The sequence below is a fragment of the Streptomyces sp. NPDC058008 genome (assembly GCF_042886395.1).
Taxonomy (GTDB): domain Bacteria; phylum Actinomycetota; class Actinomycetes; order Streptomycetales; family Streptomycetaceae; genus Streptomyces.
Window position 1 is genome coordinate 182,181 of the sequence record NZ_JBHVQX010000001.1, and the last position, 57,011, is coordinate 239,191.

50 protein-coding genes and 3 tRNA genes (2 of these 53 cut by a window edge) are annotated in these 57,011 nt (G+C 72.8%); 29 read left to right on the plus strand and 24 right to left on the minus strand.

Translation table 11 applies throughout. The annotated features are described in order from the left end of the window. From ACFVS9_RS00770 to ACFVS9_RS00780, 3 genes are all read left to right on the plus strand, one after another. A protein-coding gene (locus tag ACFVS9_RS00770; RefSeq protein WP_030636522.1) for an HAD-IIA family hydrolase crosses the window boundary here: on the plus strand, window positions 1–143 show its 3' end. It extends 652 nt beyond the left edge of the window; only the last 143 of its 795 coding nucleotides appear in the window; its start codon lies beyond the left edge, outside the window; its stop codon occupies window positions 141–143. 66 nt (window positions 144–209) lie between these two features. Beyond that, window positions 210–773 carry a hypothetical protein gene (locus ACFVS9_RS00775; RefSeq protein ID WP_389929220.1) on the plus strand — a complete coding sequence of 188 codons (564 nt, stop codon included), beginning with the start codon at window positions 210–212 and terminating at the stop codon, window positions 771–773. Between the two features lies 1 nt (window position 774). Then, a complete protein-coding gene (locus ACFVS9_RS00780) occupies window positions 775–1,509 on the plus strand; it encodes a class F sortase (protein WP_389929222.1) in 735 nt (244 codons plus the stop codon). Between the two features lie 659 nt (window positions 1,510–2,168). Here the strand turns inward: ACFVS9_RS00780 and ACFVS9_RS00785 are convergent. Next, window positions 2,169–2,242 (minus strand) — tRNA-Lys (locus ACFVS9_RS00785). Window positions 2,243–2,411: 169 nt separating this feature from the next. On the opposite strand from ACFVS9_RS00785, the gene ACFVS9_RS00790 reads away from it, so the two are divergent. From ACFVS9_RS00790 to ACFVS9_RS00800, 3 genes are all read left to right on the plus strand, one after another. Next, on the plus strand, window positions 2,412–3,686 hold the full coding sequence (locus tag ACFVS9_RS00790) for a peptidoglycan-binding protein (RefSeq protein ID WP_389929224.1): 1,275 nt from the start codon (window positions 2,412–2,414) through the stop codon (window positions 3,684–3,686). Window positions 3,687–3,708: 22 nt separating this feature from the next. Beyond that, complete coding sequence (locus ACFVS9_RS00795) at window positions 3,709–6,075, plus strand: SPFH domain-containing protein (protein WP_389929226.1); 2,367 nt, start codon at window positions 3,709–3,711, stop codon at window positions 6,073–6,075. Between the two features lie 168 nt (window positions 6,076–6,243). Then, window positions 6,244–6,834: a lytic polysaccharide monooxygenase gene (locus ACFVS9_RS00800; RefSeq protein WP_383113128.1), complete on the plus strand. Its 591-nt coding sequence runs from the start codon at window positions 6,244–6,246 to the stop codon at window positions 6,832–6,834. A gap of 58 nt (window positions 6,835–6,892) precedes the next feature. On the opposite strand, the gene ACFVS9_RS00805 is transcribed toward ACFVS9_RS00800, so the two are convergent. The 7 genes from ACFVS9_RS00805 to ACFVS9_RS00835 form a co-directional block, all read right to left on the minus strand. Then, window positions 6,893–6,966 (minus strand) — tRNA-Lys (locus ACFVS9_RS00805). Window positions 6,967–7,070: 104 nt separating this feature from the next. Then, on the minus strand, window positions 7,071–7,829 hold the full coding sequence (locus ACFVS9_RS00810; protein WP_383113129.1) for an IclR family transcriptional regulator: 759 nt from the start codon (window positions 7,827–7,829) through the stop codon (window positions 7,071–7,073). 176 nt (window positions 7,830–8,005) lie between these two features. Beyond that, window positions 8,006–8,839 carry an ectoine/hydroxyectoine ABC transporter ATP-binding protein EhuA gene (gene ehuA / locus ACFVS9_RS00815; RefSeq protein ID WP_383113130.1) on the minus strand — a complete coding sequence of 278 codons (834 nt, stop codon included), beginning with the start codon at window positions 8,837–8,839 and terminating at the stop codon, window positions 8,006–8,008. Continuing rightward, window positions 8,829–9,473, minus strand: a complete 645-nt coding sequence (gene ehuD, locus ACFVS9_RS00820; RefSeq protein ID WP_389929229.1) for an ectoine/hydroxyectoine ABC transporter permease subunit EhuD — start codon at window positions 9,471–9,473, stop codon at window positions 8,829–8,831. Before ehuD ends, ehuA begins: the two co-directional genes overlap by 11 nt. Further along, on the minus strand, window positions 9,470–10,204 hold the full coding sequence (gene ehuC, locus ACFVS9_RS00825; RefSeq protein WP_383113132.1) for an ectoine/hydroxyectoine ABC transporter permease subunit EhuC: 735 nt from the start codon (window positions 10,202–10,204) through the stop codon (window positions 9,470–9,472). The genes ehuD and ehuC overlap by 4 nt, the downstream gene beginning before the upstream one ends. Window positions 10,205–10,223: 19 nt before the next feature. Then, complete coding sequence (gene ehuB / locus ACFVS9_RS00830) at window positions 10,224–11,126, minus strand: ectoine/hydroxyectoine ABC transporter substrate-binding protein EhuB (protein WP_389929231.1); 903 nt, start codon at window positions 11,124–11,126, stop codon at window positions 10,224–10,226. 205 nt (window positions 11,127–11,331) lie between these two features. Further along, window positions 11,332–12,303, minus strand: a complete 972-nt coding sequence (locus ACFVS9_RS00835) for a D-2-hydroxyacid dehydrogenase (protein ID WP_383113134.1) — start codon at window positions 12,301–12,303, stop codon at window positions 11,332–11,334. A 184-nt stretch (window positions 12,304–12,487) separates the two neighbouring features. Between ACFVS9_RS00835 and ACFVS9_RS00840 the strand changes: the two genes are divergently transcribed. After that, window positions 12,488–13,252: a decarboxylase gene (locus ACFVS9_RS00840; RefSeq protein WP_383113135.1), complete on the plus strand. Its 765-nt coding sequence runs from the start codon at window positions 12,488–12,490 to the stop codon at window positions 13,250–13,252. A gap of 123 nt (window positions 13,253–13,375) precedes the next feature. Continuing rightward, entirely contained in the window at window positions 13,376–14,476 is a 1,101-nt protein-coding gene (locus tag ACFVS9_RS00845; protein ID WP_383113136.1) for an LLM class flavin-dependent oxidoreductase, read from the plus strand. Between the two features lie 5 nt (window positions 14,477–14,481). On the opposite strand, the gene ACFVS9_RS00850 is transcribed toward ACFVS9_RS00845, so the two are convergent. Then, entirely contained in the window at window positions 14,482–16,344 is a 1,863-nt protein-coding gene (locus ACFVS9_RS00850; protein WP_389929234.1) for a putative bifunctional diguanylate cyclase/phosphodiesterase, read from the minus strand. A 412-nt stretch (window positions 16,345–16,756) separates the two neighbouring features. Between ACFVS9_RS00850 and ACFVS9_RS00855 the strand changes: the two genes are divergently transcribed. Continuing rightward, window positions 16,757–17,998: a M6 family metalloprotease domain-containing protein gene (locus ACFVS9_RS00855; RefSeq protein ID WP_383113138.1), complete on the plus strand. Its 1,242-nt coding sequence runs from the start codon at window positions 16,757–16,759 to the stop codon at window positions 17,996–17,998. Between the two features lie 62 nt (window positions 17,999–18,060). On the opposite strand, the gene ACFVS9_RS00860 is transcribed toward ACFVS9_RS00855, so the two are convergent. From ACFVS9_RS00860 to ACFVS9_RS00890, 7 genes are all read right to left on the minus strand, one after another. Further along, window positions 18,061–18,134: transfer RNA gene (locus tag ACFVS9_RS00860), tRNA-Lys, on the minus strand. Next, window positions 18,125–18,817, minus strand: a complete 693-nt coding sequence (locus ACFVS9_RS00865; RefSeq protein ID WP_389929236.1) for a hypothetical protein — start codon at window positions 18,815–18,817, stop codon at window positions 18,125–18,127. Before ACFVS9_RS00865 ends, ACFVS9_RS00860 begins: the two co-directional genes overlap by 10 nt. A gap of 220 nt (window positions 18,818–19,037) precedes the next feature. Then, complete coding sequence (locus ACFVS9_RS00870) at window positions 19,038–19,379, minus strand: hypothetical protein (protein WP_383113140.1); 342 nt, start codon at window positions 19,377–19,379, stop codon at window positions 19,038–19,040. A 73-nt stretch (window positions 19,380–19,452) separates the two neighbouring features. Beyond that, window positions 19,453–20,787 (minus strand): AAA domain-containing protein, encoded by a 1,335-nt coding sequence (locus ACFVS9_RS00875; protein WP_383113141.1) that lies wholly within the window; start codon window positions 20,785–20,787, stop codon window positions 19,453–19,455. Continuing rightward, window positions 20,784–22,415, minus strand: a complete 1,632-nt coding sequence (locus tag ACFVS9_RS00880) for a hypothetical protein (RefSeq protein WP_383113142.1) — start codon at window positions 22,413–22,415, stop codon at window positions 20,784–20,786. The genes ACFVS9_RS00875 and ACFVS9_RS00880 overlap by 4 nt, the downstream gene beginning before the upstream one ends. Continuing rightward, window positions 22,406–23,605, minus strand: a complete 1,200-nt coding sequence (locus ACFVS9_RS00885) for a hypothetical protein (protein ID WP_389929239.1) — start codon at window positions 23,603–23,605, stop codon at window positions 22,406–22,408. Before ACFVS9_RS00885 ends, ACFVS9_RS00880 begins: the two co-directional genes overlap by 10 nt. Next, complete coding sequence (locus tag ACFVS9_RS00890; protein WP_383113144.1) at window positions 23,502–24,449, minus strand: phosphatase PAP2 family protein; 948 nt, start codon at window positions 24,447–24,449, stop codon at window positions 23,502–23,504. Before ACFVS9_RS00890 ends, ACFVS9_RS00885 begins: the two co-directional genes overlap by 104 nt. A gap of 314 nt (window positions 24,450–24,763) precedes the next feature. On the opposite strand from ACFVS9_RS00890, the gene ACFVS9_RS00895 reads away from it, so the two are divergent. Continuing rightward, window positions 24,764–25,360 (plus strand): histidine phosphatase family protein, encoded by a 597-nt coding sequence (locus tag ACFVS9_RS00895; protein WP_389929241.1) that lies wholly within the window; start codon window positions 24,764–24,766, stop codon window positions 25,358–25,360. Between the two features lie 12 nt (window positions 25,361–25,372). Here the strand turns inward: ACFVS9_RS00895 and ACFVS9_RS00900 are convergent, their stop codons facing one another. Next, window positions 25,373–26,731, minus strand: coding sequence for a tetratricopeptide repeat protein (locus ACFVS9_RS00900; RefSeq protein WP_389929243.1), 1,359 nt, complete (start codon window positions 26,729–26,731; stop codon window positions 25,373–25,375). 255 nt (window positions 26,732–26,986) lie between these two features. On the opposite strand from ACFVS9_RS00900, the gene ACFVS9_RS00905 reads away from it, so the two are divergent. The 3 genes from ACFVS9_RS00905 to ACFVS9_RS00915 all read left to right on the plus strand — a co-directional run bounded on the left by ACFVS9_RS00905 (window position 26,987) and on the right by ACFVS9_RS00915 (window position 29,692). Continuing rightward, window positions 26,987–27,349: a hypothetical protein gene (locus tag ACFVS9_RS00905; protein WP_383113147.1), complete on the plus strand. Its 363-nt coding sequence runs from the start codon at window positions 26,987–26,989 to the stop codon at window positions 27,347–27,349. A gap of 85 nt (window positions 27,350–27,434) precedes the next feature. After that, on the plus strand, window positions 27,435–28,322 hold the full coding sequence (locus tag ACFVS9_RS00910; protein ID WP_383113148.1) for a spermidine synthase: 888 nt from the start codon (window positions 27,435–27,437) through the stop codon (window positions 28,320–28,322). Between the two features lie 302 nt (window positions 28,323–28,624). Beyond that, a complete protein-coding gene (locus tag ACFVS9_RS00915) occupies window positions 28,625–29,692 on the plus strand; it encodes an aspartate-semialdehyde dehydrogenase (RefSeq protein ID WP_389929245.1) in 1,068 nt (355 codons plus the stop codon). Window positions 29,693–29,728: 36 nt separating this feature from the next. Here ACFVS9_RS00915 and ACFVS9_RS00920 read toward each other — a convergent pair whose 3' ends face one another. Next, window positions 29,729–29,956 (minus strand): hypothetical protein, encoded by a 228-nt coding sequence (locus ACFVS9_RS00920; RefSeq protein ID WP_383113150.1) that lies wholly within the window; start codon window positions 29,954–29,956, stop codon window positions 29,729–29,731. Between the two features lie 134 nt (window positions 29,957–30,090). Between ACFVS9_RS00920 and ACFVS9_RS00925 the strand changes: the two genes are divergently transcribed. The 9 genes from ACFVS9_RS00925 to ACFVS9_RS00965 all read left to right on the plus strand — a co-directional run bounded on the left by ACFVS9_RS00925 (window position 30,091) and on the right by ACFVS9_RS00965 (window position 40,350). Beyond that, a complete protein-coding gene (locus ACFVS9_RS00925; RefSeq protein WP_383113151.1) occupies window positions 30,091–31,161 on the plus strand; it encodes a LuxR C-terminal-related transcriptional regulator in 1,071 nt (356 codons plus the stop codon). Between the two features lie 113 nt (window positions 31,162–31,274). Next, complete coding sequence (locus ACFVS9_RS00930; protein WP_383113152.1) at window positions 31,275–32,705, plus strand: aspartate aminotransferase family protein; 1,431 nt, start codon at window positions 31,275–31,277, stop codon at window positions 32,703–32,705. Further along, complete coding sequence (locus ACFVS9_RS00935; protein ID WP_389929248.1) at window positions 32,699–33,793, plus strand: NAD-dependent epimerase/dehydratase family protein; 1,095 nt, start codon at window positions 32,699–32,701, stop codon at window positions 33,791–33,793. Before ACFVS9_RS00930 ends, ACFVS9_RS00935 begins: the two co-directional genes overlap by 7 nt. 31 nt (window positions 33,794–33,824) lie before the next feature. Further along, complete coding sequence (locus tag ACFVS9_RS00940; RefSeq protein ID WP_389929250.1) at window positions 33,825–34,994, plus strand: endonuclease/exonuclease/phosphatase family protein; 1,170 nt, start codon at window positions 33,825–33,827, stop codon at window positions 34,992–34,994. A 17-nt stretch (window positions 34,995–35,011) separates the two neighbouring features. Continuing rightward, complete coding sequence (locus ACFVS9_RS00945) at window positions 35,012–36,184, plus strand: glycosyltransferase family 4 protein (protein WP_389929252.1); 1,173 nt, start codon at window positions 35,012–35,014, stop codon at window positions 36,182–36,184. A 191-nt stretch (window positions 36,185–36,375) separates the two neighbouring features. Continuing rightward, window positions 36,376–37,242: a UbiA prenyltransferase family protein gene (locus ACFVS9_RS00950; protein WP_383113156.1), complete on the plus strand. Its 867-nt coding sequence runs from the start codon at window positions 36,376–36,378 to the stop codon at window positions 37,240–37,242. 9 nt (window positions 37,243–37,251) lie between these two features. After that, a complete protein-coding gene (locus ACFVS9_RS00955; protein ID WP_389929254.1) occupies window positions 37,252–38,283 on the plus strand; it encodes a glycosyltransferase family 2 protein in 1,032 nt (343 codons plus the stop codon). Then, complete coding sequence (locus tag ACFVS9_RS00960; protein ID WP_389929256.1) at window positions 38,276–39,328, plus strand: lysylphosphatidylglycerol synthase domain-containing protein; 1,053 nt, start codon at window positions 38,276–38,278, stop codon at window positions 39,326–39,328. The genes ACFVS9_RS00955 and ACFVS9_RS00960 overlap by 8 nt, the downstream gene beginning before the upstream one ends. Then, the gene (locus tag ACFVS9_RS00965) at window positions 39,322–40,350 is read left to right on the plus strand and encodes an aldo/keto reductase (RefSeq protein WP_389929258.1); all 1,029 of its coding nucleotides are present in this window, start codon (window positions 39,322–39,324) and stop codon (window positions 40,348–40,350) included. Before ACFVS9_RS00960 ends, ACFVS9_RS00965 begins: the two co-directional genes overlap by 7 nt. A 464-nt stretch (window positions 40,351–40,814) precedes the next feature. Here ACFVS9_RS00965 and ACFVS9_RS00970 read toward each other — a convergent pair whose 3' ends face one another. From ACFVS9_RS00970 to ACFVS9_RS00995, 6 genes are all read right to left on the minus strand, one after another. After that, window positions 40,815–41,852 carry a Gfo/Idh/MocA family protein gene (locus ACFVS9_RS00970; protein WP_389929260.1) on the minus strand — a complete coding sequence of 346 codons (1,038 nt, stop codon included), beginning with the start codon at window positions 41,850–41,852 and terminating at the stop codon, window positions 40,815–40,817. Beyond that, the gene (locus ACFVS9_RS00975) at window positions 41,852–42,670 is read right to left on the minus strand and encodes an HAD-IIB family hydrolase (RefSeq protein WP_383114557.1); all 819 of its coding nucleotides are present in this window, start codon (window positions 42,668–42,670) and stop codon (window positions 41,852–41,854) included. The genes ACFVS9_RS00970 and ACFVS9_RS00975 overlap by 1 nt, the downstream gene beginning before the upstream one ends. Before the next feature lie 37 nt (window positions 42,671–42,707). After that, complete coding sequence (locus tag ACFVS9_RS00980; protein WP_389929262.1) at window positions 42,708–44,093, minus strand: DegT/DnrJ/EryC1/StrS family aminotransferase; 1,386 nt, start codon at window positions 44,091–44,093, stop codon at window positions 42,708–42,710. After that, the gene (locus ACFVS9_RS00985) at window positions 44,090–45,247 is read right to left on the minus strand and encodes a glycosyltransferase family 2 protein (protein WP_389929264.1); all 1,158 of its coding nucleotides are present in this window, start codon (window positions 45,245–45,247) and stop codon (window positions 44,090–44,092) included. Before ACFVS9_RS00985 ends, ACFVS9_RS00980 begins: the two co-directional genes overlap by 4 nt. A 43-nt stretch (window positions 45,248–45,290) precedes the next feature. Next, a complete protein-coding gene (locus ACFVS9_RS00990; RefSeq protein WP_389929266.1) occupies window positions 45,291–46,661 on the minus strand; it encodes an MATE family efflux transporter in 1,371 nt (456 codons plus the stop codon). Between the two features lie 500 nt (window positions 46,662–47,161). Further along, window positions 47,162–47,716, minus strand: a complete 555-nt coding sequence (locus tag ACFVS9_RS00995; RefSeq protein WP_383114553.1) for a hypothetical protein — start codon at window positions 47,714–47,716, stop codon at window positions 47,162–47,164. Between the two features lie 78 nt (window positions 47,717–47,794). Between ACFVS9_RS00995 and ACFVS9_RS01000 the strand changes: the two genes are divergently transcribed. From ACFVS9_RS01000 to ACFVS9_RS01030, 7 genes are all read left to right on the plus strand, one after another. Continuing rightward, window positions 47,795–48,505 carry a response regulator transcription factor gene (locus ACFVS9_RS01000; RefSeq protein WP_383114552.1) on the plus strand — a complete coding sequence of 237 codons (711 nt, stop codon included), beginning with the start codon at window positions 47,795–47,797 and terminating at the stop codon, window positions 48,503–48,505. Then, window positions 48,502–49,965, plus strand: a complete 1,464-nt coding sequence (locus ACFVS9_RS01005; RefSeq protein WP_389929269.1) for an ATP-binding protein — start codon at window positions 48,502–48,504, stop codon at window positions 49,963–49,965. The genes ACFVS9_RS01000 and ACFVS9_RS01005 overlap by 4 nt, the downstream gene beginning before the upstream one ends. A 213-nt stretch (window positions 49,966–50,178) precedes the next feature. Beyond that, window positions 50,179–51,666 carry a cellulose binding domain-containing protein gene (locus ACFVS9_RS01010; protein ID WP_383114550.1) on the plus strand — a complete coding sequence of 496 codons (1,488 nt, stop codon included), beginning with the start codon at window positions 50,179–50,181 and terminating at the stop codon, window positions 51,664–51,666. 821 nt (window positions 51,667–52,487) lie between these two features. Continuing rightward, window positions 52,488–53,810, plus strand: coding sequence for an ABC transporter substrate-binding protein (locus ACFVS9_RS01015; protein ID WP_383114549.1), 1,323 nt, complete (start codon window positions 52,488–52,490; stop codon window positions 53,808–53,810). A gap of 170 nt (window positions 53,811–53,980) precedes the next feature. Next, complete coding sequence (locus ACFVS9_RS01020) at window positions 53,981–54,979, plus strand: carbohydrate ABC transporter permease (protein WP_383114548.1); 999 nt, start codon at window positions 53,981–53,983, stop codon at window positions 54,977–54,979. Window positions 54,980–54,994: 15 nt separating this feature from the next. Continuing rightward, entirely contained in the window at window positions 54,995–55,918 is a 924-nt protein-coding gene (locus tag ACFVS9_RS01025; RefSeq protein ID WP_389929272.1) for a carbohydrate ABC transporter permease, read from the plus strand. 185 nt (window positions 55,919–56,103) lie between these two features. After that, window positions 56,104–57,011 carry the 5' portion of a GH1 family beta-glucosidase gene (locus tag ACFVS9_RS01030; protein ID WP_383114546.1) on the plus strand. It continues 550 nt past the right edge of the window, so only the first 908 of its 1,458 coding nucleotides appear in the window; it begins with the start codon at window positions 56,104–56,106; its stop codon lies beyond the right edge, outside the window.

A 57,011-nucleotide genomic window follows, 5' to 3' on the forward strand; every position in this document is an offset into this window, starting at 1 on the left:
GCCTCGAAGCGGGGATGCAGACCTTCCTGGTCCTGACCGGGCTGACCACGGAGGCCGACATGGACCGCTACCCCTTCCGGCCCTCCACGGTCGTCGACTCGATCGCGGACCTCGTCGACCTGGTCGACCTGCCCATGCCGTGACCCGACCGGGCTACAGCGGATGCGGGACACGCTCCCACGCGTGAACCTTCCCTCAGGAGGTTTACGATGCGTTCACTGCCCCTCACTTTCTGTGCCGCTCTGGTGGCCGGGACGATAGCCCTGCCCGCGTCCGCCGCACTGGCCGATCCGAAGACCGACGAACCCCGGGACGAGAAGCGTTCGGGAACGGTCTCGGTCAGCCCGTCCCGTGTCTCCCCCGACGGGGAGGTGGAGCTCCGGGTCGACGTCTGCGGCAAGGGCAGGTCGGCCCGAGGCAACTCCGAGGCGTTCACGTCCGAAGCGCGCTTCGCACCGGCCGACGGCAAGGGCCTCGTCGCCCACGCCCGGATCCGTTCCGACGCCGCACCCGACGACTACGAGATCTGGGTGACGTGCGAGGACGGCCACGGCAGGGCCACCGGCACGGTCACCGTCGTCCGGCACAGCCGCCCGTCGCCCGTCGCCCCCGTCCGGGCGGGCGGCGGCGGCACCGCGCTGCTCGCCGAACAGGCCGCGGCCGACGAGGGCCCCGGCACCCGTCACACGGTCATCGGTCTCGGACTGGGCGCCGTCGCGGCCGTCGCCGTCGCGCTGCGCAGCGTGCGACGCCGTCGCACGGCGGCCCACTGACATGTCCGCCCCGGACCGTCCGGCCGGAACCGGGCGCCTGCTGACGGGCGTCGCCTGGGCCGTACTCCTGCTGGGCCTGTGGCTGTGGGGCCGTGCCGCCACCGCCGGCAACTCGGCCCCGACGACCGGTGACGTCGCGGCGGTCGGCCGGCCCCTGGGCGTCCCGCTGCCCCCGGCCCACGATCCGCTCGACGGCGCCGCCCCGCAGCGGGTCGAACTCCCCTCCGTCGGCATCGACGCGACCGTCGTGCGGCGCGGACTGGACGACGAAGGGGCCATCGAGCCGCCGCCGTTCGAGACCCCGGGAGCCGTCGGCTGGTACGCCGAGGGCACCGAACCCGGTACGAAGGGCGCCGCCCTCTTCGTCGGCCACGTCGACACCGAGACGAAGCCCGCCGTGTTCTACGGGCTCAGCGCGGCCCGGCCCGGCGAGAAGGTCCGGGTGAGCCGGTCCGACGGGAAGATCGCCGAGTTCACCATCGACGACGTACAGGTCCTCACGCGGAAGCGCTTCGACGCGCAGAAGGCCTACGGGCCGCGTGAGGACGGGCGGGCCGAGCTCCGCCTGATCACCTGCGGCGGCACGTACGACCACGCGTCCCACGCGTACACCGCCAACGTCATCGTCTCCGCGTATCTGACGGGGGAGAAGAAGGCGGAGAAGAAGGCGGAGAAGAGCGCGGGGAGGAGCACGGGGAACAGCGCGGCGGCGAGCGGCGGGGAGAGCCACACCTGAACCGCCCGCGGGGCAACCCGGCCCGGCCGGCGCCCGCTCCCCCTCGGAGCCGCCGACCGGGCCGGTCCTCGACCGCGGTGTCCGGACCGCGGGAGTGGCCCGGACACGGCGCGGGAGGTCGGGTCGTTCGTGCCGGTACGACACTGTAGGACGACCGCGCCCGGCACTCCGAGCGGTTTCGGCAGGATGTCCGGATCCGGGTGGGAGCGTCCGGGCTCCGGCCGCTGTGCCGCGCCACCGCCCGGCTGTGGTGCCCGAGGGTGCCGCGCCCCGCGCGAGGGCGCGGGGCGGCCGCGGCCGGATTGTCGGGGTGGAGCGTGGCACCGCCGGTCGCCCGACGCCGTCGGCGTCCTGGCTGTCCCCCCGCACGCGGCAACTCTGCGTGAGGTTCTGCCGGTCGTGCGTCGGCGGGGGCGCTCTGGGCCGATCCGTGCTCTCCGGCCGGGAGGCGAGGCTCCGGACGGCACCGGGCCGGGTTGTCCGATACGCGGCGTGAACACAAGGGTGAAACGGGCAGGTTATCTGCCATACGTGCGATATGAGGATATGCCGTGAAGAAGGCGCGCAGGGGTAGCGAAAGGTGTTCTGGGGGTGCGTCCGCGCCGTAGCGAGCATGAGCGAGGCCCCCTCACACTCGGTGAGGGGGCCTCGCTTGTGCGTGCGCCGTCAGGGACTCGAACCCCGGACCCGCTGATTAAGAGTCAGCTGCTCTAACCAACTGAGCTAACGGCGCCTGCTGACCTGGAGAACTTTACCCGATGTCCGGGAGTGCTCCTGACCAATTCCTTTCCGGTACGGCCTGTCGGATGGTCGTTTTTTCTCTTTAGTCGGTCACCATGAGATATGCCCGGAAAGTTCTGATGCGGAAGATCTGGACGACTGTCGAGAGGAAGAGGAGTCGCATGACTGTGCCGGTCTTCGAGGAGTACGTACCCGCGGCCGACTGCGGCTGCCCGGGGTGCGCCCGGCGGCGCCGTACGGCCGCCGCGCTGCCCGTACGCTACGGCGGCCACCCCGCCGCGCACGGTGCGCGGCGGGCGCTGGTCCTGGTCACCGCGGCGGGAGTCGTCCTGTCCTGCGGGGCCGGTCAGGCCGCCGCCACCGCCGCCGGACGGGACTCCCGTGCCGGCGGTGCGTCGATCGACCCCCAGCCGGTCACCCCGCAGGGCTCGGTGGGGCCCCTGAGCGGCAGCGGAGCCTCGGGGCCGCCCTCCGCGCCGGTCACGACGCTGCGCACGACGACCCGCACCGACATCATCAACCGCGCCAAGAAGTGGATCACGGCGAAGGTCCCGTACAACATGGCGGCGTACTGGTCCGACGGCTACCGGCAGGACTGCTCCGGCTTCGTGTCGATGGCGTGGAACCTCGGCACCAACGAGTGGACCGGCAGCCTCGCCGCCTTCGGGACGAAGATCGCCCGCGACGACCTGGAGCCCGGCGACATCCTGCTCTTCCACAATCCGGCGGACCCCACGGTGGGGTCGCACGTCACCGTCTTCGGCGGCTGGAGCGACCACACGCACAGCCACTACCTCGCGTACGAGCAGACCAGCCCGCACGCGCGCAAGGCGACGACGCCGATGGCGTACTGGAGCAACTCCTCGAAGTACGTGGCCTACCGCTACAAGGGCATCGTCAGCGGTGCGGGCGGCGGGTCGTCCACCGCCTTCCCCGGGGCCGCGAAGTTCGGGCCCGGCGCGAACAACGCGCACGTCACCCGGCTCGGGCAGTTGCTCATCGCCCAGGGCGGCAAGCGCTTCTACACGGCGGGGGCGGGACCGCGCTGGAGCGACGCGGACAAGAAGGCGACCCAGGCGTTCCAGCTGGCGCAGGGGTGGAAGGGCAAGGAGGCCGACGGAATCCCCGGCCCCGGGACCTGGAGCCTGCTGGTCAAGGGCTCCGGCCACAGGATCCCCGCCGCCGGGTCGGGCGCGGCCACGGCCTACCCCGGGAAGCGCTACTTCGCCCCGGGCCAGACCAACGACCACGTCCGCACGCTGGGCACCCGGCTGGTGAAGAAGGGCTACGGCGCCCACTACGTGACGGGCCCCGGCCGCACCTGGACGGAGGCGGACCGCCGGAACGTCGAGGCGTTCCAGCGCGCCCAGGGCTGGAGGGGGAGCGCGGCCGACGGGTACCCCGGGCCGGAGACATGGCGACGGCTCTTCGCGTGACGGCTGAAGCGACGGAACGGACATGACGGAGGCGGGAATGCGGTCCACGGAGAACGTGCGGGGCGAGTGGGACGAGCTGGGGAAGCGGGAGACGCGGGCGGCCGGGTCCGCATCCGTCCTGGGAGGTGCACCGGGAGAGATCGGGGCCGAGGCGGTGCCGGCCCCGGAGAGGTACGGGAGCGGGCTGCCGGGCCTTCGCTCCGAGCCGGAAGCGGAATCGAAAACGGAAGTGGGAGTGGGCGGGACGGAGGACGACGGCATCCCGGCGGATCTCGGGCCGGCCATGGACGCGATGGCCGAGGCGGGCCCGCCCGCCCCCGCGCCCGCAGACCTGGACCTGGGCACCGGCCCGGCGCCCGGAGTGGGATGGGACCCGGAGCCGGTGGTTCCCGGGCCGGCCGGTGGTCCGGAGCCGGTAGCCCCCGAGCCGGTACGCGGTCCGGAACGGCTGCACCCCGAGCCGGTACGCGGCCCGGCGGCGGAGGCGGCGCGCGGCGCCCTCCCGCCACTGACACCGGATTCGAAAACGGAATCAGAGGAGGACGTGGCGGGCGACGCGGGTCGGGAGAACGGATCCGCTCCGGCGGCCCGTACGCCGGGCGGACCGGCCGGCCGGGAAGAGCCGGACGGGCCGCTGGAACTCGTGAAGTCCGCACCTGTCGGGGGCCGGTGGTTCGGCTGGGAGGAGCGCGGGTCCGCGTCCGACGGGGCGGCATGGAGGACCGCGCCCCGTGAGCCACGGTCACCCGACGCGGAGGAGTGCGACCCGCTGTCCGACACCACTCGGCTGCCCGGTGCGCAGGCGCGGGGGGCCGCGCCCGGCGAGCGCTGGTGGTCCGACGCCGAGGAGCGCGGGGCATCGCCCCGCGCGGCCGGGCCGCCGGACGTGGAGGAGTACGGGTCCGTGCCGGACGAAGCCGGTCTGTCCGGCGCCGAGGAGGGCGGGTCCGCACCCGGCCGGGCCGAGCCGTCCGACGCGCAGGGGCGTGGAGCGGTCTCCGGCGTGCCCCGCCCGGCCGAGAACGACGAGCGCCCGCACGGTGTGCCCCGCCCCGCCGAGGACGAGCAGCGACTCCTCGGTGCGCCCCGTCCCGCCGAGGACGAGCGACTCCACGGTGTGCCCAGGGCGGCGGACGGTGAGCAGCGCCCGCACGGTGTGCCCCGGGCCGCCGACGGTGACGAGCTCCTGCGGACCGACGACGACGAGCGTTCACCGGTGACGCTCACCGTGGGTGCCGCGGACCCGGTCGTCTGGTGGGGGGCCGGGCGTCGGCAGCCCGTCATCTCCACCGACGCCACCGCCGCCATCCCCGTACACCTGCTCTTCCGCGACGACGTTCCCGGCGGTACGCCCCCGGGGCCGGGCGGCGGGGGCGGGGGAGCGCGGTGGTCCGGTGACCGTCGGCCGCCCCTGCCGCGTTCCCCGCAGGGACAGGGACAGGGGCAGGGACAGGTGCAGGGGCCCCCGCGGTCCGCGCCCCACGCGGACCCCCGTCTCACCGAGCGCCCCGGTCCGGTACTGCCCGGCTGGGCCGCGCTGTCCGCCGCGGCGACGTGGACGGCCGGCGGGCTCGCGGTGCTGTGGTGGCACGGCGTGCTGCCCGCCGGGCTCACCGGCGCGCTCGGACTCGGGGTCCGTCCGCACGCAGGCATCGGCACCGGCGGCTGGGCCCTGCTCGCCCTGCTGGTGACGCTGGTGCTGTTCACGTGCTGCGGTCTCGGGCGGGGCCGCGCCGGGCACGCCTCGGTGCTGACGCTCTTCGGCGACTACCGGGGCAGTGTCCGGCGCACCGGCCTCCTCTGGATCTCGCCGCTCCTGCGGCGCCGCCGGATCGACGTACGCCTGCGGCACTGGCGCAGCGAGCCGTTGCCCGCCGTGGACGCGAGCGGTACCGCGCTGCGGGCCGTGGTGCTCGTCGTCTGGCGGGTGAAGGACACCGTGCGGGCCGCGCTCGGGGTCGCGGACCACGAGCGGTACCTGCGCGACCAGGTGGAATCGGCCCTGGCCCGGGTGCTCTCGCAACTGCCCGCCGACGCCTTCCACGAGGACACCCGCACCCTGCGCGACGCGGAGGCGGTGGGCGACGCGCTGACCAGGATGCTCAAGGCGGACTGCGTTCCCGTGGGCATCGAGGTGTACTCCGCGCAGCCGACCGGAATCGAGTACGCCCCCGAGGTCGCCGCCGCCATGCGGCGGTGCCGGGTGGCGGCCATCGACGCGAAGCACCGGGACGGCGTGCTGACCTCCGTGGTCGACGCGGTGGACGACACGGTCGGCCGGCTGACCGCGCGGGGCATCGTGGAGCTCGACGCGTACGAGCACAAGGCGCTGGTCAGGGATCTGACCGTGGCCTTCTACACCGGGCGCGGGAGCGCGGAAGGGGTCTGACCGCCGCCGGTCGCACGGGAGTTCGCACGGAAACCCGATCCACATTGGTCTGGACATGTTCATGCCGCGTCAATAATCTGGACTTGGTCTAGACCGCACAAGCGATGCGAGCGGCACCGCTCGGATCATCCCCAGAACATCCCCCACGTTCTCGAGGAGCGACACAGCATGCGGAAAAGGGCAAGCGCGGCCGTCATCGGCCTGGCGATAGCGGGCGTCTCCATGTTCGCGACCGGCAGTGCCAGCAGCCACGGCTACACGGATTCCCCCATCAGCCGGCAGAAGCTCTGCGCCAACGGCACCGTCACCAACTGCGGCAACATCCAGTGGGAGCCGCAGAGCGTCGAGGGGCCCAAGGGCTTCCCGGCGGCAGGGCCGGCCGACGGCAAGATCTGTGCCGGCGGGAACAGCGGTTTCGCTCAGCTCGACGACCCGCGCGGCGGCGCCTGGCCCGCCACCAAGGTCACCGCGGGGCAGGGCTACAGCTTCCGCTGGCAGTTCACGGCCCGGCACTCCACGAGCGACTTCCGCTACTACATCACCAAGAACGGCTGGGACTCCTCCAAGCCGCTCACCAGGGCCGCCCTGGAATCGCAGCCCTTCATGACCGTGCCGTACGGGAACCAGCAGCCCCCGGCGACACTGACCCACCAGGGCTCCATGCCCACCCAGAAGACCGGGAAGCACATCATCCTGGCCGTCTGGAACGTCGCGGACACCAGCAACGCGTTCTACGCGTGCTCCGACGTGCAGTTCTGACCCGTACGACGCACAGTGGGCGGCCTCCTCGGAAGGAGACCGCCCACTGTGGTGTCGGTGCGCCGTCAGGGACTCGAACCCCGGACCCGCTGATTAAGAGTCAGCTGCTCTAACCAACTGAGCTAACGGCGCCTGCTGACTCGAAAATAATACCTGGTCCCCAAGGGTGCTGATGACACGCGCCCGCGCCCCTCCGGCGTGGCCCTCGCCACAGGGGACCGCGCGGCCGGCCGGGCTCAGAGGGCCAGCGACAGGAGCACCGGCGCCGCGCGCCGGTTCAGCGTGGCCGCCGCGGCCCGCAGCCGGTGCGCGTGCTCGATCGGCAGGGACAGGGCCAGGCACCCGGCGGCCGAGCCCGCCGTCAGGGGGACGGCCGCGCACACCGTGCCCACGGCGTACTCCTGAAGATCCAGCACCGGCACCGTCGCGGGCTGGCTGTCCAGCTTGGAGAAGAGCACCTTCTCGCTGGTGATCGTCCGGGACGTCAGGCGCGCGATCCGGTGCCGGGCCATGTGGTCGCGCCGGCCGTTCTGGTCGAGCTGTGTCAGCAGGCACTTGCCGATCGCGCTGGCGTGCGCCGCCGAGCGGAAGTCCACCCACTCGTTGACCGCGGGGGTGCGCGGCCCGTCGGCCACCTGTGTGACCCGGATCTCCCCGTCGACGTAACGGCTGACGTAGACGGCGGCGCCGACCGAGTCCCGCAGCTGCACCAGGGTCTGCTGGAGCTTCCCCTCCAGGGCCCGCCTGCGGGCGGTGCCCGAGCCGAGCTCGGTGAGCGAGGCCCCGACGACGTACGCGCCGTCGGCGATCTGCTCGACGTACCCCTCGCGGCGGAGCGTCAGCAGGAGGGGCCTGAGGTGACCGGCCGGCAGGCCCGTCTCGCGGGAGATCCTGGCCTCGGTCACCCCGTCGCCGTGGGTGGACACGGACTCCAGCACGCGCAGGGCGTACTGCACCGAATGGAACGGCGCCTTCGGCTCGGGCTTCAACGCCACGGTTTCCTCTCCAGGGCCTCGACCAGGTGGTGACCGCAACCTCACGATCCACGATAGTCGCCATGTGGCCGATTCGGAGGGGCTGTACGGGAGTTGATGGTGCGCCCCCGCTCCGTCAGCTGGGGCGCACCCGTTTGGCATATGCCAAGGTCACGAGCATCGCGCCATATACGTGGTCACAGCACCGCGTTGAGGAACTCGCGCGTACGTTCGTGCTCGGGGTCGGTGAAGATCTTCTCCGGCGTACCGGACTCCACGACCCGGCCCGCGTCGAACATCAGGACCTTCTCCGACACGTCCCGCGCGAAGCTCATCTCGTGGGTCACGCAGAGCATGGTGATGTCGGTGGTCCTGGCGATGTCGCACAGCAGGTCCAGCACACCGGCCACGAGTTCGGGGTCCAGCGCCGACGTCACCTCGTCGAGCAGCAGGATCTCCGGACGCATGGCCAGCGCGCGGGCGATGGCCACGCGCTGCTGCTGGCCGCCGGAGAGCTGCGAGGGGTGGGCGTCGACCTTCCCGGAGAGCCCGACCAGGTCGAGCAGCTCCCTGGCCCGCGCCTCCGCCTCGTCGCGGTCCATCCCCAGGACGTTGACCGGTGCCTCGGTGATGTTCTGGAGCACCCGCATGTTGGGGAAGAGGTTGAACTGCTGGAAGACCATCCCGATCTTCTTCCGGGACGCGCGCAGTTCCTTCTCGCCCGCCGGCTTCAGCGAGCCGTCCGGCCGGCGCACGTGCGAGAGGGGCGATCCGTCCACCCAGATCACGCCGTCGCTGACCTTCTCCAGGGTCATCAGCAGCCGCAGGATGGTGGTCTTCCCCGAGCCGCTCGGGCCGATCAGCGTGACGTGCTCGCCGCGCCGGACGGTGAAGTCAAGCTCGTCCAGCACCACGTGGTCGCCGTACCGCTTGACGACCCTGTCGAAGCGGACGAGCGGTTCGACGCCCGTGAGCAGGGGGTCCGGAGCCGCGTCCGCGGGCTCCTTGAGGGGGGCGGGTTCAGTGGCCAAGGCGCTTCTCCAGCTTTCTCATCAGCAGCGACGTGGGGTAGCTCGCGACCAGGAAGACCAGTCCGGCGAGTGTGAACGCCTCGGTGTACGCGAAGTGGTCGGCGCCGTAGCTGCGCGCCTCGAAGACCATCTCGTGCACCGTGATCACGGCGAGGAAGGGGGTCTCCTTGAACATCGAGATCGCGTAGTTGCCGAGGGCGGGCAGTACGTTGCGCACCGCCTGCGGCAGGATCACGGCCTGCCAGGTGCGCCGGGGCGACATCGAGAGGGCCCGGCAGGCCTCCCACTGCCCCTTCGGAACGCCGTCGATCCCGGCCCTGTACACCTCGGAGGTGTACGTGGCGTAGTGGACGCCCAGCACCACGATGCCGATGGTCAGCGGCTCCACGGAGGTGAAGAGGGCCGCCACGCCGACCAGCTGCACCAGCAGCGGTGTGGCGCGGACGAACTCCATGACGGCCTTCACCGGCACCGTCACGAAGCGGGAGGGCGCGCGCCCGGCCACCGCGATGGCGAGTCCGAGCACCGCGGCCACGAGCGTGCCGAGCACGGTGGCGAGCAGGGTGACCCGGAACCCCTGGAGCAGCAGCGGAAGGGTGTCCCTGGCGGCACCCCAGTCGAATGTCTGGTTCACCGGGCACCTCCGGCCGTGGTGACGGCGTCCGCCGTGCGGGTCCTGAGCAGGCTGCGGGCACCGGTGTGCAGGCCGAGCCGCCGCTTGGCCGAGCGCTCCAGCAGGTTCATCAGCAGGGTCAGCGCGTAGGCGAGCACGAAGTAGACGGCCAGCAGCAGCAGGTAGGCGGTGAGGGTCTCACCGGTGAGGCTGCGGATGTGCTCGATCGTGGTCATGAAGTCGGCGGCGGAGATCAGCCACAGCAGCGGGGTGCACTTCAGCAGCTGGATGAGCAGGTTGGTGAAGGACGGGATCATCTGCACCCAGGCCTGGGGCAGGATCACCTTCCGCATCCGGTGGAACGGCGTCATGTTCAGCGCGACGGCCGCCTCGTACTGGGCGCGGGGCACGGAGTTGACCGCGCCGCGCACGATCTCGGAGCCGTACGCACCGTAGTTCAGGCCGAAGGCGACGACCCCGCAGAGCAGCGGGGTCAGTTCGTAGCCCGTCAGCTGCGGCATGGCGTAGTAGAGCCAGAACAGCTGGATGTAGAGGGAGGTGCCGCGGAAGAACTCCACGACGGTCCGGGAGGCCCCGCGCACCAGCAGCAGTCTGCTGCCCGCCGCCAGGCCCAGGGCGAACGACAGGAGCAGGGCGAGCAGGGAACCCAGGACGGTGGCCTGGACCGTCACCCACAGGCCCGCGCCGACCTGGGGGAACTCGTCGAGGAGGGTGGAGAAGAAGTCACTCATACGCTGTGGTCCGCTCTCGTCAGCCCTTGCACAGATCCGCCGTCTTCAGCGTGGCCGGGGGGATCTCCGTGGCGCCGAAGCCGTACTCCTGGAGCAGCCCGACGTAACGGGACCGGTCCGAGACGATCTTCTTCAGCTCCCGGTTGAAGGAGTCCCGCAGGTCCTCGTTGCCCTGGCGGAACACGGCGCCGCCCGGGGAGAACTGCTGCTCGCCGTCCAGCTCGGGGACGAACGCCTCGGTGACCTCGGTGTCCGGATTGGTCTTGGCGAGCCAGCGCAGCGAGATGCCGGTGAGCAGGAAGGCGTCGATCCGGCCGCCCTTGACGGCGTCCGCGCCGTCCTGCGGCTTCTGCAGCGTCTTGATCCTGCCCTCGGCGATGCCCGCGCCCTTGGCGTACGAGCCCTCGACCGCGCCGGACATCACGCCGACGGTCACTCCGGCGGCCTTCGCGGACGCGAGGTCGGTGAGCTGCTTCGGGTTGCCCTTCTTCACCATCAGCGCGGTGGGGGAGATGAACTCCGGTTCGGAGAAGAGGGCGTTGGCGCAGCGCTCGGGAGTGATGGCCATGCCCGCGCTCACCACGTCGTACTTGCCCGCCTGGAGACCGGGGATGAGGCCGTCCCACTCCGAGAGGGTGGGCTTCAGCCCGTCCACGCCGAGCGCCTTGAATATCTCCCGGTGCAGGGTGGGGGCCTCGCCCTTGAGCTCCTTGCCCTCCATGTAGCCGTACGGGGCCTCGTTGGCGTACGCGACCCGGACGAAGCCCTGCTTGCGGAGCTTGTCGAGCGCGCCCTCGCCGTCCGCGGCGCCGGCGTCCGTCTTGCTGCACGCGGAGAGCAGGCCGGGAACGACGAGCAGACCTCCCACGGCCGCGGATCGGTTGAGGAAGCCCCGACGGGACAGGTGAGGGAAGTCAGCCATGGTTCGCAATCTCCTGGAGAAATCGGGGTGTCGAACAGTCCGGACAGGGTGACCACCTGCCCGATCCAGGGCACCTATGCAGAATGCGCAGCCATGTAATCGAACGGTGGCCGGAAGGTGACCTTCCCGTGTCACGTCATGGGCGCAGGGCGACGGCCGGTGCGCGGGGCGTATCGGCCGTGCGGCACGGTCCCATGACGACCCGTTATTCCGGGATATGCGCGGTGATGTCCGGAGAGGGTACGTAACCGCGCTTCAGGTCCACCACGTTGGGAAGCTCCTCACCGGCGGCCCAGAGCTCGTACATCGCGACGAACTGCTCGCCCAGCCGGTCCCGCCAGCCCGCCGTGTCCCCGCTCATGTGCGGGGAGACCAGCAGGCCCGGCACCTCCCACAGCGGGTCGGCGGGGTCCAGCGGCTCCTCCTGGAACACGTCGAGTGCCGCGCCCGCGATCCAGCGCCTGCGCAGCGCCTCGGCCAGGTCCTCCTCGACGGTCAGCGCGCCGCGCCCCACGTTGACGAAGTGGGCGGAGGGCTGGAGCAGGCCGAAGAAGCGCGCGTCGAACATCCCGCGCGTCGCGTCCGTCAGCGGGGCCGCGCAGATCACCCAGTCCGCGGCGGCCGCCAGCCGTCCCAGGTCCTCCGTGCCGTGGATGGAGCGCCGCGCCGTACGCCCGACGAGCGCCACCCGGACACCGAGCCCGTGCAGCAGCCGCATGATCTCCCGGCCGACGGGACCCGCCCCGACGACCACCGCGCGGGTGCCGGCGAGCCCCCGCGTCTCCCGGTGGCGCCAGGTGCGCCGCCGCTGGAGGTCCAGCGTGCGGGGGAGGTCCTTGGCGAAGGCGAGCACCAGCCCCGCGACGTACTCCGCGACCGGCAGTTCGAAGACGCCCCGGGCGTTGGTGACCACGGTGGGGGAGGCGGCCAGCTCGGGGCAGAGCAGCCGGTCCACCCCGGCGCTCGCCGTGTGCACCCAGCGGGGGCGCGGCCCGGCGCCCGGCCAGGCCTCGCGGACCGCGTCGGAGGTGAAGTCCCAGACGAGCAGCACATCGGCGCCGGGAAGCTCCCCGGCCAGCGTCCGCCCGTCGGCGTACCGGACGACGGCCCGGCCGGTCAGCCGCCCCAGGCGCGGTGACGGGTCGGTGTCGAGGACGAGGATCACGGGAGTGCTCATCAGGAATGACCACGCTCGCACCGGGGCACACGCCCGTCAACAGGGCCTCCACCGTGTGGGAGAAACCGCAGGTCACAGCCGTTGCGGGCGACGGTGGGGGGCCGGAAGAGGAATACTTGTCCCAGGCAGGGTCAGCGGTGACGCGAGCGGCCGCGGGACATCCGGACGCACGGGAAGGCTGGACATGACGACCGTAGGACTTCTCTACCCGGGCCATGCCGCGGAGGACGACTTCCCGCGGATCGAGGTCATGCTCGACAGCGACATCAGGGTGCCGCTCTTCCACACCGACATCGACGAGGACGCCCGCAGGCCGGAGAACCTCCGCGCGGCCGGTGCGCCCGACCGTCTGAGCGCCGGTGTCGAGGAACTGCGGATGGCCGGTGCCGAATCGCTGGTCTGGGCGTGCTCGGGCGGCAGCTTCGCCTACGGCTGGGACGGGGCGCACCAGCAGGCGGCCGGACTGGCCAGGGCCGCCGGGCTGCCCGCGTCGAGCACCTCCGTCGCGTTCGTCCAGGCGGTGCGTGAGCTGGGCGCCACCCGGGTCGCGGTCGCCGCGACCTACACCGAGGACGTCGCCGCGCTCTTCGCCGGTTTCCTGGAGTCCGGCGGCGTCGAGGTGGCCGCCACCCGGGGCGGCGGCATCATCGACGCGTCGGCGGCGGCCGCGGCGGACGTGGAGCAGGTGAAGGAGCTGGCGGTGGCCGGGAACCACCCCGACGCCGAGGTGGTACTCCTCCCCGACAACGCCCTGCACACCGCCGCGTACGTCCCCGAACTGGAGGAACTGCTCGGCAAGCCCGTGCTCACCGCCAACCAGGTCGCGGTCTGGGAAGGGCTCCGGCTGGCCGAACGCCGCATCTGGGCCCCCACCCTCGGCACCCTGTTCGCCACCCGCGAGCCCCCGCCGGGCGCAGCCGAGCCCCGGGGCATCGAGGTACGGGAGTAAGCGGTGCGCCCCCGCCCCGGGGACGGCCCGCCTCCGCGCGGGGAACGGCTCCGGGAATAAGCGGAGTCATCCTCCTGTTTGCACCCTCCGGTACCCAGACGCAGCACCGGAGAGGCCGAACACGTGGATGAGAACCGAGGCGACCAGATTCGCGGCACCGTGGGCGGGACGGCCTCCGTCCCCCTCTCCGTGCTCGACCTGGTGACGGTGGGCCAGGGCCGCACGGCGACCCAGGCCCTGCGTACGGCTGTGGACATCGCGAAGCTCGCCGAGCGTCGCGGTTTCCACCGCTTCTGGGTCGCCGAGCACCACTCCATGCCCGGTGTGGCCTCCTCGTCCCCCGCCGTGATCCTCGCGCACCTGGCCGCCCACACCGAGCGCATCCGGCTCGGCTCCGGCGGCGTGATGCTGCCCAACCACGCCCCGCTGGTGATCGCGGAGCAGTTCGGGACGCTGGAGGCGATGGCCCCCGGCCGTGTGGACCTCGGCCTGGGCCGGGCCCCCGGCACCGACGGCGCGACGGCGGCGGCCCTGCGCCGCACCGACCGGCTCAACGAAGGCGCCGACGACTTCCCGCAGCAGCTCGCCGAGCTGACCCGCTTCCTGGACGACGACTTCCCCGACGGGCACCCCTACGCCCGTATCCACGCGGTCCCCGGCCCCGTGCAGGCCACGTCGCCCGGCGGCGTCCAGTCGCCCGCCCGGCCGCCCGTCTGGCTCCTCGGCTCCTCCGGCTTCAGCGCCAGGCTGGCCGGGGTCCTCGGCCTGCCCTTCGCCTTCGCCCACCACTTCTCGGCCCGCAACACCGTGCCCGCCCTCGACCTGTACCGCGAGTCCTTCAAGCCGTCCGCGGTCCTGGACTCCCCCTACGCCCTGATCGGCGTCGCGGCGCTCGCCGCCGACGACGAACGCGAGGCCAGGCGGCAGGTGCTCACCGGCGCCCTGTCCATGCTCCGGCTGCGCACCGGGCGCCCCGGCCTGGTGCCGAGCCCCGAGGAGGCGGAGGCGTACGCCTTCAGCCCCGCGGAGCGCGAATTCGTCGACGGCTGGCTGAAGGACATCGTCCACGGCACGGCGGACGAGGTCCGCACCGGGCTGGAGGACCTCGCCAAGCGCACCGGCGCGGACGAGCTGATGATCACGGCCAACACGCACGGCGGCGAGGCCCGGCTGCGCTCGTACGAACTCATCGCGGACGCCTACGGGCTGCCCCGCGCGAGCTGATCCGGTCAGCCCTCCCGCGGCCTGGTGCCGGTGCCGATCAGCTCGGCGATCCGCTCCGGCGCCACCGCGCGTGAGTAGAGCCACCCCTGTCCGGTGTCGCAGCCGATCCGGCGCAGCCGCTCCGCCTGGCCCGAGGTCTCCACGCACTCCGCGGTGACCGTCAGGCCCAGGCGGTGCGCCAACTGCACCATGGCCTCCACGATCGTCTCGTCCGCCGGGCTGGGCCGTGCCCCGTCCTCGTACCGGAAACCGCGTACGAAGGAGCCGTCCAGCTTCAGCACGGACACGGGAAGCCGGCTCAGATAGGCCAGGTTGGAGTAGCCGGTGCCGAAGTCGTCGATCGCGATGCGCACCCCCATGTCGCTGAGCGCCTGGAGCACCCGCAGCGGCCGGCCGGACGAGCCCATGACCGCCGATTCGGTCAGCTCCAGTTGCAGCAGGCCGGGTTCGAGGCCGGTCTCGGTGAGGATCTCCGCCACGTCGGCGACCAGGTCGGAGTCCCGGAGCTGCCGCACGGCGACGTTGACGCTGATGAACAGCGCGGGCTCGCCCGGGTGTTCCAGCTGCCAGCGGCGGGCCTGACGGCAGGCCGTGCGCAGCACCCACCGGCCGAGCTGGACGATCGTGCCGTCCTCCTCGGCGATCGGCACGAAGCGGCTCGGCGCCAGCAGCCCGAACCGCGGGTGGTTCCACCGGACCAGCGCCTCCACCCCCCGTACGACCCCGTCCGCCATGCCGACCAGCGGCTGGTACTCCAGCGTGAACTCGCCGCGTTCGACGGCCGGCCGGAGCGTGGAGGAGAGCGCCTGCCGGGTCATCCGGTGCGCGTTGCGCTCCGGGTCGAAGAGGGTCCAGCGGGCCCGGCCGTCGGCCTTCGCCCAGTACAGCGTCGTGTCGGCGGCCTGCATCAGGGCGGTGGCCGAGGCGCCGGCCGACGAACGCTCCACCACCCCGATCGACGCGGAGACCGACACCCGGTGCCCCGACACCTCGAACGGCCGCTGGAGGGCGGCGAGTACCGAGCGGGCGAGCTCGGTGAGCTGTCCCGTACCCGAGGAGTCCTCGACCAGGATCGCGAACTCGTCCCCGCCCAGGCGTGCCACCAGATGGCCGCCGGCCCGGTGTCCGCCGGTCTCGGCGCACTCGGTGAGCCGTCCGGCGACGGCGGCGAGCAGCCGGTCGCCCGTGTGGTGGCCCAGGGTGTCGTTGACCGCCTGGAAGCCGTCGATGTCGAGGTAGCAGAGGCCGATCCTGCCGTGCGGCGGCCCGGTCCCGTCCCCGGCCCGCGGGCTCTTCCGAGGGGCCGTGGTCTCCAGGGCCGCCGCGAGCCGTTCCAGGAAGAGCGCGCGGTTGGGCAGCCGGGTCACCGGGTCGTGCGTCCGCAGGTGGCGCAGCCGCTCCGACAGTTCCCGCCGCTCGCCGACGTCGGCGACGGACAGCAGCACACGGTCCGCTCCGGCCGCGGGGTCGCCCATGGGGACGACGGTGACCTCGGCCCACAGCGGCCTGCCGTCGGCGTGCTTGAGCCGCCTGGTGCACCGCAGCCGGGGGCGGGTGCCGCGCAGGACCTCGTTGTAGGCGCGCCAGGTCGCACCGTCCGAGCTGAGGCCGACGAGGTCGGCCGCCGGCTGTCCCGCCAGGGCCGCCGGGTCGGCGCCGAGCAGCCCGCCCAGCGCGTCGTTCGGCCGGACGATCTGACCGCGCAGATCGACGACGGCCATCGGGAGGGCGGCCGCCGCGAAGGCGGCGCGGTAGTCGCGCAGCTCGGACAGGTCCGGCCTCCGCTGATCACGTTGCGTGACCTCCGGTCGCCCTGCGCCGGGGCCCTGGGCCGCCCGGGGCACGGGTCCTTCGGAGGTTCCGCTCACCGCTCGCTCCCGCTGTGCAGATCGTCGTGAACAGGTGTGGCAGGGCACGCGCGTGGAGTGGAGCGCCGCACCGGAGGCGGGAACCACGCAGGAAAACGAGGTGAAGCATAGAGGGTGGCGCACCGGCCGTTCCAGCGCGCCCACCGTTTCGGACACGCGGCACGCGCATGGCCCACGCCTGTCCGACGGAGGGCGGGCTCCTGCATTTTGCGCAGAGGTGATCTCTTTTGCGCTGATCTGGTTAATTCACATCTCCGGGTGAGTGAATGTGACTGTCTGTGAATGCGATCATTCACCTTCGGGTGAGCGGTCCTGCCTCCGCTGACCCGTGTGGGGCAGCACAACAGGGCGTACGCGGCCGAATCGGCACAGGGTGAGGAAGAGGTCCCGCATTCGCCACCCGGAGGTAGAAGTGCCGCGTCAGCACGGATCCGGGGGACCGGAGAGGCCGAGACTGCGCAGTGCGGCGGCTGCCCTCACCTCCCTCCTGGCGCTCGCCGCGACCGGACTCGTCGCGGGGCCCGCCGCGGCGGCGACGCGCGACGCGGGACCGTGCGCCCTGCCCAGGACCGCAGCGCACCACTCCCTCGGCCTCGACACGTGGAACGGCTCCTACCCGCGCCCCGACCACGGACTCGACGCGGTCATGGTCTTCCTGTCGTTCCCCGACTCCGAGCCCGTCGTCTCCCCGGACGTGCTCGCGGCCGACTACTTCCCCTCCACGACCCGCTTCTTCCAGCGCGCCTCGTACGGGAAGTTCACCCTGCGCGCCCACCCGCAGCGGCACTGGACCGCGATGCCCCACCCCTCCACCTGGTACGGGATACAGCGCGACTGGGGATCGGAGCGCCGCAGCGCCTACCTGCGCGACGCGATCAGGGCCGCCGACCCGCGGACCGACTTCTCCGCGTACGACATCGTCTACCTCGTCGCCGACCCGGACGCCCCCGGTGTCGACTCCGACGCCACCAAGGTCGTCAACTTCGACCGGCCCGTGCGCGCCGACGGCACGGACATCCGGCGTGTGGTCACCGTCTTCGAGGAGCACCCGCCGGACCGGAACGTCCTCGCGCACGAGACCGGACACGTCTTCGACCTGGCGGACCTCTACCACCGGCCGGAGGACGGGAAGGGCGACTGGGACACCTACGTCGGCGACTGGGACGTGATGGGCAGCCAGTTCGGTCTGGCTCCGGACCTGTTCGGCTGGCACAAGTGGAAACTCGGCTGGCTGACGGGGGAGCAGGTCGTGTGCGTGCAGGGCTCCGCCGACCTCACCCTGGAACCGATGGCGCAGGTGCCCGTGCCGGGCGGGTCCGTCGGGACCCGGCTCGCGGTCGTCAGGACCGGCACGGACAGCGCGCTGGCCATCGAGGCGCGCAGCGCCACCGGCAACGACCGCACGACCTGCACGGAAGGCGTGCTCGTCTACCGCATCCGCAACGCCACACCGTCCGGCGGCGGACCGGTCGAGGTGCTGGACACCCACCCCGGCTCCGACGCCTGCTGGGACCGGTCGGTCTACCCGCCGCTCGCGGACGCCCCGCTCCGGGAGGGCGAGCGCTACAGCGTGCCCGGCGAGCGGATCCGCATCGACGTCGCCGGCCGGACCCCGTCGGGAGCCTGGACCGTCCGGGTCGCCACCGGCACCTGATCCGCGGGGACGGCGGACACGAGGAAGCCCCCTCGCTTCCGCGAGGGGGCTTCCTCCGTCTGTGCGCCGTCAGGGACTCGAACCCCGGACCCGCTGATTAAGAGTCAGCTGCTCTAACCAACTGAGCTAACGGCGCCTGGTGACGTCGTAGACATTAGCACCCGGATCGGCGGGAGGAAAAATCGAATACCCGGTGGTCGACGGGGCCACCGACCTGCCCACCCGCACACAGGCCCACAGCAGCACGTCCGGGCCCGGCAGCCAGGGGTTACGGGTGTCGGGGGCGACCACCCAGCGGGGCCCGCCGCTGCCCGCGCCGCCGGTCAGGGGCGGCACGGTGACCGCGTCACCCCTGCCGTGGCAGAGCACCGGAGGAAGGGCGTTCCGGTGCTCACGGGAGCCGTCGGCACAGCCGGTGCCCCACTCCTCCCAGGCCAGCAGGGACGGCAGCCGCTGCGCCGTGCCCGGGGAGGCGAACAGCAGCATCCGGCCCCGGTGGGTGGCGACCGGGCCCGACCCCGGGCCCTCCGCCCAGAGCCGCTCCAGCATGCGCCTGCCGAACAGCGCGGGCACGTTCACGATGTCGAACGAGGAACCGCACGGCAGCACGCCCGGCGAGCAGGGCCGTGCCTCCCACTGCGAGAGCGTGCCGCGGGGGTGGGAGGAGGCGCCCGCCAGCCACGCCGCACCGGACGCTGTGACCTGGGCGGCCCCGTCCTCGGCCCGGTGGTCGGCGCGGTCCCGCAGCAGGGCGAAGATGTCGACACCGGGGTGCGGGGCGGTCCGCAGAGTCGTTTCGTCGTTCAGCCATGCGCTCATGCCGTCATGTCTACCGGCTGTGACGCTGCTGTCCCCCAGAGTTGCCGAAAGCCGGACAGGGCGGGGGCCGACGGAGTATCTTGCCCGTCGGCATATGCCACGGGTGTACTCACGGTCACGGACGGTCGTGCGGTCTCCGGGGCCGCCCGTGGCCCGGCGGGACGCGGCCGCCGGCCCGCTCCGCCCGTGGGTGCCTCGGGCCCCGCCCCGGGCCACGGCGTCAGGGCGCGGATTCGTCCAGCAGGGACCGCCCGAACTCGATCATCTTCTTGGCGTAGTCCTCGGTCCATCCGGCCCGCTCGGCTATCTCCGCGGCCGTGAGCCGGTCGAACCGGCGCGGATCGGCGAGCTGGGCGGCGGCCACGGCCTGGAACTCCACGGCCCGGTCGGTCGCCGCCCGGAAGGCGAGCGTCAGCTCCGTCGCGCGGGCCAGGAGCTCCTTGGGGTCCTCCATCGACTCCAGGTCGAAGAAGTGCTCCGGATCGGCTGCCGCCTCCGACGGCTCGAAGAGCAGCGGCGCCGGACGCAGCCTCTGCCGCTCGTTCCGCTCGGGTTGTGCCATGTGGGGTTCCCTCCTCGTACGGCCGGACGGCCACCTTCCATTGTCCAGCCCGGCGCAAGAGCGCTGCCCAGGATCAGGGCGCCCAATGCACGCGATGCTCGGCGAGGTGCGCCAGGACCGCGTGATTGGCCTCCCAGCCGTCGGGGAACTTCACCGTCACACCCAGCTGGACCGGCTCCGTGGACGGGTGTTCGTCCAGCAGGTCCGCCACCCCGGAACGGCACACCACGACGCAGGCGTGCCGGTGCCGCGAGGCCAGCACGCACAGCCGGCCCGTCTCCAGATGGAACGCCGTGGCGTCCGGGCGGCCCGACAGCGGGTGCAGGACCACGGTCACGTCGAACTCCCGGCCCTGGAGCCGGTTCGCCGTGTCCACCGCGACACCCGTCACACCCAGCTCCGCGAGCGCCGCCCGCACGGCGGCGGCCTGGTCGCGGTGGGCCGTGCCGACCGCGACCCGCTCCGCCGTCACCGGCACCGGGTGGGGGCCGCGCTCGCTCGTCGCGGCCCCGGCCCGGTCCAGCAGCCTGCGGACCACCAGGGCCACCGCACGGACCGCCTCGGGGTCCGTGCGCGGGGTGTGGCGGGCCGGCAGCTCCAGCAGCCCCCAGCCGGACTCCGCGGCCTCGTCCAGCACCCGGTCCGGCCCCGAACCGTCCGAGGGCACGCCGAAGGACAGCCGCCGGTCGCCGTGGTCCGTACCGCTGCGGAACGGCGTGTACGGGTAGAACGCGCCGGAGACCAGCGGCGCCGCCGACGCGGGCAGCCGCCACGACACCGGCAGCCGGTGCTGCGGCAGCTCCGGGTTGTGCGCGAGCAGCGTGGAGACGGCGCTCGCCGACGGGTCGTACGAGAGGCCCGCCCACTGGTCGGCGCCCACGATCGAGAACGGGTCCAGCTGGCCCGGATCCCCGACGAACAGCGCGCGCTCGAACAGCCCGGCCACGGCCAGCAGGGCGTCCGACCGCATCTGGTACGCCTCGTCGACGATCGCGTGCCCCCACGGCTCCACGTTCTTCACGTGGGCCCACTTGGCGGCCGTGGAGATGACGATGTCCAGGCCCGCCAGATCCGCCGCCTTCGCCGACGTACGGACGTTGTCCAGGCCGTCCAGGACCTTGTCGTACGGATCGGTGTCGCTGCTGTGCAGCCGCCCCACCGGCAGGCCGGGAGACTTCTCGGCCAGCCGCACCACCAGGTCGTCCACCTGGGCGTTGGTCTGCGCGACCACCATCAGCGGGCGGCCCGCGGCGGCGAGCTCCAGGGCGGCGCGCACCACCAGCGTCGACTTGCCCGCGCCCGGCGGGGAGTCCACCACGACACCGCGCGCGGTCCCGCGCAGGGTGTCGTCGAGGATCGCGTCGGTCGCCCGGGCCGCCGCGGCACCCGGGTCGGGAACGGCTGTCACAGGAGGTCCTCCACGGTCACGGGATCGGGCTGCTCCGCGGCTCCGCCGCCCCCGGCGCCCGGCGGGCCACCGTGCGTCCACGGGGTGTCCTCGGGGTCGGGCAGCTTCGGGCCGCCCCGCTGGTCGTGCTCGAACAGGGTCCAGGTGATCCGGTCGCCGGGCCCGGGCACCGAACCGGGCGCGGGCTCCTTGCCCCGGCCCATCCGGTCCGTGATCCGCAGGACCAGGTGGACGCGGCCGGAGCCCTCCCCGGCGTCCCCGGCCGCGTACCCCACGAACTCCGCCGTCTGCGGTCTGCCCGGCTCGCCGTCCACCGAGCGGTACACCTTGGTCCGCTCCTCCAGGTGCGGACGCTCGTCGGTCCGCACCGTGACCAGGGGGCGCGGAGAGGGCCGCTTCGACTCGCTGTACGCCATCTCCACCGCCGTCACCTCCCCGACGAACGCCTCGCCCGCCAGCCTGCGCCCCGCCAGCACCAGCGGATCGTCGAGTGCCTCCTGGGCGTCCAGCTCGGCCTGGGCCGTCTCCCGCGAGGCCAGCTTCCGCGCGGCCGTCACCGCGTCGTCGTGGCGCGGCTGCGGGGGCTCGCCCGCCCGCACCCGGTCACGGTGCGCGGTGAACGACCAGCGGTCCCTGGTCCAGCGGTCCCCGGCCCTGGAACCCTCCGGCAGCTCCGACAGCAGGTCGAGCCCCCGCCACACGGCGTCCCAGGTCGGCAGCATCACCCGCGCCAGCAGCGAACGGATCTCCCGCTCGGCGGCGCTCAGCCCGCCCAGCCCGCGGTCGGCGTCGAGGCCGTCCTCCGCGGCGGCCAGGGCCGCCCGCGCCCGGTCGTACCGCTCGATCGCGGGGGCCAGCAGCCGGTTGTCGAACGCCGGATCCGTCGCCGGCCCGGCCGGCGGGCAGAGGAGCTGGCCCTCGCGGTCCCGCTCCAGCTCCGCCCGGAGCGCCGCCGCCGCGCCGGACGCGCCGGCCGGCGGGTCGATCCAGGCGAGCAGGGCGCCGAGGTGCTGGTCCTCCAGGCTGCTCTGCCCCGTCGCCCAGTGGCGGTTCAGCAGGTCCGTCATGGCCAGCAGCAGCGAGGAACCGGGCACCCGGGCCCGCTCCCCGTAGTGCGTCAGCCAGCGGCCGAGCAGGGGGACCCGGGCGGGAGCCGGGAACGGGGTGTCCGGGTCGTCCTCGGCGGTCCGCCGGAAGCGCATGGACCGCCCGAGCAGCCGTACGAAGTCGATGCCGGCCCGGCTGGGCACGATCAGCTGGGCCGCGTCCGCGCACAGCTCGACCTCGACGTCGACCTTCTTGCCGGTCTCCGGATCGACCTCCTTGCGCGCGACCGGCTCGACGACGTCGGCACGTGACTCGATGTGCGGCAGCACCGCCTCGGCCAGCTCGGCGAGGAACGCGAACCGCAGATCGCGGTCGCGCGGCTGGGCCACCGCCAGCAGCCGGGGCGCGGTGCGGTCCGTGCCCACGAGCGCGCCGAGCGGGGCGCCGGCCTCGCCGGCGGTCGTCAGCGGCACCAGCACGAGCGGACCGCCGGTCAGATGGCGGTGGCGCACGGTGGCCAGCGGCTGTGCGCGCCCGCTGTCGACCGCCTCCAGCCGGGCGAGGGTGCTGATCAGCGACACGGGACGCCGCCCTCCGCACCGGCCAGGGCCTCCGCCCGCAGGGCGGCCGCCCTGCGCAGGGCCGCCACCGTCGGGTCCGCCGGATCGCCCTCCTTGCCCGCCGCCGCGGCGAGCACCCCGGCGACCGTCGTCAGGCCGCCCAGCTCGCCCCGCACGCTCCGGCCCAGCGACTCGACGGCGCCCTCGGCGCGGGCCTTCGCCCGGCAGTGGAAGGCCAGCTCGCACGCGGCCAGGCACTCCGGGGCGTACGCCGCGGGGACGGCCTCGACCGCGGTGCCCAGCTCCTCGGGGGAGCGGCCCGGGTCGAAGCTCGTGCCCTCGGGCAGGGCGGCCGCGATGTCCTCGACACGGGTCAGCCGCGTCAGCTGCCGGTCGGTGACGGCCCGCTGCTTGCGTACGTCCACGACGGAGGCGGTCGGCAGGTTGGAGAAGTCCTTCGGGCAGACGAGCAGGATCCGGTGGCCGACCTCGGCGCCCTCGGTCACCGCCGCGATCCGCTCCAGCGCCAGGACGTAGACGGCGGACTGGCGGGCCGCGGCGCCGACCTTCGCGGCGTCGGCGGAGCTGTCGATCATGGGGAAGGACTTGATCTCGACGACCGTCCAGGTGCCGTCCGGGTGCACCACCACGGCGTCCGGCTCCAGGTAGGCGGGCGAGCCCGCGACCTCCAGGGCCAGCATCGGATGGTCGAGCAGCGCCCAGCCGCCCGCGGCCGTGGCCTCCCGCAGCGCCAGCGCCGTACGCGCGGCGCGGCCCTCGGGTCCGGCGGCCGTCAGGTCGGGCACCACGGCCGTGGCCGGTGCCTCGCCGCCGACTGCCTCGCCGCCGCCGCCGAGCCGCTCGGCCAGGAGGCGCAGCAGTTCCGTGCCGCCGTCGGCCTTGACCTTCGCCTCGAAGGCGTTGCCCCGCACGAACGCGAACTGGGACTGGCCGAAGGCGGCGGGGGAGCCGAGCGCGGTGGCGAGCACGGCCTTGTCGACGCCCGCGCCGTCGAGCAGCGCGCGCCGTCTGCACCCCGGGTTGGCGGCGAGCGCGGCCAGGGCGCGCGCGTCGAGCGGATGCGGCGCCACGGACGGGCCGCGCAGCTCAGCGAGCCGGTGCCGGAGCGTCGTCGCCGGCTTCGGCGCCGGAACGGGTGCGCGTGTCGCTGGAATCTGCGGAGGCGGTCCGCTGGCCGGGTATTCGCTCACCCGCGGAAGTCTTGCATCCGGCACCGACAATCGTGGATCCCGCGGGGGCCGCGGATGCGGGAACCCGTGCGGTCACCGCCCGCACCCGGTCCTTGACGCGGTCCGCGAGCCGCATGAACGGCCTGGTCAGCAGGGCGCCCACGGCCATCACGGCGGCGCCGGCCACGGCGTCGAGGAAATAGTGGTTCGCCGTGCCCATCACCACGAGGACGGTGACCAGCGGATAGGCGACCCCCGCGGCCCGTACGAGCGGGTGGCGGCCGTGGCGCCACAGCAGGACGCCGCACCACACCGCCCAGCCGACGTGCAGGCTCGGCATCGCCGCGTACTGGTTGGTCATCCCGCTGAGCCCGCGCGGGGCGCTCGCGCCCTGTCCCCACCAGCCGTACGCGCTGTACTGCGCCATCGTGTCGACGAAACCGTGCCGGGCGTCGAGCAGCCGGGGCGGGCAGGTCGGCATCAGCGTGAAGCCGGCCAGTCCGAGGAGCGTGGAGGTCATCAGCCAGGTGCGGGCCGCGCGGTAGGCGGCACTGCGGCGCCGGAAGATCCAGACCAGGACGGCCGGGGTGACCAGGTAGTGCAGGGAGGCGTACGCGAAGTCGGCGGGTATGCCGAGCGAGGGGTGGGCCGTCAGCAGCCGGTTCAGCGGGTGCTCGGCGTTGAGGTGCAGCGCCTTCTCCAGGCGGAGGATCGCCAGGCCGTTCTCGACGGCCCTGGGTATGTTCTCGTGGACCAGCAGCCGGCCCACCGAGTACAGCCCGTACACCACCGCGATCAGCGGCAGCTCCGTCCACCAGTGGGGCCGGTGACCGGAGGACGGTGTCGCCTCGGTGGCGTGCGGCATCCGGCAGCTCTCCCCATGTTCATTCGGTCGACGGCGGGCGTTCAACCGTACGGTGGTCGTATGCCTCGGATTCCCCCGGGGCATTCCCCCCGGGAGCACACCCGGGTCATGCGCTCAGAGGGACGCCTGGGACGCCCCGCGGGTTGCGCGGGTGACACGTGCGGGATGATGGAGCGGGGCCTTCGCCCGCACCGGTCTCCCAGCCGGCCGCCGCGCCCGCCGCCCCGCCGCCGTCCCGGACACCGCTGTCCCGGACCCACCAGATCCTAGGGTCCCCAGATCTACAGATCTTCGTATTTTCAGGGAGAGTCGTCATGGCACCGCGAATCCTGCTCGCCCGGCACGGCCAGACACAGTGGTCGGTCCAGGGCAATCACACCGGCAGGACCGACATTCCCCTTCTCGGCACCGGCCGCGAGGGCGCCAAGCTGCTCGGCGAGCGGCTGCACCGGGAGCCCTGGGACGGCCTGCCCGGCGTGGAGGTGCGCACGAGCCCGCTCGTCCGGGCCTCGGAGACCTGCGAGATCGCCGGTTTCGGCGACCGGGCACAGCCGTGGGACGCGCTGATGGAGTGGGACTACGGCGACTACGAGGGTCTGACCCCGGCGCAGATCAAGGCGGACCGGCCGGACTGGCTCATCTGGCGCGACGGGGTCCCCGGCGGCGAGACCCTCGCCGGACTCACGGCCCGGGCGGACGAGGCCGTCGCGTGGGCGCGTTCCGCCGACCGCGACGTGCTGGTCTTCGCCCACGGGCACATCCTGCGGGCGATCGGTGCGCGGTGGCTGGGCGAGGACGTGTCGTTCGCCGCGCGGATTCGCCTGGAGCCGACGTCCCTGTCGGTGCTGGGCTGGGCGTACGGCCTGCCCGCGCTGGAGCGCTGGAACGACACGGGCCACCTGGACCGCTGACCCGGCGGTCCCTCAGGCGCCCGGGGGCAGTTCCTCGTAGCGGGCCAGGAGGGCCGTGACCTCCGGGCCGCCCCCGGGTCCGAGCGCCCGCACCGCGCTCGCCAGCATGCCGCGGATCCGGGCGGACCGGACCCGGTCGAGCAGGTCCAGTACCTGGTGGCACGAGGCGGCGGCCTCGTCGGCCGTGCCCGCCAGCGCCAGGTCCCCGGCGAGCTGCGCGCGGTACAGGGCGAGGTTCCGGGTGAAGTGCGGGTCCTGCAGCCGGGTCGCCCTGCGGGCGTGCCGCGCCGCCCTCGGCCAGTCGCCCAGCGCCGACCAGCACTGCGCCTCCAGCAGCTCCAGCTCGGCCTCCCGGAAGAAGGTCATCCACTCCGGGTCCGCGTCCCGGGCCCCGCGGTCGAAGGCGGCGCGGGCGCGCCCGATCGCCTGCTCGCAGCCCGTACGGTCGCCGAGGCACGCCCTGGCCCCCGCCTCCCGCAGCGTCAGCAGGGCCAGCAGCCGCGGCGATCCGAGCGGCCGGGCCGCCCGCAGTCCGGCCTCCGCGGCACGGACCGCCTCGCGGGCCCGTCCGGTGTCGCGGGCCAGGAACGACGCGTTGCAGAACGCGTGCGCCTCCAGCGCGGCGTCCCCGGCCACCCGCGCCGTCGCGAGCGCCTCCGCGTAATGGGAGCGCGCGTCGTCGAAGCGCCCCGAGTCGTGGGCCAGCCACCCCACCGAGATCGCCAGCTCACCTGCGCCCGTGTGCAGCCGGTCCGCCGTGCTCTGCCGCGTCGCGGTCCCGGAGTCCAGCAGGGCGTACGCGGCCCGGAGCGGCTGGGAGGCCCGCCGGTAGAGCCCGTCCGCGCCGTGCCGGTCGTCCAGCAGCCGGATCTGGCGCACCGCCTTCTCCACGGCGCCGACCTCGGCCTCGCCGACGCGGCGCTGGGCGGGGACGGACAGGGGGCCCGCGCCTGCGGCACGGCCGCCCAGGCCCAGGGACGCGGCCGCCACCGTGGCGGTACCGCCGGTCATGAACACGCGACGCAGCACGTCGCTCTCCTCGTCGGTGTCTCTGTCGAGCGCGGGGGGCGGGTCGGACGGGGGTGCGGGTGTTGTCGTACGGGCCCCCCGGCCGCGCACGCTCTCACGGTCCGAGAAGCCCAGGTCGGCGAGGCTCGCCCCGGGAAACATGTGCAGGAACACCCGTTCGTACGCGTAGTTGGGACAGCGGATCTCGCCGGACTCCACGCGCCCGATGTACCGGGCGTCGCACGCGACCTGTTCACCGATCTCGCGCGCGGCCCTGCGGACCGCGGCCGCGAACTCCCCGGCGGAGCGCTGTCCGCGCAGCCGACGGAAGACGAGGTTGGGAACTGCCCGTGTCGACACCATGGCGGGGCCCTCTCTGGTGCGGCCGGTCGCCTGCTTCCGGTATCCCGGCGGAGCAAGAACGTACCTTGCTGTGACAGGCCGCTCACGCTGCGTTTGCAGATAAAGCGGACATCTCGCCCGTGATCCGCCATGAACTGCCACCCTTTGCGGCGGCGTGCCGCCGTAGCCCTTGACGCCGTCGGCGCGTTGGTCCATGCGGAGACGGGGCGTGGCCCCGCCCCGTCGAGACGAAGAGGAGGGGTTCCCTTGCCTCACATGGGTCCGGAAACCACCCCGTGCGACCTGGTGACCGTCCCGGCGCGTCAGGGTCTGGAAGCCGTGGACATCCTGCGCAGGGCGGCGGAGAACGAGCCCGTCGGTCCGGTCATGCACGACGGGGCCTGCGCCGTCCTCGGCTTCCTGGTGCCGCCCGGCACGGCCGAGGGGTGGGACGTGCCGGGCAGCGCCTGTACGCGCACGGACGGCCGAGGGCTGCGCATCCCCGCCGAGCCGCCCGTCACCGGAGGGGGCTGGCTGCTGCCGCCCGCCGCCGGGGCCCCCGTCACCGACCCGGCCGTTCTGCGGGCCGCCCTCGACCAGGCCGCCCGGCTGATCGAGGCGGCCGACAACCGCAGCTGAGGCCATAATGGGCGGGTGGGGCGGATCTCCCGCCACCGGTCCGCCCAGGTGACCGGCCCGAAACGGTGAGCGAGGACGAGCGCGCGTGGCACGTCGAGGTGCGGTCCGGGGCGCCGGCGACCGGAAGCGGTCCGAGCGCCGGCCGGAACCCGTCTCCGCGACCGTGGACGGCGGCACCGCCGAGCTGGTGCCCGACCGTGAGCGCCCGCGCGCCTGGACCCTGCTGCTGGGAGGCGCCCCGCAGTCCCACGTGGACCTGGACGACCCCGCGTACCTCTCCTTCGCCTACCAGCGGCGGCTCGGCCACGTCATCGACCTGGCCGCGCCCCCGGGACGGCCGCTCCAGGCGGTCCACCTGGGCGGCGGGGCCTTCACCCTGGCCCGGTACATCGCCGCGAGCCGCCCCCGCTCCACCCAGCAGATCGTGGAGATCGACGCGCCCCTCGTCCACCTGGTGCGGCGGGAGCTGCCCCTGGACCCGCAGGCCCGGATACGGGTCCGCTCGGCGGACGCCCGCGCCGGTCTCGGCAGGATCCAGGACGGCTGGGCGGACCTCGTCATCGCCGACGTCTTCAGCGGGGCCCGCACCCCCGCGCACCTCACCTCCGCCGAATTCCTCGCCGAGGTGCGCCGGGTGCTGAGGCCCGGCGGCCAGTACGCCGCCAACCTCACCGACGGGCCGCCGCTCGCGCACCTGCGCGGCCAGGTCGCCACGGCCGCCTCGCTCTTCCCCGAACTCGCCCTCGCCGCCGACCCGGCCGTCTGGCGGGGCCGCCGCTTCGGCAACGCGGTCCTGGTCGCCTCCGACCTGCCGATCGCGGTCGCCGAACTGACCCGGCGGGTCGCGGGCGACCCGCACCCCGGCCGCGTCGAACAGGGCCGCGCGCTCGCCGACTTCACGGGCGGCGCCGCCGTCGTCACCGACGAGGTGGCCAAGCCGTCGCCCGCCCCGCCGCCGGACGCCTTCGACTGAGCGCCGGGCCGTTACGGTGGTGAAGCGCTTCCGCGGTGCGGCGTGCTTCCGGTGCGGGAGCGGGCCCCCGGTGGCGGGGCGCGCGGGGCCCCGCGATGGCATGCTCCGGCCTGTCCGCTTCCTGACAGCACCGCCCTGTGCCGGACGCGCGGGTTCAGGGATTTCATGGAGGACGCGGCATGCGGAACCGGCTACGCCGTTCCCGCCGTACGAGCTCTCCGCGCCTCCCGGTTCGGAGACGGTGCGCCGCCGGCCGGCGCAACGCGTGCCTGGGCTCGGTCCTCGCCAGATCGGAGTGCCTGATGGTAAGTGCCCAGCTCCCCGCGGATCCTTGTATCGTCCTGGTCGGCGCGACCGGTGCGCTCGGCGCCACCGTCCTCGAACTGATCGGGGAACACCGCATGCGCCACCGGGAGATACGGCTCGTGGCCTCCGCGCGCTCGGCCGGCCGGCGGATTCCCGTCGGCGGACGTGCCGAGACCGTGCACGACCTGGAGCGGTTCGACTTCGCGGGCGCCGATCTCGTCCTGTTCTGCGCGGGGGAGGCGGTGAGCCGCCGCTGGGTTCCCGTGGCCATGGCGGAGGGCGCGCTGGTCGTCGACGCCTCCGGCGCCTTCAGCGCGCACCCGGAGATCCCCCTGGTCGTCCCCTCCGTCAACGGCCGTCTGCTGTCGGAGCACCCCGCGGAGGCCGTCGCGGTGCCCAGCGGCATGACCGTGCCCCTGACGGTCCTGCTGCGTGCGGTGGAGCGGTGGCGGGGGGTGCGCCACGCGGTGCTGAGCACGTACGAGTCCGCCTCCGGGCTCGGGCACCAGGGGGTCGACGAACTGCTGGACGGGGCCGAGCTGACGCTGTGCGACCCGGGGGCGGAGCTTCCGGCCGAACGGTTCAGCCCCGCCCTGGCGTTCAACGTCCTGCCGGCCGTGGACCAGCTGCTGGAGAACGGGGCCAGCCGTCAGGAGACGCGCCTCGTCCAGGAGACGCGGCGCGTCCTCGAACTGCCCGACGTGGACGTGGCGGTGACCTGTGTACGGGTTCCGGTGGTCAGCGGACACGCGGCGACGCTCTTCGTGGAGACCGACGCCCCGGTGGACCGGCCGGGGCTCCTGGAACTCCTGGCCTCGCTGCCGGACCTCGTCGTGCACGACGGGGAGGGTCCGGGCTCGGCCCCGACCCCGCTCACGGCCGGCGACCCCGACCGCTTCCACGTGGGCAGGGTGCGGGTCGTCCCGTACCCCGCCCGGGGGTTCCTGTTATGGCTGGTCTTCGACAACCTGCGCGCGGGAGGGGCCTCGACCCTCCTGCGGATCGCCCGGATGGCACTGGCCTCCCGTGCCCCGGGAGAGAGGCCGAAAAGCCTCCCCCGCTGAGGGCCGTCCCCGGCGCGCGCTCCGGACGCAGTCGCGCTACTGCTGGGTACCGACGTGCGCGGCCGTCCCCTCACCGGGGGTGTGCGGAACGGAGTCCCATTGGTCATCGGCACGCGTGAACACGGCGGATTCCGGGCCTGCCGGAACGACAGAACCCATGAGGTACGCGGAACCGGCAATTCCGGCCAGGAGGAGCGGGGCGAGCAGGAAACGGACTTCAAACCGGCGATTGTTCGCCATTGTTTTTCCCTCGATTCGATTCATTCGACAGCACCTGACACCCGTTGGCCGGGGTTCAGAGCCTGCCAGTCAAAAGGGTCCCGATCTCGGCTCATTGGGTGTCCTATGATGGCGCGGCCACAAGTGGAAAGCGCCGGACGCCGAGCGGAGAGGGACGCGTGGAGAGCCAGACACTGCTGGACGAACTTGCGGTCGACGCCTACAGATCAGCGCTGGGAACCGGTGTCTTCATCGACGAGAAGATCGCCACCGAACTCGGGGTGGACCGGGCGCGGGTCGCCGAAGCGCGCAAGGCCCTGCAAGGCCTGCGTCTCCTGAGCCAGGGCGGCGAAGGGCCCGCGATCCCCCTCGATCCCGAAGTCGTCGAGGTCGAACTGACCGCGCCGCTGGAGATGTCGGTCGCCCGTCAGCGAAGACAGATAGCGGGAATTCACCGACAGTTGAGTACTTTGTCAACGCTATACCGCTCAGTCGAGCACCACCAGGGCACAGATGTGTCGATACGTGTTCTCGATAATGCCGCCGAAGTGCGCCGCGAGATCGACCTCGCCCGACGCCGCTGCACCAAAGAGCGAATGAGTCTTCAGCCGGGGGGCGGCAGATCGGCCCATCTTCTTCAGCTGGATCTCGTACAGACCCAGGAATTATTACGGCGCGGTGTCCGGGTGCGCACGCTTTATCAGCACACCGCGCGTTCCAGCCTCACGACCCGCAGCTATGTCGCGCAGATCTGCGAAGCGGGCGCCGAGGTGCGCACCTCGGCCGAACTCTCCGAGCGGCTGATCGTCTACGACCGCCGTACCGCCTTCGTGCCCAAGGAGAGGAAGGGCACCGAGCCGCCCGGCGCGGCCGTCGTCACCGATCCGACCCTGGTGGCCTATCTCTGCCGTTCGTTCGAGGCGGCCTGGCAGGTGGGCCGGCCCTTCACCAGCACGGAGCCCGCCGACCAGCAACAGGTGAGCGCGGAACTGCGGTCCTCCATCCTGCGGCTGATGGCCATGGGGCTCAAGGACGAAGTCATCGCGCGCCGGCTGGGGATGGCGGCCCGTACCTGCCGTCGCTACATCTCCGCGCTGATGACGGAACTGGGCGCCACCAGCCGCTTCCAGGCCGGCGTCCTCATCGGCCGTCAGGCCGCGGAGAGCGGCACGGACGATGCCGCGGGCGGTGCCGAGGGTGGCGTTCCGGGCCGTGATCCGGCCGACGGGGAACTCGCTGTCCACAAGTAGCCGTACCGCCACAGGACGCCGGTGGCACCTCGTGCCAGGGTCCTCTCCCATGCGACGTTGTGGGCGCCGACAGAGAACGACGCCCCACGATGATGTCGCATGGGAGAGGCCCAATGGCACAGCTCATCACGCTCGACGAGGCCGAAAAGCTCGACGTCGAGGAAGTGCACGATCTCTACCGCACCTACATCAACAAGAGCCAGGTCCGGCTGATGACCTCCTTCGGCTTCGGCCAGGAGCTCATCGACCACGCGGAGGGCGCCTACGTCCACACGCGTGACGGACGCAAGATCCTCGACTTCACCGGTGGCGTGGGTGTCCTGAACCACGGGCACAACCACCCGCGGATCGTCGCGGCCCGCAAGCGCTTCCAGGAAGACCTGCGGATGGAGGTCCACAAGACCTACTTCTCGCCCTATCTGGCCGCTCTCGGCCACAACCTGGCCGCCGTCATGCCGGGCGACCTCAACCGTTCCTTCCTGCCCAACTCCGGCGCGGAGGCGGTGGAAGGGGCCGTGAAGCTGGCGTACAAGTACCACGGCGGCCGGCGGAAGCGGATCCTGCGGGCCGACATCAGCTTCCACGGCAAGCTGCTCGGCTCCGGAGGACTGACCGGGAGCACCCAGAACCACTTCGACTTCCCGACCATCCCCGGCATCGGCACCTTCGCCTACGACGACCTCGACTCGGTCCGCCGGGCGCTGGCCGAGGCCCGCGACGCGAACGGCCGCAGCGACGTGTACGCGCTCCTCATCGAGCCGTTCAGCGCCTCCACGATGCGCTGGTGCTCCGAGGAGTTCCTGCGCGGCCTGCGTGAACTCTGCACGGCCGAGGACATCGTGCTGATCTTCGACGAGATCTACACCGGCTGGGGCAAGACCGGCAGCATGTTCCACTTCATGCGCTACGAGGGCCTGGTGCCGGACGTCGTGACGACCTCGAAGTCGTTCGGCGGCGGCAAGTCCTCCATCTCCGCCTTCGTCGCACGGGAACCCGTCTTCAGCAAGGTGTACGACAACATGACGGACGCCATGTCGCAGAGTACGAGCACGACGTACTACGGCTTCGGCGAGGAGACGGCGACCGCGATCGAGGCCGTCTCGGTGGCGGTGGAGGACGACTACCCGGCGCGGGCCCGCGCCATCGAGGACATCCTGCGGCCGGGGCTGGAACGCATCCGCAAGACCTACCCGGACCTGATCGCCGACGTGCGCGGATCGGGGGCGCTCTTCGGGGTGTTCCTGTCCGGCGGCCCCAAGATCCTCGACCTGGTGGGCAAGCTGCCGGCCGGCGGTCTCGCGAAGGACCCGCTGATCCGGACGAAGATCATCACCGCGGCGGTGATCGACACCCTGTACCGCAAGCACGACGTCTACTCCTACTACACGCTCAACGGCCGCAGCCCGCTGGTCGTGAGCCCGCCCCTGGTGGCGGGGCCGGACGAGGTCGAACGCTTCCTCGACGCCCTGGACGCCACGCTCTCCGAGGGCATGAACCGGCTGCTGGCACGCTTCATGAAGGAGCGGGTGAGCTCGCTGTGGTGAACCCCGGGAACGAGACGTACGCCGACGACGCCCTGCCCTCCCTGCCGGGGCGCGTCACGGTCACGGGCGCCGCCGGCGTGCTCGGCGCGCAGCTGGTGGAGCGGCTGCTGAAGGAGGGGCGCGAGGTCCACGCCTTCGACCTCAGGCCGGTGCCGGCCGCCGCCGGCCTGACCTCCTCCACCGGAGACATCCGCGACCCCCGCGCCGTCAGGCGGGCGCTCGACGGCGCCCAGGCCCTGGTGCACTGCGCCTCGGCGCTGCCCAGCTACCCCGCCGCCGACATCCGGTCCATCGTCGTCGAGGGCACCACCACCGTCCTGGAGGCGGCCGAAGCGGTCCGGACCCCGAGGGTGGTGCACATCTCCTCGACCGCCGTGTACGGGCTGCCCAAGCTGGTGCCGACGCCGGAGGACCACCCGCACGAGCCGGTGGACACCTACAGCACGGCCAAGGCGGAGGCGGAGAAGGTCGCCGAACGCTTCCGCGCCGGCGGGATGTGCCTGCCCGTCCTGCGGCCCAAGACCTTCGTCGGTCCCGGCCGCATGGGCCTGTTCGACATGCTCTTCCAGTGGGCCGAGGAGGGCCGGAACTTCCCGGTGCTCGGCAAGGGCGACGTGCGCATCCAGATGCTCGCCCTGGACGACCTCGTGGACGCGGTGGTCACCGTGCTGCGCGCCCCCGACGAGGTCGCGGACGACACGTACAACATCGGCGCGGTCGAGTTCGCCACCCTGCGCGAGGACTTCCAGGCGGTGCTGGACGCGGCGGGGCACGGCAAGTCGGTCGTCTCGGTCCCGGGCCGCCCCGCGGTGGCCGTGCTGCGGGCACTGGAGCGGACGGGTATCTCCCCGGTCTACGGGCGGCTGCTCTACAAGCTGCTCGACGACTCCTACGTGAGCGTCGACAAGGCGCGGGAACGGCTCGGTTTCCGGCCCCGCCAGTCCAACCGCGAAGCCATCCTGCGCACGTACGACTGGTGGCGCGGGCAGCGCGCGGCCGCTCCGCCGGCCGCGAGCCGGGACGGCGGCCGGACCAGCACGGACCCCTGGCGCCAGGGCGCCCTCGGCCTCGCGAAGGTCTTCTTCTGACATGGCCGGAACCCAGGTGCCGGGGACACCCATGCCTCCATCCGGTCTCCCCGGCACGGACGACGTCCCCGGCGCGGACGGGGACAGAACGGCCGGCCCGCCGCCGGACGCGCGGACGGCCGACGGCACCGGCGAGGGCCCGCGGGCCCGCCGCTGGTGCCGCGGCACCCGCCTGCTGGTGGCGGCCACCGGTGCATGGGCCCTGCTCCTCGTCCTGCACGTCCTGCTCGCGGGGCGCTGGTGGCTGTGGCTGCTCGTGGAGGCGGTCCCCCCGCTGACGCTGGTGGCGGTACCGCTGCTGCTGCTCGCGGTGACCCCGCTCGCACGGCCGGTGCGCCGGTGGCTGGCCCCCGTACTGGTGCTCCTGCTCCTGGCCGGCGCCCATCTGGCGGGATTCGGGGCGGTGGTGCGGGGCGGGCCGGACACCGCCGCCCGGGGCACCCAGGTCAAGGTGTTCGCCTGGAGCACGGACTACTGGCGGATGGACGACGACGAGCAGGACTTCTACGCCTTCCTCCGCCGCCAGGACGCCGACGTGTACCTCCTCCAGGAGTACCTGTACTGGCAGGACGACGAGCCGGTCAGGATCGACGACACGACCCGGCTGCGCGAGGAGCTCCCCGGCTACCACATCTCCGTCGAGGGGGAGTTGCTGACGCTCTCCCGGCTCCCCGTGGTCGCCGAGCACCACCGCCGGGTACCGGACACCGGCACGGCCTGGTACCGGGAGGGGAGCAAGGCGCAGCGCACCGACATCAGGGTCGGCGACCGCACGGTCTCCTTCTACAACGTGCACATGCCGGTGCCCTTCCAGGTCGGCGACAACCCCCTCTCCGGCCGCTTCTACCGCTTCCTCCGGGACCAGTACGACTGGCGCGACCGCGAACTGGCCGCCCTGCGCGCCGATCTCGCGGAGAACCCCCACCCGGCGCTGCTGACCGGGGACTTCAACTCCCCGTGGACGGGCAGCCTCCTCGACCCCGCCCCCGGCTCCCGGGCGCACAGCCCCGCGAGCGGCGTACTGCCCGCCCGCTCCTGGCCCGTCTCCGACTACCCACTGCCCAGGCTCTGGCGGCTGGACTGGCTGTTCACCACCGGGGACCTGGCCGTGCCCGGCTACCGCTTCGGCGGCGGCGGGGACTTCTCGGACCACGCGGCCCAGGAGATCCGACTCGTCGTTCCCGGCCCCACCACCCCCTGACATCCGAAGGAAACCCGATGAGCCCGCAGGACAACCCCTTGAGCGAGGGATCCACCATGCGCCCCGGCCGGTTCCACGTCACGGTGATGCTCGACTACTACGCCCCCTACGTCAGCGGCCTGACCGAGGCCGCGCGACTGACCGCCGAGGGCCTGGCCGCCCGCGGCTGGAACATCGCGGTCGTGTGCGCCCAGCACGACCCCGCGCTGCCCCGCTACGAGGTGATCAACGGCGTGCACGTCTTCCGCGCACCCGTCCTCGCCCACATCAGCCGTGGCTTCGTCTCCCCCGCGCTGCCCCTGCTGGCCCGGCGCCTCGCCGCGCGCTCCGACATCGTCCACATGCACCTGCCCAACCCCGAGGCGGCGCTCGTCGCGGCGCTCAAGGGCAGCGCCCGCCTCGTCGTGACGTACCACATCGACGTGTTCCTGCCCGACAGCCCGGTGAACCGCTTCGGGATGCGGGCCGTCGACGAGGTCTGCAAGAGCGCCGTCCGCAAGGCGGACATCGTCATCACCAACAGCGAGGACCAGGCGCGGGGTTCACGGATCTGGCCGACGATCCGCCGCCGCAGGCTCCTTCCCATCTCCTCGCCGTGCGTCGACCGCAGCGGCGGTGCGCCACGGCTGCGCGACGGCGACGGGCTGCACATCGGCTTCATGGGGCGGATCACCGTCGACAAGGGCATCGAGTACCTCATACGCGCCTTCCGCTCCATGCCCGACCCCGAGGCACGGCTGCTGATCGCGGGGGACTACACCACCGTCGCCGGCGGCAGCAACATCGCCGAGCTGCGCGCGGAGGCCGGCGACGACCCGCGGATCCGCTTCACCGGTCTGCTGCGGGGCGATGCCGTACGCGACTTCTACGCCTCGATCGACGTCTTCGCGCTGCCGTCGATATCCGAGTCCTTCGGCATCGTGCAGGTCGAGGCCATGATGGCCGGGGTCCCCCCGGTGAGCACCGACCTGTCCGGCTCCCGCTATCCGGTGGCGTCCACCGGCTTCGGGCGGCTGGTTCCGCCCCGGGACCCCGAGGCCCTGCGCGAGGCACTGCTGGAGATGGCGCAGCTGCCCGCCGAGGACCGCGCCGACGGCGCGGAGACGGCGACCAAGCTCTTCGGCGGCGAGGCGTTCCTCGACGCCCACGAAGAGGCGTTCCGGCGGCTGCTGCCGGGCGGGCGGCTGTGAACCGGGTCGGCGGCGGCGATGCCGTGGACACCGAGGCCCCGGGGAGCGGGACAGTCCCCGCCGTCCCGTCCCACCGGACGGCCACCGCCGTCGTGACCGCCGAGGCGCCGTCACCCGAGTGGCGCGGGCGGCAGCGGACCACTCCGCCCCCGGGCGGCGCGGTCCGCACACCGCCGCGGCGCCGGAGGAGGATGCCCGCCGCGCTGGTGCTGCTCAGGCCCCGGCAGTGGATCAAGAACATCTTCGTCCTGGTCGTCCCGCTGGCCCTGGACCCCGCCGCCCTGCTGCGGCACCCGGGAAGGGCCGGAGCGGCGGTGGTCGCGTTCACGGCGGCCTCGGCGGCCGTCTACGTGCTCAACGACTGGCTGGACCGCGAACGGGACCGGCTGCATCCGGTCAAACGCCACCGGCCCCTGGCCGGCGGACGGATCGGCCCCGTCGGGGCGGTGCTGCTGGGTGCGACGTGCCTGGCGGTCCTGGCCGCCTCCGCCGCGTTCCTCCCCGGCCCGGCCCGGGCGGCCATCGCGGGGTACGGCGTGATCAACCTGGCGTACTGCCTGGCGCTGAAGCACCACGCGCTCGTCGACGTCAGCCTGGTCGCCTCCGGATTCGTCCTGCGCGCCGTCGCGGGGTGCGTGGCGGTGGCGGCCCCCTTCAACCCCGCGCTGATCATCTGTGTCTACTGCACCTGCCTGCTGCTCTCGCTGGGCAAGCGCCGGCACGAGCTGGCCGCCGCGGAACTGCTCGGCCCGGCGTCCGCCCAGCGCCCGGCCCTCGCCGGGTACTCGGTCCCGCTGCTCGACCAGCTGATGACGCTGCTGCTGGCCGCCACGCTGATCAGCTACGAAATGTTCGTCCTGTCCGCGTCACATCCGCACGCGGCCGTCCTGGCCGTCGCCACCGTGCCCTTCGCCGTCTTCGCCGTCTGCCGCTACGTCCAGATGGTGGCGGTCAGGAGCAGCGGCGGGGAGCCCGGCCGGGACGTGCTCACGGATGTGCCGCTCGTGATCAACGCCGTGCTGTGGCTGGCCTGCCTGGCCGCCGGCCGACTCCTGTGAGGTGTGCTCGTGCGACCGCCCCGTGTCTCCGTCATCATTCCCAACTACAACTACGCGCGGACCATCCGCCAGTGCCTCACCTCCGTGGCCGGCCAGAGCTATCCGCACATCGAGATCGTCGTCGTCGACGACGGCAGCACCGACGCGTCACCGCGGATCGCCGAGGAGTTCTCCGTACGGCTGATACGCACGGCCAACGCGGGGGTCTCCGCCGCCCGCAACACCGGGGTGCGGCACAGCACGGGTGACATCCTCTTCTTCCTCGACTCCGACATCGCGCTGCGCCCCGACGCCGTCCAGCACGCCGTGGACGTCCTGGCGTCGGACCCGCGCGTCGGCTTCGTGTGCGGGATCTACGACTCCGTACCGCTGATCGACGACGGGCCGGTGGAGCGCTACAAGGTGCTGCACGGGCACTACTGGCGCCGGCGGACGGCGGGCGAGGTCAAGGCCGCGTACTTCTCGCTCGGAGCGATGCCGCGCGCCGCCTACGACCGTGCCGGTCCGCTCGACGAGTCGCTCCGCGACACCGAGGACGTGGAGTACGGGGCCCGGCTCTCCGCCGTCTCGACCGTGCTGCTCGACCCGCGGATCGTGGGCCGGCACGACGACGACGACCGCATCGGGATCCTCCTGCGCAAGCAGTACCGCCGCTCGGTCCCCCTGGTGGCCCTCTTCAGCGACCGCGAACGCGCGGGCAGGCCGCAGCTGTCGGACACCGCCTACCGTCCCAGGGCGGTCGCCGGCACCGCCCTGGCCCTGACCGGGATCGCCGCAGCCCCCCTGTGGCCGGTCGCGGGTGCCGTCGCGCTCACGGCGGGGGCGGGGGTGTTCGTCGCCGAGGAGTGGGGACTGCTGCGGTTCCTGCACGCGAAGGCGGGCGGACGGGCCCTGCCGATGATGGCGGGCCTGCACACGCTGATGACCGCGACCACCGGGGTGGCCGCCCTGGTGGGAGCGGTCCGCTGGACGGGCTCACCGTCCTTCCGGCGCCGCTACTCCAACCCGCCGGCCACGGGCGGCGCGGTCGCCGATGTCTAGTACCGCGCCCGGACCCCCCGCCGCCGGGGACACGGTGTCCCCGGCCGGCCGGGGACACCGGGACACCCTGAGGGACTTCGCACGGCGCCCCTGGGTCCGGGGCACGGCCACCGCGGTGGTGCTCGCCGTGTGCGCCGGGTTCCTGGTGCACTCCTTCGCCCGGGACGGGGAGGCCACCCGCACGGCGGTCGGACTGCTGGGGCCCGTGCTGCCCCTGGCGCTCGTCCCCGCCCTGGCGGGGCTGTGGCTGACGGCGCTCTCCTGGCGCGAACCCCTTCAGGCCCTGTCGGTCCCGCTGTCCCGCCCCTCGGCCGTACGCATCTTCGCGGCCGGCCAGCTGGGCAAGTACGTACCGGGGGTGATGTGGTCGATCGTGCTCCAGTCCCGTCTCGCGGCGGCCTCGGGGATCACCGTCTTCCACTTCACCGCCGCGTTCGGGCTGTACGCCGCCGTGTCCCTGGGCACCGGCGGTGTGCTGGGGCTGGCCTCCCTGGCGCGGCACGCCTACGGGACGGGGGCGGCGCTCGTGGCCGCCGCCCTGGTCCCGGTCCTGCTGCTGCTCCTTCCCCGGCTGCTGGCGGCCTCGGTACGGCTGGTGAAAGTGGTTCCGGCGCTCGCGCGCAGGCTGGCACCGGTCCCGCTCGGTGTGCTGCGCCGTTCCGTGTGGCTGTGCGCGGCGTCGTGGCTGGTGACCGGTGTCCATCTGTGGCTGTTCGCCGTCGCGCTGGGCGCCGACCCGCTGCGGGCCGTCCTGCCCTGTGTGGCGGGGTTCGCCGTCGCGACCTCGCTGAGCAGTCTGGTGGTGGTCGTCCCGGACGGGCTCGGGGTGCGGGAGGCGCTGCTCGCGGTGTCGCTCGCCTCCGTCCTGCCCGCGCCGGAGGCGGCCGCGGCGGCCGCCGCCAGTCGGCTGGTTCTGGCGGCTGCCGACGTACTCGCCTTCGGCTACGGTTCGTTGGCCGCCCGGACGCCTCACCCCCAGCCGGCCTCCGCCGCCCCCCTCCCACCCCCCTCACCGCACCACCCACGAAAGGACGACGCATGCTGACGACGGTCTACGGAGAATCGGTCATGGACCGGCTCCGAGGCACCCGAGCCGCCCTCGGCACCATGTACTTCGGTACCACCGTCGAGGAGAAGACCTCCTGGGAGATCCTCGACCGCTTCGCCGAGCGCGGCGGCCGTCTGCTCGACACCGCGAACTGCTACGCCTTCTGGGCGCCCGGCGGCACGGGCGAGGAGTCGGAACTGGTCATCGGCCGCTGGCTGGCCGCGACGGGGGTCCGCGACGAGCTGCTGATCGCCACCAAGGCCGGCTGTCTGCCCGATCCGCTCGACGGGCCGTTCCCGGAGTCCGCCGAAGGGCTCGGCCCGGAGGTGCTGTTCACGCAGTTCGAGCGGAGCACCGAGCGGCTGGGGCGCCCCTCCGTCGACCTGTTCCTCACCCACGCCGACGACCCGGGGACGCCCCTCGCCGACACCCTGGGCGCCCTGTCGGAGCTGGTGCGCTCCGGGCGGATCGGTGTCATCGGCGCGAGCAACCCGGGCGCGGCCCGGCTGGCCGAGGCGGCCCGCCTCGCGGCGCACGACCCGACGACGGCGGCCCCTCGGGTGATCCAGGCGCGCCACTCCTACCTCTGGCCCGACCCGGCGGCCGACATCCGGCCGCAGCTTCCGCTGGATCACGACCTGTTCGCCCACGCCCGCGAGCACGGAGCCCTGCTCCAGGGGTACTCCCCGCTGCTCCAGGGAGCCCTGACCCGGGCCGACCGTCCGCTCGCCCCCGAGTACCGGAGCCCCGGGAACGAGGCGCGGCTGAGCCGGCTGCGGGAGCTCGCCGGACGGCTGGGGGTGACGGCCAACCAGTTGTCCCTGGCGTGGATGGCCGGCGGCCCCGTGCCCGTCATGCCGGTGCTCGGCGTGAGCAGCGTGGCCCAGCTCGACGAGGCCATGGACGGGCTGGAGCTGGAGCTGGGGCAGGAGATCCGGGACGAACTCGACGCGCTGGCCCCGCTGGGCCCGTCGGGCGCGTCCCCCGCCGGAGCCCCGGTGCCCGGCGACGCCCGGTAGCCGCCTCCGTCCCACCCGCACGGATCCGGCCGGTCGGCGGACTGCCGTACGACCGGCCGGGCCGGGGTGCCGAGGTGATCACGGACGGCGGGGGACGGCCGCCGCCGTCCGTGCCGGAGGGCTCGTGGGACAGCGGGCGGATCCTCGTCCTGCCCAGGCCCACGAGGTCCTGGTGCGGCGGGGGTCAACGGCGGGGCCGGTGCTCCGGCGAGGGACGGGGAGGCGCCGGACCCGACGGCTTCCCCGTCCCTCGTGCTCCCGTCCCTCGTGCTCCCGCACCAGGCCGAGCGCTCCCGCACCAGGCCGAGCGCTCCCGCACCAGGCCGAGCGCTCCCGCGACCATTAGGCCGGAGGCGACGGAGGCCCGCTCCGGGCCGGGACGGCGCTCCGGCGGGGCAACCGGTCGCGTCCGCCCCGCCGGGCCACGGCGTCCGGCGTGGGCCGGCCGCCCGCCCCCGGAGCGCCTACCCGAGACGCTCTCCCCGGCGCAGCAGGTCTTCCAGGACCCGCTGCGCCAGGTGCCCGTCCTCGAAGCCGGCCAGCGTCCCCGGCCGCGCCCCGGACACGGCGCCCGCCCACTCCTGGAACTGCTCCAGGAAGGAGTCGCCCCACCCCGTCACCTCGCCCGGCGGGTCCGCCAGCCGGGAGGGGCCGAGGAGTTTGACCTGCTCGACGTCCACCCCCGTACGCACCTGGAGGATCTGGCCGTCACGTGAGTGGTACACGAGGTCGCCGCGGCTCCCGGTGACCGTGACGGCGAGTCCGAGCTCCTCGGGGGCCGAGGACTTCGAGGCGGTGAGGGTGAAGTGCGGGCCGTCGGTCAGGCCGCCGCTCACGAAGGCGTGGTCGTCGACCACCACGTCGCGCCCCTCCTTCGTCGCCACCCGCGTCTGGAGCCCCACCTGGCAGCCGCCGGTGTCGACCGGGCTCCGGAAGAGGAAGTGCAGCATGTCCACGAGGTGCACCCCCAGGTCACCGAGCGCGCCGCTGGTCGACCGCTCGGCCGGGCCGTCCCGCCAGGTGAAGCGGCCCCGGGTCACCGCGCTGGCACGCCGGAGGGCGACGGCCACGTGCAGCACGCGGCCCACCTCCCCCTCCTCGATCCGCCGGCGGATCTCCCGCACCACCGGCAGGTAGCGGTAGTTGAAGCCCACGCAGGACACCCCCGCCGCTCCGGAGGACCGGCGCAGCATGTCGGCGGCCTCCGCGAGGGAGGTGGCCATCGGCTTCTCGCACAGCACGTGCCTGCCGTGTGCGAGGGCCTCGCACGCGTAGGCGGCGTGGGTGCGGTTGGGCGAGGCGACGACGACGCCGTCGGCCGCCTCGTGGAGTTCGCCGAGCGAGGTGAAGGCCCGCACCCCGAGGTCCGCGGCCAGCGCACCCGCCCGGCCCCGGTCGACGTCGAGGACGCCGGCGAGCGAGACACCGTCGCCGGCCGACGCCAGGACCGCCTGGGCGTGCACCCGGCCGATGTTCCCCGCGCCGATGATTCCCACGCGCATCAACGGGACTCCTTCCGTGGTTCTTCTCGTGGACGCTCGCTCAGCTCGTCGCGCAGCACCGCGAGGACCGCGGCCGCGTGCGGGAGGCCGGACACGTCCGGATGGCGGGCGCGGGCCTCCGTGGTGCAGTTGGCGACCAGGACCCCGCGGCCGGCCTCCCGCAGCATCTCCAGGTCGTTGCCGCTGTCCCCGAAGGCGAAGGTGTGCGCCCGCGGCACCTCGTACGTCCCGCGCACATGGCGCACGACGGAGCGCTTCCCGCAGTCCGGCGGGAGGAGGTCCACGTCGTAGCAGTCCTCCGGATCGCCCGCCGCCGGGTTGCAGCGGCTCACCCCGGCCCCCAGGGAGAACTTCTCGGCCGTGCTCCTGACCAGGGCCAGGCTCCGCTCGTCACGCGCCGGTGTACGGGCGTAGTAGTAGTGGCTCTGCACCAGGCTGCCGGGCGGCCGGCCCGTCTGCGGCACCAGAGGCACCCCCAGGTCCGCCAGCTCCCGGGTCACCGCCCCGGCGAGCGCCGCGAGCCGCCCGGGCGCGGGGAGCCGTTCCTGCCAGGACGGGTCCGGGTGCGCCCCGCCGTCACGGAGGTGCAGGAGCTCGGTGCCGAGGGAGCAGGCGATGAAGTGCGGCAGCCTCCGCAGCCGGTGGCGCCGGACCTTGTCCAGGACGGACGGCAGCGAACTTCCGGTCACCCAGCCGAAGAGCAGCCCGTGCCGCCCGGCCGCCTCCACGAGGAAATCCTCCAGTTCCTCCCGGGCGGCGACCCCGGCGGCGGTCGGCGTGTGAGCCAGATAGGTCTCGTCGAGGTCGCAGAAGGCCACCGCCCGGACCTCCGGCGGCAGCGGGAGGGAGGTGGCTTCAGTGTGCGGTCGTACGGACGGCAGCATGCAACGCCTCGATCACTCGGTCCTGTTCGGTGAGGGACAGCTGGTTGTGCAGGGGGATCTGGAACGCCGTCGTGTGGAGCTCCTCGGTGTGCGGCAGCCGGCTGCGGGAGAAGAGCCTTTCGTGCAGGGAGGTCCGCTGCTGGTGGGTGAGCACGGGGTAGTAGACGTCCGTCTCCACTCCGCCGTCCTCCCGCACGCGGGCGCGGATCCTCTCCCGCTCCGCGGGCCCGCCCGGGACCCGCACGGTGAAGAGGTGCCAGGCGTGGTCGGGGGTGAAGGCGGGAAGCGTCAGCAGCCCGGCGGCATGGAGCTCCGCCAGGCCCGTCACGTAGCGCTCGGCCAGGAAGGCCCTCCGGTAGTTCTTGAGGGTCAGTCCGGGCAGCAGCCCCATGGCGACCGAGGCGACCGGGTTGTCGATCCTCGCGTTCAGCCCCCAGGGCTCCGTCTTCACGTTCTTCCGGTCGGGGTGGAAGCCGTGGTAGGCGACCGCCCGCACCCGCGCGGCGAGTTCACCGTCCGCGGTGAGGACGGCCCCCGCCTTGCCGGTCAGCCCGAAGTTCTTGTACGGGTTGAAGCTCACGACGGCCGCGTCCGAGTGCCGTGCGACGCCCGTGACGCCGATCGCCTGGCAGGCGTCCTCCACGACCCGCAGACCGTGCGCGTCGGCGGTACGGCGGAGCGCCGCCATGTCGGCCAGCCGCCCGTACAGGTGGACCGGCAGGACCGCCCTGGTCCGGGAGGTGACGGCGGCTCCGGCCGACACCGGGTCGAGGGTGTGGCGCTCGGGCTCCACATCGGCGAGGACGGGGACCGCCCCGCAGGCCAGGACCGCGTTCTCGGTCGCCGCGAAGCTGTTGGCGGGGATGATCACTTCGTCGCCGGGCTCCACCCCGACCGCACGCAGCGCGACGATCAGGCCGTCCGTGCCGCTGCTGGTGGCGGTCGTGCGCAGGCCGGTGAAATCGGCGAGCGCCGCCTCGAACGTGGCCGCCGCCGGCCCGCTCGTCAGCTCACCCGTCACCAGGGTCCGCGCGAACGCCTCGGCCGCCACCCGCTGCTCGGCCGGGGTCAGCAGCCGCGCCTTCGGCAGGAACGGGACCGGGCGCCGCCCGCCCGGCCGCCCGTCGCGCTCCTCCCGGTGGAAGACGGAGTCCGGGGCGGACGGGGAGAGGCGTTCCGTACGTCCGTCGAGCAGCCCGGCCAGCTCCCGGTGGGCGAGGCAGGCGGAGGACGCGTACGCGGGGACCCGCCCGGCGCGGACGTCCAGCACCAGCCGGTGAAGGGCGTGGCTGTCACCGGTGAAGACGCCGCCCCCGGGCACCCCGGTGCCAGGGAGCCCCTGGGTCATGGTGGTCATGCCGCGGCCTCCTCGTACGCCGCCAGCTCCTGCGGGACGGTGAAGCCGAAGGCGTCGGCCGCCTTGCGGAGCACCTCCGGGTCCGGCCGCTTGAAGTAGAGGAGTTCGCGTCCCGTCCGCAGGCCCTGGACGGTGAGGGGCAGATCCCGGTCGTCGGTGGTGTCGATCACGACCAGGTCCGTCAGGGCACCGAGCCGGGCCGCCTCCGCCCCGGCACCGGGCAGGCCGGGGCCGTCGACCACCAGCACCTCGTAGGTCCGCCCGAGGGGCAGCCTCCCCTCCAGGGCCCGGCAGGCGAACTCGAACCGGAGATAGGCGTCGAACCAGCTCAGCCGGGTCTCACGGTCGGGGTCGAAGTAGTCGTCCAGGATCCACTGCAACCGGACCTCCGTCCCGGGGTGACGGTCCACGAAGTAGGCGAAGTTCGCACGCCAGTCCGCGTAGCGCTCCCGGTCCGACTCGGGGTGGACCTGGTGGTAGACGCGGGCGTAGGGGGTGTGGACGAGGGCGAGACCGGCGCGGTGCAGGCGGTATCCCAGCTCGACGTCCTCGAAGCTCCACCTCTTGATGTTCTCGTCGAAGCCCCCCACGGCCAGGAGCTGTTCCTTGCGCACGGAGACGTTGCAGCCGTACAGGAAGTGCCAGCCCGTCGCCAGGCCGGCCAGGTTCTCCGAAAGGGTCCGGGTCACCTCCGCGCGCTCGTCCGCCTCGGCGACGGGCGGGAACGCCTCGGGGGCGAACTCCTTCCCCAGGAGGTCCAGATCGACCGGGCCCGCCGCCAGGTAGTCACGGAAGCCGATCGCGACGGCGTCGGGACGGTCCCGGTGGCAGCGGAGGTGCTCCTGGACGAACAGGGGGTCGATGATCTGGTCGCCGTCCGCGAAGGCGATCACCTCGCCGCCGGCCGCGCGGATCCCCGCGTTGCGGGCCGCCGAGCGGCAGGAGTGCTCGGTCCGGGGGAGGTACAGCCTGCGGAGCGGATACGTGAGGGGCAGGGCGTCCACCATCTCGCCCGTGCCGTCCGTCGAGCCGTCGTCGACGAGTACGACCTCGAATGCGTCGGTTTCCGCGACGATTTGGTGGTTCAGGGACACCAGGCAGGGGGCGAGCAGTTCTTTCGAATTGTACGTGGGAATGACGAGGCTGACCTTCACGGAGCTCCTAAGGAATCGTTCATCAGCAGTGCGCGGCGTCGGATCAGGTATCGGAGACTGACGCCTTTTTCGCCTGTCCGGGAAGGGTCGGACGTTCCTGGCGTTTCCCGGGCAGACGGCGCCAGCGGATATCCATCAGCAGGGCCCGGAGGTTTTCGTCGACCGCCATGGCGATCATCACCCCGAGTATTCCGAGCCCGAGCGGAAGTGACAGGGCGTACGCGAGAGGGAGGAAGACGGCCCACAGGACGACGATGCCGACCACGGCCGGGAACACGACGTGGCCGACGGCGCGCAGGGAACTCGCGGTCGTCATGATCAGCGAGGAACCGGGGAGATAGAGCAGGCCGCACCAGAGCAGCAGCTTCCCGGCGTCGGCGATCTCCGGATCGGCGGTGAAGCCCCGCATGATCCACTCGCCGGACAGGCCCGTCACCAGCGCGAGGGCCACGGCGGCCGCCACCCCGGCGGCCCGGGTGTTGCGCGCGAGCTGCCGGATGCGGCCCGTCTCCCCGGCCCCCGAGAGGTGGCCGAGGGCGATCTGGAGTCCCTGGGACAGCGCCGAGGAGAACATGCCGATCATGTTGGTGATGCTGAGCGTGTACATGCGCGCGGCCAGTTCGTCGGTCCCCACCGCCGAGATGATCCGGGTGGTGACGATCTGCGCGAGCTGCCAGAAGGCCGGCTCCAGCATCGTGGGCAGCGAGAAGGCGACCAGCAGCGCGGCGTGCGCCCTCAGCCGGCCCGCGTCCGCCGGGCGGCGGAACCGGATCCGGATCCTGAAGAACACCAGCCACAGGCTGTAGAGCAGACCGGCGCAGGTGGCGAGCGCCGTCGACAGGGCGACCCCCCTGACGCCCCATCGGGGACCGGACGCGGAGAGCACCAGGACCAGGATCAGCGCGACGTTGACGACGTTGGTGAAGACGGCGGCGAACATCGCGTGCCGGGTGAACCCGTTCGCGGCCAGCACTCCGCCGAGCATGGCCACCAGGGAGTGCAGCACCGCACTGCCCCCGACGATCCGCAGGAACGTCGTACCGAAGGCCAGGTGCTGCCCGCGCAGCCCCATCAGGCCGGCCACGTCGTCGGCGAGGACGAACAGCGCGGCGCTCACCGCCACGCCCAGGACCACGTGCAGCAGCAGGGCGACGAAGTAGTACTCCCGGACCTGGCCCGGTTCCCCCCGGCCCAGGGCGCGGGCGTACACCAGGCTGCCGCCCTGCCCCATGAAGGAGAACATCATGAGCACGAACGTCGCGACGGTGTTGACCGAACCCACCGCGCCCGCGGCGTCGTCCGAGATCCGGCCCAGCGCCCAGACGTCGACGAGACCCATGGAATACGTCGACAACAACTGGAGGAAAATGGGCCAGCTCAGGGAGAAGACCCCGAGATTACCTTTTGGCGGCACGACCGTGCATCTCCGTTCCTTTGCCCTGTCGGGCCGTATCCGTACGAAATGCCGAACGGCGCGGCCGGAAAGCCTCAGGGCTGGGGGCGGGATCCGAGGGAAATCCGGTTCTTCCGGTCGGGCAGCGCGATGTTATCCGCACGCCGACTTCCCCAGGAAGCAAGTATCGAAAAGGAAGGGGCCATTCCGTGCCGCGGCGGCCGTCGGCGGGTACGCGGAGCGAGTGACGAGGAGTCACGGCCGGAAAGGGATGAAACACCTGCCGGGGTCGGAAGAAGAATCCCGGAGACACCGTCCGTGACGGAACGCGGGGGATCCGGGAACCGCGGTGCGCGCGCCGGTACCGGCGCGCGTGGCCGATACTCTCGCGCGGATCGGCCGATTCGCGTCGGGTGGCGGAGCGGGCGAGGCGACGGGCGGCAGCGCGCGCCCGCGCGCGGTCGTCCTCGCCGAGGGCGCCGGCCTCGGGCTCGCCGGTGGCCCCGCGCGCCCGCGCCCGGTCACTGGTCGACGGTCTCGACCGTCGGCGGATGCCCGTTCCAGGTGCAGAAGACCGACTGCGTCGCGCCCGCCCCGTCGCTGAAGTCCACCCGGATCCACTCCGGGTTCGTCCACACCTGCATCGACCACCCCGGCTCCGGTGTCGCCGAGACCAGCGTCGCCGAGTCGTCCGCCAGTTCCAGCACGACCCTGCCGCCACGCGTCGGGTAGCTCCTCACCTCGCCCGCGTCCGCCGGGGGCGGCGGGGGCGTGGCGGGGCTCGGACTCCGGTCCGGGGGGCGGGAGGACGGCAGCCGGGAGGGCGTGGCCGAAGGCGGCGGCGCGGTCCGGGAGGCCGTCGCGCCCGGCGGGGCCGGGGGTGACGCGCGGTGCGTCGAGGACGACACCGGCTCGTCCGTGGCCTGCCCGGCCCGCGCCCCCACCGAGATCGGAACGGCCCGCGGAGGGTCGTAGACGGTCCCCGACATGACCGTGTGCACGCCCCACCACGACAGGGTCACCGCCGCCCCCGTGGAGAGCGACCACGCGACCGCGTGTACGAGTCCTCGTTGCATCGGGCACATCCTGCACCACCCGCACCGGCACCGCCGTGGAGGGGACCCCGTTCCTCCGGATGGGCTACGGTGCGGCGCATGCCTAGTGTGCTCGTGGTCGAGGACGACCAGTTCGTACGTTCCGCCCTCATCCGGCACCTGACCGAGGCCTCGCACACGGTGCGCAGCGTCGGCACCGCGCTCGAAGCGCTCCGCGAGGTCGCGCACTTCCGCTTCGACGTCGTCGTCCTCGATCTCGGGCTGCCCGACCTCGACGGCGCCGAGGCACTGAAGATGCTGCGCTCCATCACCGACGTACCCGTGATCATCGCGACCGCGCGGGACGACGAGGCCGAGATAGTCAGGCTGCTCAACGACGGTGCGGACGACTACCTGACCAAGCCGTTCTCGGTGGAGCACCTCTCCGCCCGCATGGCGGCCGTCCTGCGCCGCACCCGGGGAGCCGGCGCGCAGGCACCTCCCCCGCGCGTCCTCCAGGTCGGCGGGCTCTCCATCGACCCGCTGCGCCGCCAGGCCGAACTGGACGGCACCGCACTGGACCTGACCCGGCGGGAGTTCGACCTGCTGGCCTTCCTGGCCGGCCGCCCCGGGGTCGTCGTGCCGCGCCGCGAGCTGCTCGCCGAGGTCTGGAAGCAGTCCTACGGCGACGACCAGACCATCGACGTCCACCTCTCCTGGCTGCGCCGCAAACTGGGCGAGACGGCCGCCAGGCCGCGCTACCTGCACACCCTGCGGGGAGTCGGCGTCAAACTCGAACCACCGGCCGCGGCCCCGGAACCGTCCGCGTGAGATGGGCCCTGGTCAGGGTCTGTCTGGCCGTCACCGCCATGGTCGTGATCGCGTTCGCCGTGCCGCTCGGACTCGTCGTCGCGGAGATGGCCCGCGACCGCGCCTTCTCCGACGCCGAGCGGCAGGCCGCCACCATCGGCCCCACCCTCACCATCACCACCGACCGCGAGGAACTGACCCGGGCCGTCCTGTCCACGGAGCCCGGCGGCCGGGGGCGCCTCGCGGTGCACGTGCCGGCCGGCGAGGCGGGGGGCGCGCGGCTGGAGATCGGCACCCGGCGCGCAGCCCCGGCCGACCTGGAGACCGTACGGAAGTCGGGGCGGGCCTCCATCGCGGACGTCGCCGGCGGCTCGGTGCTGCTCCAGCCCACCGCTCTGGGTTCCGGGGGCATCGCCGTGGTGGAGGTCTTCGTGGCCGGGGAGGACGTCTCCCACGGCGTCGGCACGGCCTGGCTGGTGCTCGCCGGCGTCGGCGTCGCGCTGATCGTCGGCTCGGTGGCCGTCGCCGACCGGCTCGGCGTACGGATGGTGCGGCCCGCCCAGCGGCTGGCGGGCGCCGCCCAGGACCTGGGGGAGGGGAGGCTGGGGACCAGGGTCCCGGAGGAGGGGCCCACCGAACTCCGCTCCGCGGCGGTCGCGTTCAACTCCATGGCCGACCAGGTGGTCCAGCTCCTCGCCAACGAGCGCGAACTGGCCGCCGACCTCTCGCACCGGCTCCGCACCCCGCTGACCGTGCTCCGCCTCAACGCCGCCTCGCTGGGCGAGGGCCCGGCCGCGGAGCAGACCAGGGCGGCGGTCGAACAGCTGGAGCACGAGGTCGACACGATCATCCGCACGGCGCGCGAGCAGCGCCCCCAGACCCAGGGCGGGCAGCCGGGCCCCGGCGCCGGGTGCGACGCGTCCGAGGTCATCCGGGAGCGCATGGGGTTCTGGTCGGCGCTGGCCGAGGACGAGGGCCGCACGGTGCGGCTGGCCGGAGTGGACCGCACGGTGCGGATCCCGGTGGCCAGGCCCGAACTGGCCGCGGCTCTGGACGCCTTGCTCGGCAACGTCTTCCGGCACACTCCCGAGGGCACCGCCTTCGCCGTCGACGTCCACCACAGCGGCGGTGCGGTGCTCGTGCTCGTCTCGGACGCCGGTCCGGGCATACCCGATCCGGAGTCCGCCCTGGCCCGCGGTGCCAGCGGAGGGAACGGGGCGCGCGGCGGGCTGGGCTCGACCGGTCTGGGACTCGACATCGTCCGCAGGGTCGCCGAATCCACCGGCGGTGACCTGCGGATCGGACGGTCGGTGCTCGGCGGCACGGAGGTGCGCATCTGGATAGCGCTGGACGGCGGCCCGGCCGGGCGGGCGCGCCGGGGGCACCGGGTCGGACGGCGAAGCGGAAGACGGGGGCCGCGCGGGGGCAAGGGGCGGAACGCGGACCTCCGCGCCGCCCGGGACCAGCCGGCACAGGACTGACGGATCATCATATCCGGTGCGGGCCGGGTTCGGTGCCCCCGGTCCTTTCCGGTGCGGGCCGAGTTCGATGCGCCCGGTCTTAACCGGTGCCGATGTCCTCCTTAAGCAAACCCTAAGAACACCGGCCCGGTTCCCGTACGTGCTGTTTGCCCGGTTCGAGGCGGCTAGCGTTCAGGCGCAATCACCCCCCGGCAGCACGAAGGCAGGCACCCGATGGGCACCAGCACGCACCGCCGTACGGCGAGTACCCGCACGAAGGCGGTCGGCGCGCTCGTCGCCGCGGCGGTCGTGGGCGGCACGGTCCTCGCGCTCACCGGCACGGCGCAGGCGGCCGCCGTCGGCGCCACGTACACGAGGGCCAGCGGCTGGACCGGTGGCTACACCGGGCAGTACGTCGTCTCCAACACGAGCGGGACCGTGCAGTCCGGGTGGACGCTGGAATTCGATCTGCCGGCCGGCACGAGGATCGACTCCCTCTGGAACGGCGAGCACACCGTCGACGGCGACCACGTGACCGTGAAGCCCGCGAGCTGGAACAAGGACATCGCCCCGGGCGGGTCCGTGACGGTCGGCTTCGTGGCCGCCTCCGGCGGGACCGCCGCCGATCCGCGGGGCTGCCTCATCAACGACGCCGCCTGTTCCGCGGACGGGGGCACCGTACCCGAACCGGGCGGACGCCCGACCGAGACCCCGACGGCGGCGCCCGCCCCCACGGAGACCGCGACCGCCGAGCCCACGGAGACCGCGACCGCAGAGCCGACGGACGCACCGACCGCCGAGCCCTCCGGTCCGCCCGGCGGCACGGCCGACGGCGCCGGATTCGCCCCGTACGTCGACACCTCCCTCCACCCCGCCTACGACCTGTCGGCCACCGCGTCCAGGACGGGCGTCAAGGAGTTCACCCTGGCGTTCATCACCTCGGGCGGGGGCTGCGCCCCGCTGTGGGGCGGGGTCACGGGGCTCGGCGACGACAAGGTCGCCGCCCAGATCTCCGCGCTGCGGGCCGAGGGCGGCGACGTGCGGGTCTCCTTCGGCGGCGCGGCGGGCGCCGAACTGGCGCTGCACTGCTCCTCCGCGGCCGAGCTCGCCACGGCGTACGGCAAGGTCATCGACACCTACGGGCTGACCAAGGTCGACTTCGACGTCGAAGGCGGGGCGCTGCCCGACGCCGCCGCCAACTCCCGTCGCGCGCAGGCCATCACCCAGCTCCAGACCTCGCACCCCGGGCTGGACGTGTCCTTCACGCTGCCCGTGATGCCGGAGGGTCTGACCCAGCCGGGTGTGGACCTGATCGCGGACGCGAAGAGGAACGGCGTGACGATCGGCGCGGTCAACATCATGGCGATGGACTACGGGGCCTCGTACGGCGGGGACATGGGCGACTACGCCGCCCAGGCCGCCACCGCCACGCAGGCGCAGGTCAAGAGCGTGCTCGGGCTCTCGGACGCGGCGGCCTGGAAGGCGGTCGCGGTGACCCCGATGATCGGCGTGAACGACGTCGCCACCGAGATCTTCACCGTCGAGGACGCCACGCAACTGGTGGCGTTCGCACGGGAGAAGGGCATCGGCAGGCTGTCGATGTGGTCGGGCACACGGGACGCGCAGTGCGCCGGCGGGGCGAAGCCGACGGCGGACGCCACGTGCAGCTCGATCCTCCAGGAGCCGCTGGCCTTCACCAAGGCGTTCGCCGCCTTCGGGTAGCCCGCCCCCGGACCAACCGCCCCCGGATGGTCCGGCACCCTCCGGACACTGTGGCCCCCGCACCACCCGGGAGCGGGTGGTACGACACCCGTCACCCGGACCACCGTCCCCGTGCGTCACGGCGCACCCACCGACCCACCCCCTCCGCGCGCCCCGGCCGGCCCCCACACCCCCCACACCCGGCCGGGGCGCGCGCCCCTGTGCGTGCGCTCTCGCGGGGCCGCAGGGGCGGGGGCCGCGTCCGGCCCGTGGTGCCCGCCTCCAGGGGCACGTTCGGGACGAAGCGGAACCCGCCTGCCGCGCGGTGGAGTTCGGGGAAAGAACACGGAAACGTCCTGTGACCCCTCTGTGCACCCCCGCGACACCCCGCCCCGTTCATCTTCCGGCGGGCGTACGCGGGTTGCGCGGGTGGGCGGCGCCCTTTCGGACGTGGCGCGGGAATCCGCGCCGCGGACCGCCCCTTCCCAGGCCCGGAAGGGCGGATCGCCACCCCGCACCCCGTGCGACCTGCGGTGATCCAGAAGGCAACGCGCCCCGCATGCAGGGCGCGAGAGTAAACACAAGCCCTCGGTCGGACACGTTCCCGTGACTTGCAGGACACGCTCGGGCAACGGAAGCGTCTTCAACTCTTGACACCCACCCCCTTGAGGCAGCAACCTTCCGGCATCAGCGCATGGGAGCGCTCCCATATCGAACGAGGTTTTTCGCTCGTACGGGGACGGCACCGCCCATGTCCTCTCCGTACCACCGGCACCCGCACCACCCGTGCGCATGCCGAGCAGATCGAACGCCAGTCCCACCCTGGAACAAGGAGTAGTGGAATGCGCATCACCCGCACCGTCGCAGGTCGAGGCCGCAGAACCGCCGTCATGGCCACCACGGGCCTCTCGGCCGCCGCCCTGCTGCTGACCGGCTGCAGCGACTCGGGCTCGGACTCGGACGAGGCCGACGCGAACGGCAACATCACCCTGACCGTGGCCGACTTCGGCCAGTTCGGCTACAAGGAGGCGGGGCTCTTCGCGAAGTACCACGAGCTCCACCCGAACATCACGGTCAAGGAAAACGTCACGGCCGACGAGCAGGTCTATTACCCCAAGTTCCTCCAGCAGCTCAACACGGGCAGCGGCCTGGCCGACGTGCAGGGCATCGAGGTCGGCCGTGTGAAGGAGCTCGTCGACACCAAGGCGGACGCCTTCGCCGACCTCTCCAAGGTGATCGACCCGGACCAGTGGGTGAACTGGAAGGCGCTCCAGGCGAGCTCCGACGACGGCAAGGTCATCGGGGCCGGCACCGACATCGGCCCCATGTCGATCTGTTACCGCCGTGACCTCTTCGAGCAGGCCGGCCTGCCGACCGACCGCACCGAGGTCGCCGCGAAGCTCGCCGGCGGCTGGGAGGACTACCTCGCGCTCGGTGAGGAGTACAAGAAGAAGGCCCCGAAGGGCACCTTCTTCATGGACTCCGCCAGCGCCATGTACAACGGCGTGGTCAGCTCCGACTCGGAGCAGTACTACTCCAAGGACGGCAAGGCGATCTACAAGGAGAGCGCCGGCGTCAAGGCGGGCTGGAAGCTCGCCTCCGAGGCGGTCGACAAGAAGCTGACCCAGGGCCTGGCCCAGTTCAGCCCGCCGTGGCAGGCGGCCCTGCGCAAGGGCAGCATGGCCACCGTGGCCTGCCCCGCGTGGATGGCCGCGCAGATCGCCACCTACTCCGGTGACGACTTCAAGGGCAAGTGGGACATCGCCCGCACCCCGGGTGAGACCGCGGCCAACTGGGGCGGTTCGTTCCTCTCCGTGCCCGCGAAGGGCAAGCACGTCAAGGAGGCCGGCGAGCTCGTCAAGTGGCTGACCGCGCCCGAGCAGCAGGCCGCCGTGTTCAAGGCCGCGGGCCTCTTCCCGTCGAACAAGGGCGCCTACGACCTGCCCGACGTGAAGACCGCCAAGCTCGAGTACTTCAACAACGCCCCGATCGGTGAGATCTACGCCGAAGAGGCGCAGGCCATCCCCGCGGCCGTGCTCGGCCCGAAGGACGGCGTCATCAAGGACACCATCTCCACCCAGATCAACAACATGGAGCAGCGGGGCACCAAGCCGGACGACGCCTGGAAGGCGGCGACCGAGGCGATCGACAAGGTGATCGGCTGATCCTCGCCGGTGCGGGCGGCCGGGACGACTTCCACGCGTCCCGGCCGGCCCGCACCGGTGCCGGTTCCCCCACCGGCACCGCGCACCTTCTCCGACACCTCCGCCGGACCTGACCAGAGGTCCGGCCTGCCCCTGCGGTGTCGGCACACCCCAGGGAAGGACTCCCACCTGTGGCAACCACCACCCCCACCCGGGGCGTACAGGGCCGGCGGCCCGACCGCCGCGCCCCGAAGCCCATGACACCCGGCCGCCAGGCATGGCGCAGCCGGCTGTGGCGCTTCGACGACAAGGCGTCCCCGTACGCCTACATCGCGCCCTTCTTCCTCGTCTTCGGGGCCTTCGGGCTCTACCCGCTCATCTACACCGGCTGGATAGCCCTCCACCGGGTGGAGATGACCAGCCTCGACCAGATGGAATGGGTCGGCTGGGGGAACTTCAGCACCATCCTCCAGGACTCCGAATTCTGGACCGCGGTCACCAACACCTTCGTCATCGGCGTCATCTCGACCGTGCCGCAGCTGATGATCGCGCTGGGACTCGCCCACCTGCTGAACTACAAACTGCGGGCCAGCACCTTCTGGCGCACCGTGATCCTCACGCCCTACGCCACCTCGGTGGCCTCCGCGGCACTCGTCTTCGCCCTGGTGTTCCGTGCCGACGGCGGCCTGCTGAACTGGGTCCTCGGGTTCTTCGGCGCCGGCGAGACCAACTGGGCCAACGGACACTGGTCGTCCAACATCGCCATCGCGGTCATCGTGATCTGGCGCTGGACGGGCTACAACACCCTGATCTACCTGGCCGCGATGCAGGCCGTCCCGTCCGACCTCTACGAGGCGGCCTCGCTCGACGGCGCCTCGCGGTGGCAGCAGTTCCGCAACGTGACGATCCCCGCGCTGAGGCCCACGATCCTCTTCACGATCGTCATCTCGACCATCGGGTCCATGCAGCTCTTCGGTGAGCCCCTGCTGCTCGAGGGCGGCCAGGTCGGAGCGCGGGGCGGCACCGAGCACCAGTACGAGACCCTCAGCATCTACCTCTACAACTACGGCTGGAACCTCGGACACCTCGGTCCGGCCGCCGCGGTCGCCTGGGCCATGCTCGTCCTGCTGCTGCTCATTGCCGCGATCAACTGGCTCGTCGGGCGCTTCATGCGCAAGACCGCGGCCTGACGGGGAGCGATATCCATGACCACCACCAGCCCCATCACCGCCCCGGACCACCGCCGCGCCCCCAGGGCCGCCGTCCGTGACGAGCCTCCGCGCCGGCGCCGCTTCAAGCCCGGGGCCGGCCGCCAGCACCACGCGGGCCCCTTCGCCTACTTCGCGCTCGTCGTCGTCGGCCTCGGCTCGCTGTTCCCGCTGTACTGGACGCTCGTGGCCGCGTCCCGCACCCAGGACGAGGTGCTGGACACCACGCCGCCCCTCGTCCCGGGCGGCAACCTCTTCAACAACCTCGAGGCGGCCTGGGAACAGGCCAACCTCGGCAAGGCCATCGTCAACACGGTCATCGTCTCCGCCAGCATCACCGCGGCGACCCTGTTCTTCTGCACCCTGGCCGGCTACGCCTTCGCCAAGATGCGCTTCAAGGGCCGCGGAGTGCTGATGACGGCGGTCATCGCCACGCTGACCATCCCCCCGCAGCTCAGCGTCGTACCGCTGTTCATGATGATGTCGGACATCGGCTGGGGCGGTCAGCTGGAGTCGGTGATCTTCCCGACCCTGGTGAGCGCGTTCGGCGTGTTCTTCATGCGGCAGTACCTGCTGGAGGCACTGCCGTACGAGCTCATCGAGGCGGGCCGGATGGACGGCGCCAACAACCTGCGCATCGTGTGGAGCATCGTGCTCCCGGTCGCCCGACCGGCCATGATGGTGCTCGGTATGCTTACCTTCGTCCAGGCATGGAACGACTTCTTCTGGCCGTACCTCGCGCTGAATCAGCAGAACCCCACGCTCCAGGTGGCCCTCGGCCAGCTGAGCGCGTCCTACGTGCCCGACCAGAGCATCGTCATGGCGGGCGCGCTGATCAGCACCCTGCCCCTGCTCGTCGTCTTCGTGATCTTCGGCAAGCAGATCGTCGGGGGGATCATGTCCGGCGCCGTCAAGGGCTGACCCCGCCCGCCGTCACGTCCCGGCCCCACCCGGCCGGCGCTCGACCTCCCGGTCCGACCCCGGCCCGTTCCGTCCCGGTCCGGCCACCGGCCGCACCGTACGGCCTGTACCTGAACGCAGGCCGTACGGGGCCGGGGCCCCCGCACTTCCTGTCCCTGTCCCTCCACCCATGGGAGCGCTCCCGCATGACTGCCGTACGACCCGACACCACCCCGACGCAGGCGCCCGGGGCGCAGTTCCCCACGGGCTTCATCTGGGGCGCGGCGACCGCCTCCTACCAGGTCGAGGGCGCCGCCGCCGAGGACGGCCGCACGCCGTCCATCTGGGACACCTTCAGCCGGACGCCCGGCAAGGTCCGCAACGGCGACACCGGCGACATCGCCGCCGACCACTACCACCGCTACCGCGACGACGTCGCCCTCATGAAGCAGCTCGGGCTGAAGGCGTACCGCTTCTCCGTCTCCTGGTCCCGGGTCCAGCCCACCGGCCGTGGCCCGGCCGTCGAGCGCGGCCTGGACTTCTACCGCAAGCTCGTCGACGAACTGCTGGACGCCGGCATCATGCCCGTCGCCACCCTCTACCACTGGGACCTGCCCCAGGAGCTGGAGGACGCCGGCGGCTGGCCCGAGCGCGTGACCGTCGACCGCTTCGCCGACTACGCCGCGATCGTCTCCGGCGCACTCGGTGACCGCGTCGGCATGTGGACCACCCTCAACGAGCCGTGGTGCTCGGCCTACCTCGGTTACGGCTCCGGCGTGCACGCCCCCGGACGCACCGAGCCCGCAGCGGCGCTGCAGGCGGCCCATCACCTCAACCTCGCCCATGGCCGGGCGATCGAGGTTCTGCGCGCCCAACTCCCCGCTGCTGCGCAGACCTCGGTCACCCTCAATCTCCACCAGGTCCGCCCGCTCACCGGCAGCGAGGCCGACGCGGACGCCGCCCGCCGCATCGACGCCGTCGGCAACCGCGTCTTCACCGGCCCGATGCTGCGGGGTGAGTACCCCGAGGACCTGATCACCGACACCTCGCACCTGGTGGACTGGTCGAAGCTGGTCAAGGACGGCGACCTCGCCACCATCTCCCGCCCGGTGGA

Bases quoted from the DNA above. Each gene is read 5' to 3' on its own strand.
- ehuB (WP_389929231.1), bottom strand. From the start codon at position 11,126: ATGGCTGACTTCCCTCACCTGTCCCGTCGGGGCTTCCTCAACCGATCC.
- ACFVS9_RS00965 (WP_389929258.1), top strand. From the start codon at position 39,322: ATGCTGACGACGGTCTACGGAGAATCGGTCATGGACCGGCTCCGAGGC.
- ACFVS9_RS00890 (WP_383113144.1), bottom strand. From the start codon at position 24,449: ATGCCGCACGCCACCGAGGCGACACCGTCCTCCGGTCACCGGCCCCAC.
- ACFVS9_RS00940 (WP_389929250.1), top strand. From the start codon at position 33,825: ATGCCTCCATCCGGTCTCCCCGGCACGGACGACGTCCCCGGCGCGGAC.
- ACFVS9_RS01000 (WP_383114552.1), top strand. From the start codon at position 47,795: ATGCCTAGTGTGCTCGTGGTCGAGGACGACCAGTTCGTACGTTCCGCC.
- ACFVS9_RS00835 (WP_383113134.1), bottom strand. From the start codon at position 12,303: ATGAGCACTCCCGTGATCCTCGTCCTCGACACCGACCCGTCACCGCGC.
- ACFVS9_RS00795 (WP_389929226.1), top strand. From the start codon at position 3,709: ATGACGGAGGCGGGAATGCGGTCCACGGAGAACGTGCGGGGCGAGTGG.
- ehuC (WP_383113132.1), bottom strand. From the start codon at position 10,204: ATGAGTGACTTCTTCTCCACCCTCCTCGACGAGTTCCCCCAGGTCGGC.
- ACFVS9_RS00895 (WP_389929241.1), top strand. From the start codon at position 24,764: ATGGCACCGCGAATCCTGCTCGCCCGGCACGGCCAGACACAGTGGTCG.
- ACFVS9_RS00980 (WP_389929262.1), bottom strand. From the start codon at position 44,093: ATGACCACCATGACCCAGGGGCTCCCTGGCACCGGGGTGCCCGGGGGC.
- ACFVS9_RS00970 (WP_389929260.1), bottom strand. From the start codon at position 41,852: ATGCGCGTGGGAATCATCGGCGCGGGGAACATCGGCCGGGTGCACGCC.
- ACFVS9_RS00945 (WP_389929252.1), top strand. From the start codon at position 35,012: ATGAGCCCGCAGGACAACCCCTTGAGCGAGGGATCCACCATGCGCCCC.
- ACFVS9_RS00950 (WP_383113156.1), top strand. From the start codon at position 36,376: ATGCCCGCCGCGCTGGTGCTGCTCAGGCCCCGGCAGTGGATCAAGAAC.
- ACFVS9_RS00780 (WP_389929222.1), top strand. From the start codon at position 775: ATGTCCGCCCCGGACCGTCCGGCCGGAACCGGGCGCCTGCTGACGGGC.
- ACFVS9_RS00920 (WP_383113150.1), bottom strand. From the start codon at position 29,956: ATGAATCGAATCGAGGGAAAAACAATGGCGAACAATCGCCGGTTTGAA.
- ACFVS9_RS00930 (WP_383113152.1), top strand. From the start codon at position 31,275: ATGGCACAGCTCATCACGCTCGACGAGGCCGAAAAGCTCGACGTCGAG.
- ACFVS9_RS00915 (WP_389929245.1), top strand. From the start codon at position 28,625: ATGGTAAGTGCCCAGCTCCCCGCGGATCCTTGTATCGTCCTGGTCGGC.
- ACFVS9_RS00865 (WP_389929236.1), bottom strand. From the start codon at position 18,817: ATGAGCGCATGGCTGAACGACGAAACGACTCTGCGGACCGCCCCGCAC.
- ACFVS9_RS00995 (WP_383114553.1), bottom strand. From the start codon at position 47,716: ATGCAACGAGGACTCGTACACGCGGTCGCGTGGTCGCTCTCCACGGGG.
- ACFVS9_RS00775 (WP_389929220.1), top strand. From the start codon at position 210: ATGCGTTCACTGCCCCTCACTTTCTGTGCCGCTCTGGTGGCCGGGACG.
- ACFVS9_RS00790 (WP_389929224.1), top strand. From the start codon at position 2,412: ATGACTGTGCCGGTCTTCGAGGAGTACGTACCCGCGGCCGACTGCGGC.
- ACFVS9_RS00800 (WP_383113128.1), top strand. From the start codon at position 6,244: ATGCGGAAAAGGGCAAGCGCGGCCGTCATCGGCCTGGCGATAGCGGGC.
- ACFVS9_RS00960 (WP_389929256.1), top strand. From the start codon at position 38,276: ATGTCTAGTACCGCGCCCGGACCCCCCGCCGCCGGGGACACGGTGTCC.
- ACFVS9_RS00900 (WP_389929243.1), bottom strand. From the start codon at position 26,731: ATGGTGTCGACACGGGCAGTTCCCAACCTCGTCTTCCGTCGGCTGCGC.
- ACFVS9_RS00840 (WP_383113135.1), top strand. From the start codon at position 12,488: ATGACGACCGTAGGACTTCTCTACCCGGGCCATGCCGCGGAGGACGAC.
- ACFVS9_RS00905 (WP_383113147.1), top strand. From the start codon at position 26,987: ATGGGTCCGGAAACCACCCCGTGCGACCTGGTGACCGTCCCGGCGCGT.
- ACFVS9_RS00870 (WP_383113140.1), bottom strand. From the start codon at position 19,379: ATGGCACAACCCGAGCGGAACGAGCGGCAGAGGCTGCGTCCGGCGCCG.
- ACFVS9_RS01010 (WP_383114550.1), top strand. From the start codon at position 50,179: ATGGGCACCAGCACGCACCGCCGTACGGCGAGTACCCGCACGAAGGCG.
- ACFVS9_RS01015 (WP_383114549.1), top strand. From the start codon at position 52,488: ATGCGCATCACCCGCACCGTCGCAGGTCGAGGCCGCAGAACCGCCGTC.
- ACFVS9_RS01025 (WP_389929272.1), top strand. From the start codon at position 54,995: ATGACCACCACCAGCCCCATCACCGCCCCGGACCACCGCCGCGCCCCC.